Below are 57,671 nucleotides of genomic sequence, written 5' to 3'. Positions count from 1 at the left end.
CCTTACCGCTCCTTCATTTCCAGTTTGCTGATCCGTCCTTGAGTTAAAGTGAAGCAGGCCCAGAACCGATACAGCCCGCCCGGATCATCGCAGGTGAGTTCAGCCAGAACTGCGTTCACCGGGCTCATCACCAGTTTACGATTGACCCCTTATAACGTCTAATCTATAGTATTCATGTAAATGATGAATCTAATTTATATAACCGAGGTGTCGCCTGTGGAACTCACCCAACTCGAATACTTCCTGACCGTAGCCCGTTTGCAGCACATGACCCAAGCTTCCAAGGCCTTGAATTTGACCCAGCCGGCCTTAAGCCATGCCATCTCCAAGCTGGAACATGAACTGGGCGTTCCGCTCTTCGAGCGAAGCGGCCGGAATCTGGAGCTTAACCGGTATGGACAGATGTTTATGATCTGGGTCGAACGGGCGTTGCAGGATCTGACCCATGGAATACGGGAAATTCAAGAATGGACAAATCCGGATTCAGGAGTGATTGCGATATCGTACCTGAATATTCTCGGGGTTGATCTCGTGCCGACACTCATTCGCAATTATCAGCAGACCCGTCCTCAGGTTCGTTTTGAATTAACGCAAGGGAATCTCGGGGATATTGACGAACATCTGGACAAAGGGCTCTCTGATCTCATGATCACTTCTCGCGAGTCATTTATGGAGCTCCATGAGTGGATCGTCATCCAGAGGCTTCCGCTCTTTATCGTTGTTTCTGCGCATCACCCCTTGGCTGGTCGCCCTTCGTTAAGTTTGACGGAATTGTCCGGGGAGCCGTTCGTGGGTTTGAAAAATAACTGCGGTCTCAAAGCGACGATTCTCGCTCGGTTCCAAAGCACCGGGTTTACGCTGGCCTCGACGTACGATGCCGAAGATTTGATCACGGTAGCGGGATTTATTAAAGCCGGATTAGGTGTATCCGTCTTGCCGAGAACGATGGGTCTGGAACTTGAAGGGCTCGTATGGATCCCGATCCAGGAGGAAGGCTGGCATTGGGAGCTTGGCCTCAAGTGGCGCAAGGATCGCTACGTGTCGCCGGCGGCCAGACGGTTCATCGACTATGTGGCGGAAATCAGCCCGATAATGGAACAATGCCGGCCTGAATGAAGTCCGATGATGACTCACTGCGGACCTGCACTGAACATGTTCCGTATGCAATTCCGGTCGCTCCAAAAAAAGGACCTTATCCCGCCGCAACGGGGAATAAGGTTCTTTTCTAATGCTCCAGCGCTTCCTGCGTGATCCGCTTGATATCGATCGGCGACGTCGTTCCTTCATTAACCATATCCGTCAAGATTTCGCGGAGGAAATAATCAACGCAATGAAGCCCGATGTTTTTGATTTTCACAAGGGCGTCGCGGTACATTTTGACGAATTCCTTCTCCGTGTTCCCCCGCTGAAGTTCGGCAAACGCTTCGTAGACTTGATCCAGCTTATCGGCAACCTCCAGGATCAGCCCCTCCACGGATTGGTCCTTCCCTTCTCGCAGCTGGTTGCGAAAGATCGCTTTAAATTCCTCCGGAATATGCTCGTCGATGAAATTATGCACCATCCCTTCCTCAACCTGCTGAATCAAGTTCCGCAGTTCAATTGAGGCGTGCTTCACCGGCGTTTTGATGTCCCCGATAAAAATTTCGCCGTAATCGTGGCTGCTGGTAATCTCGTATAATTTCTTCCAGTCGATGGCGACGCCATGCTGTTCTTCGATATCGGCCAAAGTTTTGGCGTACTGCACGACCTTCCAGGAGTGCGCCGCCACGCTATGCTCTTCAAATTTGAACCTTCCGGGACAGCGATAGATGCGTTCTAACTCGTTTAAGGAGCGAAAGTAAGCATGAATGCCCATCGGATCAGCCATCTTTCTGTATGGTTTTTTAACCTCAGTATAAACGGCAATTGTTAACGAGGCGTCAAAACCGTCAGCTAACCCCTTCATTCCCCCTCTTCGCGGATGAGCGGCGCGAATTTCCCCTTGACTTGATCCGCCAGCTGCTGCGGTGCGATCTCCATCTGCATGCCGATTTTGCCGGCAGAGACGAGGAGGGTGTCCAAGCTTTCCGCACGGCTGTCGATAAAAGTGGGAAACAACTTCTTCATCCCGACCGGCGAGCAGCCGCCGCGGACGTATCCCGTCTGCTGCTGCAAATCCTTCATCGGCAGCATTTCGATCTTCTTGACGCCGGCGGCTTTGGCCGCCTTCTTCAGGTCCAGCTCCTCGGCGACCGGGATGATGAACACGAAGTTCGCCGCCCCTTGATGCGCTACCAGTGTCTTGTATACTTTCTCCACCGGTTTGCCGATTTTCTCCGCCACCGCGGTTCCGTGAATTTGCCCGTCCTCCGCATCGTACGCATAAATCCGGTATTCCGTCTTGGACTTGTCCAGCATCCGCATGGCATTCGTTTTAACCTCCGCCATTGCTGCCACTCCTTTGCTATCCTTGAATTCTTCTAGGATTATCCTAGCACTTTCGTCAAACGGAGGACAGGCCCGGTTTGGTTAAAATCATTTCGCCCCAACCGCAAGCGGGGGGTTCGGCAGTGTAATAATTAAGCAGATTACCTCACTTTACCTAAATATATTTCGAATTATACCGGCGCGGCGGGGTTTGGGGTTTGCGCCGGATCGACCTCCATAGTAAAATAAAACCCTGAATCACGATCCCAGTTGGGTATGGAACGGAGAATGAAGCATGGCCGATACGTTAAAATCGATGTATAACGAAGCATTTCTGCGCGACTTCGGCGGCAAGGTGAAGGGCGCGTATAGGCGCTTTAACACGGAACGGTTCATTACCGACACTATGGATGAGACGTGGGACGAGCTGGAACTGAAAGCGCGGATGCGGCAAATCACGCTGAAGTTGGGGGCACAGCTGCCGGAGGCCTTCTCGGAGGCAGTGGCCGTCTTGTTCGCCATCGACGAGTCCTGCGTCGGGTTCCCGTACCTGTTCTTCCCCGACTTCGTCGAGGTGTTCGGCAGCGCCGAAGCCGACTGGCCGCTCGCCATGCAAGCTCTGGAGCGGTTCACGCCGAAGTCGTCCGCCGAGTTTGCCGTCCGTTCGTTTATCGAACGTGATCCCGAGCGGATGATGCGGCAAATGGCGCAATGGGCGGAACACGAGAACGAGCATGTGCGCCGGTTGGCGAGCGAAGGCTGCCGGCCTCGCCTCCCCTGGGGCCAGGCGCTGCCGATGTTCAAGCGGGACCCGGCGCCGATTCTGCCGATCCTTGAACGGTTGAAGGCCGATCCCAGCTTGTATGTCCGCAAGAGCGTAGCCAACAACCTGAACGACATCGCCAAGGATCATCCGGCGCTGGTGCTTGAGCTTGCGCGCCGCTGGAAAGACGCGCACCCGCACACCGACTGGATCGTGCGCCACGGCTGCCGCACCTTGATTCGCAAGGGCGGGCCGGAAGCGCTGGCGCTGTTCGGCTACGCCGCGGCCGGCGAAGGCGAGTCGCTGGCGACATCGGCGGCGCTCTCGGCCGAACCAGCCGTGCTGCGCATCGGCGACAGCAGCGAGCTCCGCTACGAGCTGACGATTCGCGAGGGCGAGCCGGCCAAAGTGCGCGTCGAATACGGCATCGACTTCGTCAAAGCCGGCGGCCGCACCTCGCGCAAGCTGTTCCTGCTGGCGGACAAAACCGTTCCCGGCGGCGCACAGATCGGCGGAACGCGCCGGCACGCCTGGGCCGATCTCACGACCCGCCGGCACTACCCCGGCGAGCATCGCATCGTGCTGCTGATCAACGGCGTGGAAGCGGCCGAAACTGTATTAACGCTGCAGGCCGGCGGTGAATAGAGAAAGACCTGGCCCGTTGGCCAGGTCTTTCTGTTTTTTATACGCGGCAGCGGCTGGGCTCAAGTGCAAAAGTGCAGGCGATTTCGGCCAAATCGCCCTTTGCGACCCACTCAAGTGCAAAAGTGCATCTCATCTGCGCTCAAGAGCCCATATCCCGCCTAACCTCCTTCAAACAGATGCACTTTTGCATTTCACCCGCTTGAATACGGAATTTCAGTTCGTACGAAATGCACATTTGCAGTTGAAGCCTAGAGTTAGAGCGGGACATAGGCACCGTTTACCATGAACTCGCCGGTTCCGAGCATCGATTACTGTTGACGGATACGCTGCTAAATGCCGTGACTACTACTTATGCCGAATACTGCTACCAACCGCCGTAACTGACTCCTGTTCCTATGGACTGCTACCGACCGCCGTGATCGATTACTGTGACTGATAACTGCTGCCGACCGCCATGACTATTACTGTTGCCGAATGCTGCTACTGGTTTCGTGACCCTCTACTGTAGCTGACTACTTCCACTAACTACTGTTACCAAGTTACTACACCGATTCCTGCGATCGGTGCCAGCTCCGGTTGAACGTGCAAGATCCGTTGCCCCGCTCGTCTCCAATTCGGTAGCGTTTATATTACCCGTTTCCGGCTTCTCATCGATTGGGTTCGGAGGATTCTGGAGATGCTGAAGAAGGGATCAACTATAGCTTAACGAATCGTTTGAGGAGGATGACAAGATGCCCATTGACGCGTATCTGTATTTCGATGGCAACTGCCGTGAGGCGGTTGAATTTTATGCCCATGCATTCGGCGTGGAGCGGCCGCAAATCCTCACCTACGGGGAAGCGCATTCCGCGGAGCCGGAATATACGCTTCCCGAAGCGGCGAAAGACCGGGTGATGCACGCCAACCTTAAGGTTAGCGGCAGCAACCTGATGTTCTCCGATGTATTCCCGGGTTCGCCGTTTACGGTGGGGACCAACATCAGCCTGGCGCTTGTCAGCACCCATCGGGAGGAAATCGTCTCCGCGTTTGACCGGCTGAAGGAAGGCGGCAAGGTCTCCATGGAGCTGCAGGAAACGTTCTGGAGTCCTTGTTACGGAAATATAAAAGACAAGTACGGGATCGAATGGCAGCTTAGTTACGACGACGGGAGAAACGACAGGTAGCCTAAAGTTCGAACCAGTTCACGCGGGGAGCGGCGAAATTCGCTGGCGGTTGGGCGTTCTCCACTCCCAGCTCTAGCACCGCCGCGATCCGCTCCCCCGGTTCGACGCCATAAAGCCGGCATGGCTTGGGATCATAAATCCATTCGGGTCGGGTCCGGCGCACGCCCCAAGGTTTGGACTTGGCCAACAGCTCAAAGTTCTGGATCAGGCAGCACACCGCCGCGTAATCCTCCTCCCGCTTGTGCGGATCGGACTCTTCCTTCGTCACGACGAGGAGATGGGCTTGCCCGCTACCCGGGAGGGGCACCTCAGCATTTCCGCCCGCTTCTTCTCCGCCGGTTACGAAAATAAATCGCCACGGTTCCCTCATCCCGTCATTTGGCGCCCAGACCGCAGTGTTCAACGTATCGAGAATGCTGCTCTCGGATAGCGCTGCAGCATCCGTCAGCCTCCCCGGAAGCTCTCCGCCCCCGTGGAGGACTGTCCATTTTTGCTCCGCCGGCGTTCTTTTCCGCCCTTTCGGAGCCTTATCGAAATAACCCAGATGCAAAGTACCGACGAACCTCTCGCCTTCCCGCACCCCGATGCTCGCTAAGAACGATTCGCTCTGCACGAACGGTTCCGTATCCCATAAGACGCCCAGACCCCGTTCCCAGGCCAGCAACTGCAATGTCTGCATGATGCTGCAGGCAGCGGCGTAATTCTCATCGCTTTCGCGCTGATCGGCGCCGGATTCCGCCACGACCAACAAGTGCGCGGGAATATCCGTCACCCTCTTGGCAATCATTTTCGCGGGGATCAGTTTCCCCAGTTTGCTGTCCAGCATCTTGGCCATCATATAGTCCGCGAGCCGCTCTCTCGATTCCGGCGTACCGGCGTAGATGCAGCGCCACCGCGGCGTTCCTTCAGATTCATATAATGATGCCGCCTCGTTGATCAGAGACGCGACCAGTTCTCGGGATACCGGCGAAGTATTAAATTTCCGGATCGTTCTGCGCTCACGAATCGTTTGGGAGAAATTCATCATCCTACCCCTCTCAACCTGATTTAGTTTACTAGTAAACTATAATGATAAAAAAATTACCTTTTCCGCTCGTGTACCTGATTCGCCATCCCTTGGAGAAAACGTAAAATCGTCTGAAGCTCGCGATCGGAAAAGTCGTTTAACAACCGCATAAACCGCCGCTCTTCTTCTTGATGCAGAGCTTCGTGCAACTTGTACAATTCGTTCCCTTGAGGGGTAAGCCGGAAGTACACTTCCTTACGGTTGTCGTTACGCTGGATTCGCTCAATATATCCGAGCGCCAACAACTTCGTGCTGATCTTCGTAATGCTCGCTTTCGACAAATTCATTCTCTCCGCAACCGCTGAATGATTGATCGGTTCATGATCGCCGATGCACTCCAGGACATGGACGGTCGATAAATTGCCCGGCAAGCCCGGCAGATCCCTGGCCTCTCCCCACGCTTTCAGTTCCGAGAGCTCCAGTTCCATCTCCTGTTCGTATAAATGCGAGTAATGCAGAACCTGCTCGTAAATCAACGCTTTTATCCTATCGGTCGAATCCATTCTCTCGCCTCACACTTCATTTAGTTTACTCGTAAATTAAAATAACATAAAGCCACGCTCCAATCAAGCGGAGCTCGCAGATGTCAACCGCCGCCGCTTCCCGGGGATCGTTCTGCCGTTCTTGGCACCGTTTCCCGGACCCCCGCTCCAATGCGCATAATCATCCCTTCGCGGGAGACACTACAAGCGGAAATGAACGAACCTACGGCCGAAGTATGCCATCCAAAATCAGGTAAACGGTGAATCCATGAAAATCAAGAACCAGAGTTGCAGGTCGATCGCGCGGATCTGCACGGTACTTACAATACTATTGGGTATCATATCAGCCGCCTTGTCCTCAAATGCAGAGGCTTCCCCTTCTTTGCCCATCATCTCGGAAGAGAGTATTTACTCGATTGAAGTCTATCCCCGGCAGCATCGGCTGACCGTGAAAATTCAGGGACAACCCTACAAATCCTACCCTGTCGCAGTAGGCAACCCTTCTACTCCTACCCCTGTAGGAGAGTATCTGGTGACTTATAAAGGAAAGGACTGGGGACCTTCCTTTGGTCCAAGATGGCTGGGCTTGAATGTTCCTTGGGGGTATTACGGCATCCATGGCACGAACCGCCCCGATTCGATCGGGCAACACCTCAGCCACGGCTGCATCCGCATGCGAAATCGCGACGTAATGGAATTATATGATTTGATTCCCGTGGGAACGAAGGTCACGATCTATGGTCATATTCTGGGGGAAGCGAACCAGGACCCCAGGGATTTGGCGGAAGGCGATGTTGGCGGGGATGTCCAGCTCATTCAATCTCGCTTGAAAAGCGCGGGATATTTCAAGGGGGAATGCAACGGCAAGTTCAATCGCGCTACTGCCGAAGCTTTAACCCGGTATCAACGCGATCATGGATTGATCCCCAATGGCGTCGTATCCTACCGGGTATACCAGGCCCTGGGTTTATCCGAATAATCTCACAAAGAAACAACCCTTGCTCCCGGATGGGAGCAAGGGTTGTTTCTTGTTTTGCCGGTGTCAAGAAGTCCTAGACAAACACCTGTACTAACTCGATATGCCGTTCTCTGGACAAATCCCGGAATTGCCACTCGTCAATTTGCACCAGCGGCTTGAAGATATCCGCGGGATTATTCCACACGATCGTGGCGGTTTCGCCGTTGCTGAGCTTGACCTTCTTGCCGATAAAATTCGGCAGGAGATTGGAGGTCAGAGCTTGAACCGCCTTTTCGTTCAGTTCGCCGAATCCCAACCTGTAAATGTTTCTTAACACGGTCAAGAGATCTTGACGTGTTCCCGAAACATCGGGGGAAGTCAGCGATATGTATTCGTTGGCCACCGCCACAATTTCGGCATATGGATGGATTTTCCCTTTGCGCAAGCCCGACGGATAACCGGTTCCGTCTTCCCTTTCATGATGCTGCAGCGCGACGAGGGCCGTAACCTCTTCCCCTGTCGACCTGCGGATAATGTCATAGCCATAGGAGGTATGGCGATTTAATTCTTCCCGTTCCTCCCCGACCAATTCCTGCTCGCGATTGCGCAGGGATTGACGGACCTGGCTCTTGCCGATATCGTGCAAATAACCCGCTTTGCTGATTTCGTAACATTCATTGGGCGAGTGTCCCAGCCAAGTGGCGATGTAATAGGACAACAGACCTACTTGCAGCGAATGATTATAAATATTTACATCCTCTTCAGAGAAGGCGATGAGCAGCGATACAACATCTTTATTTCGGTCAAGAACCTCAAGCATGGGCACCAAATGCTGTTCAACCATCGATTGATTGAATTTCCCTGTCGTCAACGCCTCTAAAAACAACGCCTGATACCCTTTGACCGTAAAATAAAAGTTATCGCGTAAACGCTGGGTGAAGCTGGGGTTCATGCCGGGATTCTGGGCATCTTCCCCTGTGCGAAATTCGATATCGACGTAATCGATACTCTGCCGAATCAGCAGGGCGATTTCCTCCGTATGAATGCTTGTCCCCCTCGGAAGAATATGCAACCCCGCCCGGTTAAACACGTCGGTTCTCAGACGATCCCCTTCCTGAAGTTCCATGACGTGAGTTCTCATATGACCCTCCCTTCTTCTCTACGCGAAATCGTCGAAATTTCTTCCATTACCTATAAATATCGCGTAAACTCGACGCGCCCTGAATAGTCCTAAAGGCGTGTTTTGAAGAGAGGGAAGCCGCCGATCCAGTTCAATTACCCGGGTCAAAAGACCCTTTTACTCCGCCTTCCGTTTCCACGGCGGATCTCCGTAACGGTGCAAAGCCTGGTGGATCGAATAAACGATCCACGGAATCACGGCCGCTACCCCTGCACAGATCCATGTTCTTGCGGTGGGAAGCCGGTCCAGCAACACATCCCACATCGGTTCATTCCTCCTCTAATCCGTTGTTTCCACCGTAGATCCCACTATGCGAACCTTGGTTCGAACCTCCACCCGGATGTCGCAGCGGGTATAATACCGTTCGCCCTGTTCCCAATCGTCTTTGATCTTCTCCCAGACCGCAGGATGCCTGCGTTTCAGATCGTCCCCTAAACCGATAACATCCACGCCGTATTCCTGCTGTACCTTGCGGATCGTTCGTGTAGTCAGACGGGTTAATTGCTCTGCCGTCGCTTCCTCGATTTCCGCGAGCTCATCCGGAGCAAGCAAATCGATGCGTTCCTGGGATTCTCCAACGTTCCCTTCCATCTCAAGGCGGAGGATAAATCGGATCTGCTCCGGATCGGATACATCCGCTTGAATGCTGCGACGCAACCCTTTGATTTCGTAAGCCAGAAAATGATCATTTACATGAAGCTCCAGCACCCCGTCCTGCGCCGTCCCCCGCAAGATGTTCAGCCCTGAGGTTTCATCATCATTTAACAATCCTCTCAGCTTCTGATCGCCGTCAAACAAAGCTGCGCCCGAAACCGATACTTCATCCTTGACTTTACGGATTTTCGGAAGCGCGAAGCTGCTTTTCGTGAGCATATAGCCTTGAACATCCCCGATGCTGGTGGGCGGATAGATCCTTGAGCTCTTGGTCGGATTTAGCGACGTAGATTCAAAATACATGACCGGCAGCTTCTCGTTCTTCGGATTCGTCTCCAATAGCGCGCGCGTCTCCCCTTCGGTCACCATGATCTTCGTAGATCTTCGCATTTCATGGTCACGGAGAAACAAGTCCAGGGCCGTCGAAAGCTCGCCGCTGGCGGCCAGTTCCTCGGAGATCAGGATCAGGCGCATATGCTGCAAGTAAGGGCTGCGGCTTGTCAGGTATGACATGTCCCGAGCCGCCGTAAACATCGTATTGGCCGAGGCCGACAAGTTAAAGAAGGCGGTGTTTTTGCTCCCGCTTTGGCTTCCGCCTTCTTTGGCCTGTAATCCGCCCGGAACGACAAACTGAAACGTGAGCAGAAACTGACCTCTCTCTGCCTCTTCTTCCTTGGCGAGGTCAATCCCGGCCCCCACCACGAACCCTCTTTCTTCAATCTCAACCCGGTCCCAGCAACCGGTGATCAATACGGCCAGGGCGAGTGCGATGAACCCGCCGCAGCAAACCCTACGCACGTCCTTTCACCCCCCGCAAGATGGACAATAACAACAGCATCGTCGGAAGAATCATCCCTAGACCGATCCCGGCATAGCTGATCCATTCCCCGAATTGTTGGATTTCGATCAAATTTTGCGGCTGCATCACGACCAGGAAAATGAGAGGTCCTAACCAAAACGCCAGCGTTATCCGCTTGGCTTTTTTAAATACAGCCTCCAACGCCTGTAAAGCTACGTCATAGGCCATCGACGCCGTGTTGAACAAGGTGAGTACCCATACCGAAAAAAAGATCGACTCAAACCTTTCGAAAAAACCGCCGGGAACCTGCACCTGCTTGGCTAGCTCCGCTGTAGGATAAAGCATGCTGCCCGTCACCTCCAGGCCGAAAACACCCACGGTGAATATAAAAGTCAGCACGTAAAGCACGAGCGGAATCAATATGCCAAACATCGAGGCTTTGGCGACCTTCTTCGGCTGATTGATCACCGCATTATAGAACAATAAAATCTCAAACCCGATAAATGAAAAGGCCGACTCCTTGGAAGCCACAACCACACTCCGCCAATCGGTTACAAAAAACGGCATGAGGTTATTGAACTTAAACAGGCTGATATTCATGAGGAACAAGATGAACAACAGCAGGATCACAATCGGCAAGAACAAGGTATTTAACCGGAATAACGCCACGCTGGGTCCGGCTACGCCATAAATGAGCACCAGCAGGAATACCAGGCAGATGACTTCCACCGGAGTTCGGTCGAACAGATAGATTCGCGAGATGCTCGCCACCCCTCGGGTTTCATAGGCGACAAAGGTCAACATATAACCGGCAAATAGCAACGTAAAGAGCACGGCCGCGGGCTTTCCGATGACCGCGCTGGCGATATCGTACAGATTCCGTTTGGGGAAACGGGAGATGAGCTTGGCAACGATCCAAGTAAACATCAGGGCGACCCATCCGCCAATCAGGATCGAAATCCACCCGTCGACCGATCGCGTCGTTTCTACGATGGTGCGCGGCAACATTAGGACGCCAAAACCGATGACCATATTCGCAACGGAGGCGAAAACCTCATAGGTGCCTACTTCCCGATCCCCATACTCAAAGGACTTCATGGGCCTCCCCCCTTATTTCCCATTCTGGAGTCGTCTTTGGTTTGCATAAATTGCGGCCGTTTCGTCAGCATCGTAGAGGGGGCACGGATGATCATATCCCGCCAATCGCGATAGAAACCGGGGGATAACGGCGTTAAATAAGGAACCCCGAAGCTCTGCAGCCTCGACAAGTGAATGCAGATCATGATCATGGCGAGAATGATCCCGTAAAGGCCAAACATCGAAGCTGCGATCATCGTAAGAAAGCGCAAAATGCGAAAGGCGATGCCCGCACTGTAGGAAGGGATGGCGAAGGAGGAAACGGCCGTTACCGCCACCACAATGACCATAATGGGACTGACGATCCCCGCTTGTACGGCGGCTTCGCCAATTACCAGCCCTCCCACAATCCCGATGGTTTGCCCAATGGGCTTCGGCAAGCGCACGCCGGCTTCACGGAGCAGCTCCAGCGTTAACTCCATTAAAAAAGCCTCAACAACCGCCGGGAACGGAACCCCCTCCCGGGAAGCCGCGATCGAGAAAGCAAGTTTGGAAGGAATCATCCCCTGATGGAAGGAGACGAGAGCGATATAAATCGATGGGAACGTCAAGGAAATGACGACCGCCGAATACCGCAGGACGCGAATCAAGGTTCCGATCAGCCAGCGTTCGTAATAATCCTCCGGGGATTGCACCAGGGATACAAACGTCGTGGGCATAATCAGGGAAAACGGAGTTCCGTCGAGCAAAATTACGACCTTGCCCTGCAGGATCGCGGAGGCCGCCTTATCCGGCCGTTCCGTATGCAGAATCAGAGGGAACGGAGAGAGGAAGCTGTCCTGAATCATCTGTTCGATCGTTCCGCTCTCCGGGACATCGTCAATATCGATCGTCTCCACCCTCCGCTTCACCTCTTGGAGGAGATCCGGATGTACGATGTTATCGATATAAGCGATAACCAGCTCTTTTTTGCTCCGTTCCCCTATTCGGTAAGGATCAAATCGTAGCTTGGGATCGCGAATTGCCCGCCGCAGGAGGATGAGGTTCGTTTCAATACTTTCGTTAAACCCTTCCCGCGGTCCGCGCACCAAAGCTTCGGTCTGAGGCTCCTCCACGCTTCGCCCCGTCCATTTCTTGCTGCCGATCAGCAGGACCCGGTCCAACCCCTCGATAAACAATGCGGTATCCCCCGACAATATGGATACGAGAATATCATCCAGCGATTGGGTAGTTTTATATTTTTGGACCGATAGAAAATGCTGATCCAACATTTCAAACATCTCCTGCCCGGACATCTTCTGGGTTGGTTCGACCACCGAAAACGCCCGCTGCAGGGAGGGAACAATCTGCTCGTTAATCATATTTAAATCCGATAATCCCGCAATGCATAGAATCGCGCACATTGGAACTCCGTCTTTCCCGCTGATAAACCGGGTAACCAAATCGTCCGGGGCCTCCAGAATGCGAACGATCCGGGCAATTGATTCATGAAGGCTGCCGCCAATTTCGCTTGCGGTGGAGGCTCCTTCGTGCAAGCCTGTGTTCTTTCGGAAGGGGCTGCGTTTGTTGTGATAATTTCGAAACATCATTCTTGGCATAGCAACTCATCCCCACTTGTCTGGTCATCTCTGATGTCGTTACCCTTTATTACCAACTTGCTCCGAAAATAATCCCGTTTCGGATTTTCATAGGGTCTACTCCAAGCCCGACACAAGAATAAATTTCCTGTTCGCCGTGCATCTTAACCGGGAAGAGTCGGTTCAGGAAGGAGGAGGTTCCATGCCTTTCATCAGAAAGCTGCAACGCCGGAAGCTCTCCGGAGGGGACAAACCAAGAAAGAACCCTTCAAGCTCCAAGAGCAAACCGGAATCATCCGCTCCCGCTGCAGACCCAAGTTTGTCGGTACGATTTAATTGGCTGAAGCAGGAGCTGATGGACAGCTCAGACATCATCTACCGGGAGTTTACGATCAGCACCGGTCAGCGCTGCGTATTAGTCTACGTTCGCGGCATGATTGCTCAGGATTCGGCCCAGCAATTCATCGTCCGAAGCTTACAGCGGGAAAGCGCGCAGTTGAAGGACAAGGATATCTATGAATTTTTGTTCGAGGATGAGGCGCTGAGCGTCTCCCAAGCCACGGTCATTGAGGATCTGGATCAAGGGGTTCAGGCCGTACTGAACGCCGGGGCACTGCTGTTGATCGACGGGGATTCGCGGATGATGACATTCTCCATTTCGGCGTACCCTACGCGCGGAATCGATGAAGCTCCGAACGAATCCGTTATTCGCGGATCAAGAGAAGCGTTTATCGAGGATTTGGAGAAGAACATGACCATGATTCGCCGCCGAATCAAAAGCCCTCAGCTCAAGACGCCGGCCGTCAACAAAGGCCGGGAGACGCATACCAGCGTCGTTCTGGCTTATGTCGAAGGCGTATGCAAACCGGAACTCCTGAAGGAAATGAAGCGGCGTTTATCTTATGTTGACATGGATGGAGTGCTCGGCTCCGCTTATTTGGAAGAGGTGATCGAGGATAACCCTTACTCGCCTTTTCCGCAGCTCCAATATACGGAACGTCCTGATGTTGTTTGTGCGGCGCTGCTGGAAGGAAGAATCGCCGTTTTTGTAGACGGCTCGCCGATCGTGTTGATTGCCCCGGTGACGCTGCCTATGCTGCTGCAATCGGCTGAGGATTATTATCAACGTTATGTCGCGGCGAACTGGATACGCTGGATCCGTTATTTTTTCGTATTTGCTTCCTTAACCCTTCCATCGATTTATATTGCCGTGACGACGTTTCACCCGGAAATGATTCCGTCCCAGTTGCTTATTACTATCGCAGCCTCTCGGGAAATCGTCCCCTTTCCGGCGTTATGGGAGGCATTTGCCATGGAGTTAGCTTTTGAGGCGCTCCGCGAGGCCTCGATCCGAATTCCAAAATCCATCGGGCAAGCCGTCTCTATTATCGGAGCTTTGATCATCGGCACTGCGGCAGTCCAGGCGGGAATCGTCTCGGCGGCGATGGTCATTATCGTATCCTTAACGGGGATCGCTTCCTTCATTATCCCCCATTTCGATTTGGGACTAGCTTTTCGGCTGCTGCGTTTTCCGATTATGATCCTGGCCTCCATGTTCGGATTGTACGGTGTAACCTGCGGGATGATTTTGATTTATATTCATCTGGTCAACATGAGGTCCTTTGGAGTTCCTTATTTGTCTCCAATTGCCCCGCTCGTTACTGAGGATTTGGGCGATACGCTCCTTCGAGCGCCCTGGTGGAAAATGCACAAGCGACCCGTGCAGCTCACGAACAACGAGGTCCGCCAATCTGACAACCCGCGCGCTTGGGTTAAGGAGAAAGGTGAACTGGAGTGATGAGAAGACGAATACAACGTACTATCGTAACGGCAACGCTGGTATTCCTGCTCTTCATCGGCGTTGGCGGGTGCTGGTCTGCCCAGGAATTAAATAACCGCGCATTTGTAAACACCGTGCTGATTGATCTGACGGAGGACGGGCAAACGGAGTTGACGCTCGGAATCCCGCTGCCAAACCGCATGATACCGGGCGAGGCTGGAGGAACGGGGCAACCCCAAGGGGATCCGTTCAGTTTCGTGACCAGACGAGCGGAGAACCTGAGCAAGGCGTTAAGCCTGATTCAGGTTGACCTGTCCCGCAACATTTCGTTTGGTCAAACCCGCATTATCTTGGTTGGCCGAAGACAAGCAGAACAAGGCCTGGACAAAGTCGTCGAATTCGTCTTCCGCCAGCCTTCGTTTCGGCTCAGCGCAAGTCTGTTCATAACTCCAAATAATGTAATAGAAGTTACGCGATCGCCGATGGTGTTCGAACGAATTCTTAGCGATATTTTGCGCAAATACGTCAACAATCACTTTACCCTGGACACCACGATCAAGGATTATAAGCTGGCACTGTACCAAGGCGGAGATATTCTGATTCCTCTTCTTAGCTTCGGAGACCTGCCGGGTGTGGCGCAGGAGAATCCCCAGAAGGATCGTTGGATGGGGTCCGGAGGGGCTGCGATATTCAGCGGCGGCAGAATGGCGAAGACGGAGCTGTCCTCTCACGAACATCGGATCGCGCTCTGGATCAGCTCCCAGCTTAGAAGCACGACGATCACGATCTCCTCTCCGACCGATGAGAAAGAAATGAGCTTTCTCATCGAGGGGATCAAGACGAGCATTGATCCCATCGTGCACGGCGGGAACCTCTCGTTTCGGATCAAGAGCAGCGCCAAGGCAAGTGTGGAAGCTTCGTTTTCACACATGGATTTGAAGAACCCTGATGTTATTGATCAGTTGGAGAAACTCCTTGATAAAGCGGTCGAGGAGCAATTTCTTGAAGTCTTGGCGAAGACGCGCCAAACCCGTTCCGACGCCTTCTTATTAAGCCAATATCTGGATTGGAGATATCCTAAAATCTGGCATTCAATGAAAGAGCAATGGAAGAATTTCTATGCCAAGGAGCTTCCGATTGAAGTTAGCGTGGATATTAAGCTGAACCGTGCGGGCGGCGTTTACCGTTCAGTGGTTCAAGAAACCAATCGATAGTGAGGGATAAGCGTGGTTTGGTTAGGAATCCTGTTTGTACTGATCATGCTGTCAGACTGGTTCATGCAGAAGAAGGAAGGGATCAAGCTTAACACCCGTGTCACTGTTTTGATCGTATCAATCTGTCTATTCGTTATCTCTGAAGTGCTATTTAAACTGAAGGACCGATGGAATCTCCTTATGATGTTTCGCTATTTACGCGAGACATTGCTGGGTTAATCCTAAGATTCCGGTCGCCAGGAGGCGGAGAGCATGCTCAAGAATATAACCTCAAACCAAATCTTCACACTTTACAGCTTGCAAATCTTCACAACTGTGATTGCTTTCTATTCGGGGATGCTGATCGGGGGCAGCAAATATTCCGCCCCCGTCGCTGTCCTGCTGGGCGGGTTGCTCGGCTTGCTGCTTGTCTACCCGGCTTACAAGGTCGGAAGTTCCCGTCCTGACGAGTTCCTCGTACAGTATGGGAGCAAACTGGTGGGGCGGCCCCTGCATCTCTTGTTCATGCTCTATATTTTATTGACCCATCTCTTCCTGGCGGCCCTCGACCTAAGAGAACTTACCGACTTTCTCCTGTCGGAATATTTGAATGGGACGCCAGGCTGGGCCGTTGTGGCCATTTTCGGGGTATGCGTAGCGTACGCCGTGCGCTGCGGCATCTCGACGATTTTCCGAACTGCGGAAGGCTTCTTCCTCGTCTTTGCCGTCGCCTTCTTCTTCATTCCGTTTATCGGGTTTCAGGAGATGGAGACGGATATGTTCAGCGCCTTGTACACCCACTTGTCGTTGAATGATATGTGGATAGGCATCTATGAAACTACAGCCGTATTTGGGGAAATGGCTTTCCTGTTTCTGCTGTTCCCTTATTTGAAATCTCCGAAAAAGGTTTATCGGACCCTCATCTGGTCAACCGGGATTTCGCTTCTCTTTATCCTGTTGCATCTCATTCCGGTTCTGCTGACGTTCGGGCCGAACCTGGGAGCCAACCTGACCTACCCCGACATGGAGCTGGTTCGTTTCATTCGGGTCGGATCGTTTATCGAAACGATGGATCCCTTTTTGATCATCTTGTGGCTGACCAGTATTTTTGTGAAGATAGCCTTTATCGTTTTTACGGCGGTCCTTTGCCTGGCCCAGTTAACTCGCGTCAAGGATCATAAGCCTTTCACGATGCCCGTCATCCTTTTTGTTTCTGTGCTCTCCCTGGTCATCGTCAGAACTCCCCCGGAGCTGTATCATTTTATGTCCAAAGATTATGCTCCGCTCATGTACATCGGCGAATTCCTGATCCCGACCATTTATTGGCTGATGAGCGCGATACGCACCAAGTCTGCGGGATCCAAACGAACCAAACCCGCCGAGAGAAGCTCGGCGGGGTAAGAGCAAGTCCTATTTCGTGGACAGCCAGGCCCGTTCCTGGTTCCACCGCAAGGCAACCGGGGTTTCGAAGAAGTCGGACAACCCGGATTCGTTCAGAACCTCCGACGTCTTTCCCTGCGAATATACCTCGCCTCTGCGGAGCAGGAGCGTGTGATTGAATATCGGGAGAATCTCCTCCGTATGATGGGTCACGTACAGCATGTGCGGCGTATCAGGTTCGGCAGCCAACTGCGCGATGCTTGCCAGCAGGCCTTCGCGGGAGATGAAATCCAGCCCGTTTGTCGCCTCATCCAGAATCAGCAGCTTGGGCGAAGCCATCAGCGCCCGGGCGATGAGCAGCTTCTGCTGCTCGCCCTGGGAACAGGTCTGGTAGCTGCGGCCATAGAGATGACTGCAGCGCAGCTGCTCCATTAAAGCGGCTGCCCGGTCATAATCTGCCGAATCGGGCTTCTCGTAAAGTCCGATAGAGGCGAACTTGCCGCTTACCACGAGATCTTCAGCTTTTTGCTCCCCATGAAGCTTGGATTGCATGGAAGAGCTGACCCATCCGATCGTTTTGCGCAGCTCTCGCAAATCCACTTCCCCAAACCGGTTTCCCAGCACACGAATCTCGCCGGAGGTTGGCCAGAGATATCCGCTAAGCATGTTAAGAAGCGTCGTTTTGCCGGAACCGTTCAAACCGAGCAATGCCCAGTGCTCCCCCTCCCGGACCGCCCAATCGATGCCGTTCAATACTGGCTTCCCTTCTCTCAACCAGGTCACCTGGTTCATCTCAATGATGTTCATCACACGTACCTCCGAAAATATGTAAGTTTGCAGTAATTTCAAGCTACGCCTGTCTCTGCGGTTTGTCAAGCGCGGAGCGGCGCTGATTTCTCGTGCCAATTCTCAGCCGATCGGCTAGAATACTAGAGAAAGGATGGTGAGCCGTCATAAATATTACATGGACTTGGGCAGATGTGGAAGCCCTTCAGCGCCTCGTCGAACAGCACGACGGAATCGCTTTGAAACTGAATTGGGACACGCTCCACTCCCGGATGGAAGAACATACTGTGGATTTGGTGGAGTTCCGGGACGGAAAATTGATTGCCTTCTTGGGCCTGTATCCATTCGGAAGCACACTGGAAGTCTGCGGCATGGTTCACCCGGATTATCGCAGACAAGGCATTTTCACCTCGCTCCTGCGGCGCGGGCTCCATTCGTCTTCCGTCATTGCGTATTCGACGATTCTCCTGAATGCTCCCGGCAACTCGGAGACGGCCAAGCCATTTCTGGCGAAATTCCCCTGCCGCTTCGACTTCAGCGAATATCAGATGAGATACGCCGGGGAGACGGATTCGGCGAGCACACCGCCACCGCATCTCGTACCCGTCACGCTCCGCCAAGCCAATGAGATGGATCGCCCTCTGCTCACCCGTCTCGACCAGGAGGGATTTGGTCTCACTGCGGAGGAAACCCAGGACTATTTCGAGACGTTAAACGAAGAGATCATCAACCAGACTGAGCTGATTCTCCATGAAGGGGAAGCTGTGGGTAAAATCCGTGTCTCCCGCCTGGATGGAGAGGCTTGGATTTACGGCTTTGTCGTCTCCACCTCACACCGGGGACAAGGTATTGGCGGCTCCGCTTTGCGGCAAGTCATCGACCGGGAGAAGAAGGAAGGATCCGACATTTGGCTCGAAGTGGCGCTAAGCAACCCTCAAGCCAGGAAGTTATATGAACAGGCTGGATTTCGGATTTGCCGTTCCCAGGACTATTACGCGTATCTGCGATAAAACGGCTCGAAAATGAAAAACCGCAGGCTCCTCTGCCAAGGAGTCCTGCGGTTTTTGTCGGATCAGGCATGCAAGTGTCCGAACTGGGCCTGATGCAACCGGCTATAGTGGCCTCCGGCAGAGATCAGTTCCTGGTGTCGCCCCTGCTCCGCAATGCCTTCTTCCGTCACCACGACGATCCGGTCGGCGTTTTTGATCGTGGCCAGCCGATGGGCGATCACGAGCGTTGTCCGTCCGACGGACAGCTCGGCCAGCGATTGCTGGATCGCCAGCTCGGTTTCGGTATCCAGCGCCGATGTCGCTTCATCCAGGATCAGGATCGGAGGATTCTTCAGGAACATCCTTGCGATCGCCAACCGTTGCTTCTGCCCGCCGGACAGCTTGACACCGCGCTCTCCAATCACCGTCTCCAGCCCTTCCGGCTGCGAGCGGATAAACTCTTCCAGCTGCGCGCGCCGCGCCGCTTCCCAGATCTCCGCTTCCGTAGCCTCCAGCCTGCCGTAGGCGATGTTCTCTCGAATCGTGCCGGAGAAGAGATAGACGTCCTGCTGGACGATCCCGATATTGCGCCGCAGCGACGAAAGGGTCAAGCTGCGGATATCCCGCCCGTCGATCGTAATCCGTCCGCCGTCCACGTCGTAGAATCGCGGGAGCAAGCTGCATAACGTCGTTTTGCCGGCCCCCGACGGCCCGACAAAGGCGACCGTCTCTCCTGCCCGAATCTTCAGGCTGACGTCTTCGAGCACGCGGGATGAGCCCTCATACCCGAAGGAGATTCGGTCGAAATCGATATCGCCGTGCAGCTTCCCAGCCTCCACGGCATTCGGAGCATCGGCGACGTCAGGCTCGGTATCGATAATCTCGAGATACCGTTTGAACCCGGCAATCCCTTTCGGGTAGCTTTCAATGATCGCATTTATCTTCTCGATCGGACGAATAAACACGTTGGCCAGCAGCAGGAAGCCGATGAATTCCCCGTAAGTCAATTCGCCGCGGATCACGAACCAGGTTCCGCAAACCATCACAAACAATGAGACCAGGCGCATCAGCATGTAATTGATCGACAGGCTGCCGGCCATAATTTTGTAAGCCCACAGCTTCGTGCCTCGATAGGCGTTATTGTTCTCCTCGAACAGCTTCTTCTCATGCGGTTCGTTTGCAAAGGCCTGCACCACGCGGATCCCGCCGATGTTCTCCTCCACCCGGGAATTGAAATCCGCGAGCGCGGAGAACAGCCCCCGGTAGGTCTTGGTCATTTTCCCGTTGAAATAAAGCGCCGTCCAGACCAGCACCGGCACGACAAGGAACGTCAGCACCGCCAGTTTCCAGTTAATCGCGAGCATCAGCAGGAACGAGCCGATCAAGGTCATTCCGGCGATAAAGACATCCTCGGGCCCATGGTGCGCCACCTCGCCGATATTGTCGAGGTCGTTGGAGATCCGCGACATCAGGTGCCCGGTTTTATGGTTGTCGAAGAATCGGAACGACAGCTTCTGCAGGTGATCGAACATTTTTTTGCGCATATTCGTTTCGATGTTGACCCCCAGCATATGGCCCCAGTACGTCACGATATAGTTCAGCACCGTGTTGAGGAGATATACGCCAAGCAGCGCAGCGGAAGCCCAGATGATCAGCGGCCAGTCGCGGCCCGGCAGCAGCTTGTCCACGAACTGGTTGACGGCGATCGGGAAGCCGAGCTCCAGCAGACCCGCCACCACGGCACAGCCGAAATCGAGAATAAACAAATGTTTATAAGGTCGGTAATACGAAAAAAAACGGCGTAACATTTCCGAATCTCTCTCCTATCTGTCTTACAGCTCAAAGGCTTGGGGTTTTGCTGAAAAGACTATCACAATTTCAAAGGGAATTGAAGAAGTTTTCGCCAAGAAGGTGGCATGCGGATAGAAAAATAAGGTACAATAACTACCGAATCAACAGAACTAATGGAAATGCCCAAGTGGGCTGGCCGCATGAGGCGGCGGAAGGAAGGATCAACGCATGTACGTAGCAAATGATTGGCAAGATTATGAAGTTCTCGATACCGGAAACGGGGAGAAGCTGGAGCGCTGGGGAGACGTCGTTCTGCGCCGCCCCGACCCGCAGATCATCTGGCCGATTGCCGATGAGGATCGCAAGTGGCGCGAGGTCCACGGCCATTACCATCGCAGCTCCTCCGGCGGCGGACAGTGGGAAATGAAGAAGCAGCTTCCCGACCGTTGGACGATTTCCTATGACCGGTTGAAATTTTATATTCGCCCGACCAATTTCAAGCATACCGGATTGTTTCCGGAGCAAGCGGCCAACTGGCGCTGGATGATGGACAAGATCGCCGCGGCCGGCCGGCCCGTTCAGGTGCTGAACCTGTTCGCCTATACCGGCGGCGCCACGGTGGCCGCAGCTTCGGCCGGCGCTTCGGTCGTTCACGTCGATGCCGCCAAGGGAATGGTTCAGTGGGCCAAGGAGAACCTGGCGCTTTCCGGACTGGCCGACCGCCCCGTGCGGTTCATCACGGATGACGTGTTCAAATTCGTGCAGCGCGAGCAGCGCCGCGGCAATCGCTATGATGCGATCATCATGGACCCGCCGTCCTATGGGCGCGGCCCTGGAGGAGAGATGTGGAAGCTGGAGACCAGCCTCTACCCGTTTGTAGAGTCCTGTTTGTCGATTCTGTCGGACAAGCCGCTCTTCTTCCTGATCAATTCCTATACGACCGGCATCTCCCCGACCGTACTGAACAACATTTTGTCGATGACCGTGAAGAAGCGTTACGGCGGACGAATCTCCGCCGGCGAGCTGGGACTGCCGATCACCCGCTCGGGGCTTAACCTCCCCTGCGGCATTCTGGGACGCTGGGAGGAATAACGAATGGAATCCGAAGCCAAGCGGACCTCGGGGCAGCCGGCGATGGCGATCCTTTACGAGGACAACCACCTGCTCGGCATCGAGAAGCCGGTTAATGTCCCGACGCAGGAGGATGCCAGCGGCGATCCCGACTTGCTGAATCTGCTGAAGGCGGACATCAAGGAGCGGTACGGCAAGCCCGGCAACGTCTATCTGGGGCTCGTGCACCGGCTGGACCGCCCTGTCGGCGGCGCGATGATCTTCGCCAAGACGTCGAAGGCCGCCTCGCGCCTGGCTGAAATGGTGCGCAGCCGCCGCTTCAGCAAGACGTACGTCGCCGTCGTCCACGGCACGCCGCCGCAGCGTCAAGGGCGATTAACCGATACGCTGCTCAAGGATGAGCGGACGAACACGGTATCCGTCGTTCCTCCCGGGACGCCGGGCGGCAAGGAAGCCCGCCTCGACTACCGGGTGCTCGGCAGCTCCGCATCAGAACGGCTGAGTCTCGTGCAGGTGGAGCTGCACACCGGGCGGCCGCACCAAATCCGCGTGCAGATGAGCCGAATCGGCTGCCCCCTGTATGGCGACCAGAAGTATGGCGCAGCGCTGAATCAGCCAGGCCAGCAAATCGCCCTTTGGTCGCTGTATGTCGGTTTCCCGCACCCGGTAACAAAAGAGCCGGTTGATCTTCTCTCTCTCCCGCCCCGCACCTTCCCCTGGGATTTGTGGGAGAGCGCAATGTATACCCGGCTCGCAGCTCTGCTGCGGGCTGGAGAGAACGGGATGGAAATATAAACAGGCGGGACGTCTGGGGCTGATGAATCTCATCCGCTCCCAGGCGTCCCGCCTTTACTTGATACCGTTCCTTATTTCGTCCCGGATATTTTGCCCAGCAGAAATACCAGCAGTTGTTGATTATGGGTGGAAATGCGGTCCAGAACGCCGCTCAAATATGCGTTGCGAACTTCGATGCCCCGCTGGACTTCGGATTGTCCTTTATCTGTAATCGACACCCATACGTTGCGGCGGTCGTTCTCGTCCCGGTCACGGCGGATCAGCTCACCTCGCTCCATCCGGTCCAGCAGCATCGTCACTGCGGCCGGCGTTGTGGAGAGAAACGGAATCAAATCGGACGGCTTGAGATTGCCCTGCTGCTCCAGCAGCTCCAGAACGGTCAATTGCGACGTCGTCAGCGTTGGAGCCAGCTTCTCCTCCATGTGGTCCTGATAATCCTTCATGATGAGATCAAGCAATCTGGCAAATTCAGCGGTATGCAATCTTATCCCTCCTTGCCTTACATCACCCCTAAAGAATTCGCTGCTTCCTTGGCAAATTCCTGCTGCCTTATAGCAATTATCCAAGGGGCGGCGGAATGAGGCAGAGGCAAGAACGATGCTGCCTTACCGGACAGGGTACCGCCAGCCAAACGAATCCTCCCGTTGTCCGCGTTGAATTCCCGTCAGAGTGTCGTACAATTGGGCCGACAACTCTCCTGTTTCGCCTCCGGCAATCTGGATGTCACGCCCTTCCCATGTCATGCTGCCGATTGGAGAGATAACCGCTGCGGTGCCGGTGCCAAACGCTTCTTCGAGCCGGCCTTCGCGATGAGCCTCGAACAATTCCTCCACCGAAATCCGCCGTTCCATGACCGGTATCCCCCATGCGCGGAGCAAATGAAGGACGGAATCCCGCGTGACGCCGGCCAGAATGCTGCCGTTTAGCTCCGGCGTAATCACTTCTCCATCGATCTTAAAGAACACGTTCATGCTGCCAACTTCCTCGATGTAGCGTTTTTCGATCCCGTCAAGCCACAGCACCTGGGAATACCCCTGCGATTTGACGTCTTCCTGCGCCTTAATCCCTGCCGCATAATTTCCGGAGGTCTTGGCCTCTCCGGTCCCGCCGCGCACCGCCCGAACGTAGCGGTCTTCCACGTAAATACGCACCGGGTGAATCCCTTCCGGATAATAAGCCCCGACCGGCGATAAAATGACGATCAACCGGTACTCTTGGGCTGCCCGCACCCCTAGCCCCGCCTCGGTCGCAATTATAAACGGGCGGATATACATGGAGTTGCCTTCACCTTCCGGCATCCACTCTTCCTCCAGCAAGAGCAAGCGGCAGATGCCCTCCAGAACTTCCTGCGGATCAACCTGAGGGATGCCGATGCGTGAGCACGATTGATTCAACCGCTGCAAATTCATTTCCGGCCGGAACAACACCAGATTCCCCTGAGGTGTCCGGTACGCCTTCATGCCTTCAAAAACCTCTTGTCCGTAATGAAACACCATCGCCGATGGATCCAGCGAGAGCGGACCGTACGGCACGATCCGCGGATCGTGCCAGCCCTGGCCAGCCGTATAATCCATGAGCAGCATGTGATCGGTAAAATACTTGCCAAAGCCCAGCCGATCGGCGGACGGTTTCGCTTTTTTGGAGGTCGTTAACGTGATGGGCCATTTTTCCATGGTTCATTTCCTCTTTTCCAAGGTATCAATTTACGAATCGTACGAATCGCTTGTTCCTGCTTTTCACTATACCGATTCTTCGTTTATTGATCAATAACATAGTTTCGATTATAATCATTGGCAATATCTATGGAATCAGGAGGAGGGAATCGGCTTGGAGCATCGCCTGCTGGAATATTTCATCGCGGTCGGAGAGGATTTGCATTTTACCAAAGCTGCGGAGAGGCTGGGAATTACCCAGCCTACCTTAAGCCACCAGATCCGTTTGCTGGAACAGGAGCTCGGGACCGCACTGATCAGCCGGGTCGGCAAGAAGAACTATCTGACCCAAGCAGGCACCATCCTGCTGGAGCATGCTCGCCGGGTCGTTTACGAGGTTGAGCAGGCCAAATTGGAAATCGGTCAAATCAGCGGGGTGCAGCGAGGCCAGCTTCGCATCGGTTGCTCCGGCAACCACTTGCTGGAGAGCAAACTGATCTCTTTTCATCGCCAGCACCCCGGCATCGAGCTGACCGTGCTTGAGCTGGCCACCGAGGAGACGCGGGCCGGGCTGCTCGCCAATCACCTGGATCTCGGCGTCGTATTTCTGCCGCTCCAGGACGAACAGATCGTCAGCCGCCCCCTTTATGACGAAGAGCTGGTGCTGGCCATCTCCAGCTTGCATGCGTACGCGGAGCTGCCGGAAGTCACGCTGGAGCAATTGGCTCAGTTGCCGCTTGTCCTGTTCCCGCCGAAATTTTACGTTCGGCAGTTGCTGGATACGGCCTGCGCCGAACAGGGGATCGAAATCCGGCCCGTTATGGAACTGTCGACGATGGAATCGCAGGTGCAGATGGTACTCCATCACGTTGGGGGAACTGTGCTTCCGAGCTCCTATGCCCGAACGCTCACCGGCGCGAACCGCCGCGCGGAAATCGCCGTTGTCCCGTTGGCGGAGCCCGTTCCGCGCAAGAACGTTGGACTTGTCTATCGCAGCAGTACGTACATGGACCCCACCCTTCAAGCGTTTATCCGCCATTTGACGGAATAGGAATAACAAAGTCCCGCCAAATCGCTTGCGCGTATTTCGCGGGACTTCATGCTTACTCTGATTTGGCTTTGAGCAGCATCTCGGTAATTTCATCGTTTTTCTCGAGATGCGCCAGCGCTTTCCCAATCGATTTCCGCTCGGCCAGCGGCGCCTCCTCCGAACTGAAGATGTGCTTATGCCCTTCCTTCGTGACGGCTTGCAACAGTACCGGCTCTTTGCAGTGAATTCCGCCGATCAAGCGGCTGCCGTTCGGCTTCACGCGCTTGCCTTCCTTGAATTCGAACGTCTGAACGCCCTTGCCGCCCCGGCTCTGGAGCGGGTAATCCAGCAGCAGGCTGCGCTTGCCGTAAGCCAGATCCGACAAGACGAGAACCTCGCCTTCCTCCCCTTCGACCCACAGCGCTGCGACAACCTCGTCGTTGTCCTTTAGATTAATCCCTCGGACCCCGGCGGACACACGGCCCATCGGGTTCACTTCACTCTCGGCGAACCGGATCGCCATCCCTTGCTTCGTCAGCAGCAGGATCTCTTGATTGCTCCGGCTGACGGTGACGCTCAGCACTTCATCGCCTTCGCCTACCTTGCAAGCGGCGATCGCGCCGGAACGTTTCGTCTCGTATTCCTTCAATTCCGTTCGCTTCACCTGACCGTTCTTCGTGACGAATACCAGACTAAGCTCCGGATTCTCATCGAATCCTCGCACCGGGATGACGCTGACGATGCGATCTTCCTTCGCCAGCGGGATCACGTTGACGATCGCGGTTCCGTTATCCTTCCACTTGAAGTCCGGGATTTGATGAACCGGCAGGAGGAAGTATTGGCCCCGCTGCGTAAAGATCAGCAGGTTCTGCAGCGTATCCAGTTCAAGCAGGTGCTTGATATAGTCGCCTTCCTTGACCCCGGAGCCGTCCCGCTCCCCGCCGGATCTTGTAAACGACAGCATACTGGTGCGCTTGATGTATCCCTCGTGCGAAATGGTGACCAGCACATCCTCCTGGGCCACCAGCACTTCGAGGTTCACCTTGAGTTCCTCGACTTCGTCCTGAATATGCGAGCGGCGGTCGATTCCGTATTTGTCACGGATCTCGATCAGCTCTTTTTTGATCAATGCGATCAACTTCTTGTCGCTCTCCAGAATCCCGCGCAGAACGGTGATCTTCTTCTGGATGTCCTCCAGCTCTTTTTGCAGCGTCGTAATTTCGAGATTGGTTAAACGATACAGCTGCAACGTCAAAATCGCATCCGCCTGGCGTTCGGTGAACCCGAACATCCATTGCAGGTTGTTTTGCGCGTCCTGACGGTTCTTGGAGGCTTTGATCGCAGAGATGACCTCATCTAAAATATTGAGCGCCTTAACCAGGCCCTCCAAGACGTGTGCGCGGTCCTCCAACTTCTCCAGCTCGTATTGCGTCCGGTACGTGACGACCTCGCGCTGGTGGGCGATGTAGGCTTCGAGCATCGCTTTGAGGCCCAACAGGCGCGGCGCTTTGTTGACGATTGCCACCATGTTGAAGTTGTAGGTGACCTGCAGGTCGGTTTTTTTCAGCAAATACGCCAAAATCCCCTGCGCGTCCGCATCCTTCTTCAGCTCGACAACGATGCGCAGCCCGTTCCGGCCGCTTTCATCGCGAACTTCGGCGATGCCGTCCACCTTCTTCTCCAGGCGGATATTCTCCATCGCCGTGACGAGACGGGATTTGACCACCTGATAAGGAATTTCGGTGATGACGATCTGCTGCTTCCCGCCGCGGAGTGTCTCGATTTCCGTCTTGGAACGCAGATAGATCCGGCCTTTGCCGGTCTGATACGCTTCCTGAATGCCGTCTTCGCCCATGATGATGCCGCCCGTCGGGAAATCCGGTCCTTTGACGAACAAACGGATTTCCTCCAGCGTCATTTCCGGTTTCTCCATCAAGGCGATGCACGCGTCGATCACCTCGCGCAGATTATGCGGCGGAATTTCCGTCGCAAACCCTGCCGAAATCCCGCTGGCCCCGTTGACCAGCAGATTCGGAAAACGCGCCGGCAGCACCACCGGCTCCTTCGCCGTGTTGTCGAAGTTATCCTTGAACGGCACGGTGCGCTTCTCGATGTCGCGCAGCAGTTCCATCGCAATCGCAGACAGACGCGCTTCGGTATACCGCATTGCCGCTGCCGGGTCATCGTCCTGTGAACCCCAGTTGCCGTGGCCGTCGATCAGTGTATGGCCCATCTTCCACGGCTGCGCCATCCGCACCATCCCCTCGTAAATCGAAGAGTCCCCGTGCGGATGATAGTTGCCCATCACGTCCCCGACCGTTTTGGCCGATTTGCGGTACGGCTTGTCCGGCGTATTGCCGGAATCGTACATCGCGTACAAAATCCGCCGCTGCACTGGCTTCAATCCGTCGCGAATATCGGGAATTGCCCGATCCTGAATAATGTATTTGGAATACCGGCCAAAGCGGTCGCCTACAACCTCTTCGAGAAACGCCGGCAAAAAGTTCTCCAGCATGCTCACATCAATTCACCTTCTATTCCTCAAACTCCGTGAAATCCACGTTCTCCACGATCCAGCGCTTGCGCGGATCGACCTTGTCCCCCATCAGCGTAGACACGCGGCGCTCCGCTTTGGCGGCATCTTCGATCTGCACCTGCAGCATGGTCCGCGTCTCCGGATTCATCGTCGTTTCCCACAGCTGCTCGGGGTTCATTTCCCCGAGGCCCTTGTAACGCTGCAGCTCGAAATTTTTGCCGAATTCCTTCAAATAGTTCTGCAGCTGCTCGTCGCTCCAGGCATATCTTACGGTCTCCAGCTTGCCGGAACGGCGGGTGATTTTATACAAAGGCGGCTGTGCAATATAGACCCGTCCCGCGTCAATCAAAGGCTTCATATAGCGGTAAAAGAATGTCAACAGCAGCACCTGAATATGGGCACCGTCCGTATCCGCGTCCGTCATAATGATGATTTTGGAAAAATTGCTGTCCTCCACGGCGAATTCCGGCCCGATTCCGGCGCCAATCGCCGAAATGATGGCCCGGTACTCATCGTTCTTGAGGATATCGGCGAGCTTCGCCTTCTCCGGATTCATCGGCTTGCCTTTCAGCGGCAAGATCGCCTGAATCTTCGAATCGCGCCCCTGCTTCGCCGAACCTCCGGCGGAGTCGCCTTCCACGATAAACAGCTCGGTGCGCGAAAAATCCTTCGACTGCGCCGGCGTCAGCTTGCCGCCCAGGTTCGAGCTTTCGCTTCGCTTCTTGCCCGAACGCATCTCGTCGCGGGCTTTGCGCGCCGCTTCACGCGCTTTGGAGGCTTGTACCGCCTTCTTGATCAGCGTCTGAGCAACCTGCGGGTTCTCTTCCAGGAACACCGCCATCTTCTCGCCGACGACCGATTCCACGGCGCTGCGCGCGGATGCGCTGCCGAGCTGGTCCTTCGTCTGACCAACGAACTCGACCTCGGACATCTTGACGCTGATGACGGCCATCATCCCCTCGCGCAAATCGTTGCCTTCGAGGTTCTTCTCCTTCTCCTTCAGCATGCCGTTCTTGCGGGCATATTCGTTCATCACCCGGGTATAGGCTGTCTTGAAGCCGGTTTCATGCGTCCCCCCGCCCCGAGTCGGGATGGAATTGACGAAAGAGACCAGCGTTTCGGTATACCCTGCATTGTACTGCAGCGCAACTTCCACCTCGATATCCTCCCGCTCCGCATAGAAATGGACGACGTCATGCAGCACGTCCTTCCCGTCATTGAGGAACTGAACGAACTGGCTGGCTCCGCCCTCGTAAAAAAACTCGTCGAAACGGTCGGACCGCTCGTCCTTCAAGGTCACTTTCAGGCCCGAATTCAGAAAAGCGATCTCCTGTAAACGTTCCGCGAGTGTATCGTAGTTTAATCCGATGCCGCCGGTGAATACGCGAATATCCGGTTTGAACGTCACCTTCGTGCCGGTCTTGTTCGTGTTGCCGAGAATCTCCAGCCCTGTGACCGGCTCGCCGACATGTTCGATGCCTTGATCGTCAACCCAATATTCGAAGCGCATTCGGTGGATTTTCCCGTCCCGGTAAATGTGTACCTCCAGCCATTCCGACAAGGCGTTGGTGACCGAAGCCCCGACGCCATGCAGACCGCCGGATTTCTTGTACCCTGCCCCCCCGAACTTGCCGCCGGCGTGCAGGATCGTATAGACTACCTGCGGCGTTGGAACACCGGTTTTGTGCATGCCGGTCGGAATCCCCCGGCCATTGTCGATCACGGTGACCGATCCGTCCTTATTCAGCGTGATGTCGATTTTGGAGCAGTACTTTGCCAGATGCTCGTCGACGGCATTATCGACGATCTCCCATACCAGATGATGAAGTCCCGACGAGCTCGTACTGCCAATATACATCCCTGGCCGTTTGCGTACCGCGACAAGCCCTTCGAGCACTTGAATGTCGTCCGCGTCGTATCCCGAAGACGCGCTTCCGGAACTGGTGCCGGGTACGTCCTCGAACAAATCGATTTGTTCGGCCATTCATGCTCCCCCTTTAATTCTTTTAGTAACCTCTGTATGTAGTCGAACAGATGTTTTGTTGCCTTCGTCCATTTTAATTCAAAATATCTTGTTTCGTAAAGACAAGGAATGAAACGATTAACGCGCAGGCTCCCCAAACCGCCAGAACAAGCAGCGAAAAGCCCAGCGACATCCCCTCGATCGGCGCCGGCGTACCTGCCAAATAATTCGTCAGACCGAGATTCACCATAAACAGGTATTTGGCGCTCGTCCAGGAGGAAGCCATATTCGTTAAAATATTGCCGGCGATCAGCGCCGCCATCATGATTACGATGCTCGCCGACGTGCTCCGTACGAGCACGGACACCATGAACGCCAAAGCCGCGACCACTACGCTGACAAACCAGATCAAACCGGCCTGCATGAAGATGTACAGCCATTGCGGAACCGCATGTACTCCCGAGATGTCCACCTCGGCGCCTTGCAGCTGAAACCCGGTAAACACCGGCAAATTCCATCCGCGGTAGCCGAAAAACAACCCCGAGATGAAATAGCAGATCAAACAGGTTGATAGGATGATCAAGGACACGAACATCAGCAAGGTCAACAGCTTGCTTAGCAGAATTTTCCACCGCCGGACCGGCCGTGTCAACAGCATCTTCACCGTCCCGCTCGTTCGCTCTGAAGACACGATATCCGAACCCACGCCCATAATTAACAGGGGAATGAACAGCGTAGCCGCGTTATCCAGGAACTCTCGGGTAAAGGACACGCCGCCCGGCTCCCTGGGGTTCACGTCATGCTCCAAATAATATTTCATCTGCTGAATATAGATTTTGCGGTATTTCTTCCATTCCTCCGGCACGCGGTCGCTGCCGAGCGAATTCTGGTTGTCGGTGATCGCTTGCTGCACCTCCCGGCGCCAGTCGGTCCCGAATTTCTCCCGTTTGTCTTCAGCTTGCCGCAACTGCGCGTAAGCAAACATCGGAACCAGCACGATCAGAACCAGCAAGATGACGTAAAAGCGTTTCTTTTTGATCATCTTGATCGTTTCATTTTTTACTAAAGGAAAAATGTTATTCAATGCTTTCACCTTCTGTCATCTCCAGGAACAGCTGCTCGAGCGTCGGATTCACTTTCTGAACGGCCTCTACCTGAACCCCCGACTGTACTAGCCGAAGCACGAGAGCGGGGATGACTTCCGGCTGCATTTCAGTTACGATCGCCTGTCTGCGGATCCCCGCCATGATCGTGTCGTCCAGGACGTTTGCAGCATCGTCCACCACGCGGACTCCAGCCGTCGAACGCAGCAGCCGCTCCCCCGGTTCCCTGGGCTCCAGCTCCCATATCACATAATTCTTATTGGCTTGAATCAACTCGTCGACCTTGCCGACCGCCAGAACTCGCCCGCGCCCGATGATGGCCACCCGATCACACAATAGCTGAATTTCGCTTAGCAGATGGCTCGACACGAATACGGCCATGCCTTCCTCCGCCAACCGGCGTATAAACCCGCGCATCTCTTTGATCCCCTTAGGATCAAGGCCGTTGGTGGGTTCATCAAGAATAAGCAGCTTAGGCCGTCCCAACAGCGCTTGAGCAATCCCCAACCGTTGCCGCATGCCCAGCGAATAGGTTTTCACTTTGTCGTCAATCCGGCTCGTCAGGCCGACCATTTGAACAACTTCCTCGATCCGCTTCTTATCGATGCCCGGAATCATGCGGGCGAAATGCTCCAGATTCTCCCACCCGGTCAAATAGGTGTAGACCTCCGGATTCTCCACGATGGATCCCACGCAGCGTAGCGCCAGCTCGGGTTCCCGCTGCACGTCATATCCGCAAATGTCCACTTGACCTTCCGTCGGTCGAATCAGATCAACGAGCATGCGGATCGTTGTCGTTTTCCCGGCCCCGTTAGGGCCGAGGAATCCGAAAATCTCCCCGGCATACACTTCGAAATTCACTTCGTGCACGATCCATTTCCGGCCGATTTTCTTCTTGAGCCCCTGTACCTTTAACACCGGTTGCCGCGGCTCGGCTATCATCGGCTGCCGTGTTCCCATGCCGCCCACTCCTTCCTTTCATTTTCAAATCAAAGGCCGTGACTATCGCGCGATCCCCTGGACCATCCGTTCAGCAATAGCCTGATAACCGTCACCATTCGGGTGAAAATGGTCGCTCGACAAATAACGAGGCGAGTTTTGCGTGAAGAGGTCATATGTCGGAACCACCAAAGTCCCCTCATATTTCCCGAGCGTACTCATCGCCATCGCGTTCCATCGCGCCACCGCATCGTTCCCGATTTCCCGCATGCCTTCCAGATCGCTGAACGGATTATATAAACCGACGTATACGAGCAGCGCCTGCACATTGATTTTCTTGATTTGCGCAACGACTTTCTCAAAATTCGCCGAGCTCTCGTCAATCGCTGCATCGATCTCCGCTTGGGCCGGGACCTGCTCCCCTGCGGTCAATGCTTCCGTGCCGTTAAACAGATCATTGCCTCCAATAGACAGCAGGATAATCCCCGCTTGCTGCAAGGCATATTTTACGCCCGGATCGTCCAACATCGGCATCAGTTCCTCGGTCGTTAACCCGTTAATGCCAAGGTTGTTCACCAGCTTAGAGGTTGCGCCTTGGCCTTCCTTGTTCAATAAATCCACCGTCCGGCGGGCAAATCCGCTTCCGGTATCATCCCCGGTCCCTTTGGCCAAAGAATCCCCGATGGCGGTTACATCCCATGCTCCAGCTTGTGCGGCTGGTTCCGATCGCGCCGGATTAGCCGCCAGTTTACCCGCTTCGGCTGAGGGTTCGATAATATCCGACACCGCATAAACGAAGCCGGCAAGCAGAAGCAAGGTCGATACAGCGGACGCGATTCCCACCCATCGCCAGATTCGGGACGTCCTGTTCATGCCAACTTCCCCCTGTTCCGTCTGAGTCCCTTCACATGCGCTCACTTAACTAAACTCTCCAACTTATGTAAATAACATAAAACTTCTTGTGAAGAGATGCAAATTTTCACGAAAAAAGGACTAGCTTTTTGTAACTAGCGGAGTTATAATAATCCATGTTCTCGAAAAACTTCACATTACGGGTTATTAGCTTAGCTGGTAGAGCAGCCGACTCTTAATCGGCAGGTCGCAGGTTCGACCCCTGCATAACCCATTTATAGCATCCTCCACTGCATCGGCAGTTTGGGGGATGTTATTTTTTTGTCCGCTTGTGGTGAAAAAAAGCGCGGGAATCAAGGCATATGCCCTGCTTCTCGCGCTTCTCGCCAGAAGTCTCCATCCTCCGCACCTCTTTAGCTGGCACGAATGACCTTAACGTCGGCCGGAATCACCTTTGCGCCTTCGTACAACATAAACCGCCCATTTTGCCACTCGATGCGCAGCAGCTTGCCGTCATCCGACTGGTACTGCCACACATGCTGCTCCCCGCCTTGAAGAAACGGGGTTTTGCCAACAACCGATACGTAACCGCCGTACTCTTCCTCCAAGTAATACAAGGTTCCGTCAAGCTCCATTTGCGACGGCACCTCGGTTGGATCGTTTAGCCGACCGTCAATGGGTTGATACAGCTGATATTGCAGCGTCTCGCGTTCCTCGACCAGCAGATAACGAATATGGCTGCCGTCCTGCAGCGTCAGCACGACCGCGTTGCGACCGCGATTGCCGACCCGGCCGGTTACCTCGTAGGTAACGAGCGAGACTTCGCAGATGTCGCCGGGAGCGAGCGCAAGCATACTTTTCTCTGCTATCGGCGGTTCCGGCTTAGCAAACAGGTTGCCGATTCTTTTCCATACGCTCATGTTAGGTCAAGCCTCACTTTAGGATCGATTCGCTTATTTTTTATCCTCGTATTGCTTCATCAGCTCGGCCAATTCCGCTTCCACCGCCGCGTCCTTATTCAGGCTTGCGAACTCGTCGTCCAGGGACTGAGCTTTAGAGTTCAACTCACTGCTGGCTTCCGCTTGGGCTTCCATTTGCAGCATTTTTTCTTCCATTCGCTTCAGACCGCTTGACGCGGAATCGGCGTTAAACCCGGACATCGTCTTGTTGATTTCATTCTGCGCTTTAGCTGCGTTGTAGCGAGCGACGAGCGTTTCGCGTTTATTTTTCATCTCCGTCAGCTGTTTGCGCATTTCCTCGAGCTTCGCACGAAGATTGTCGGCCGCGGCTTTGTTCTGATCGTAGCTGGCCTTATACTCTGCCATCTTCGTTTCAGCCGCTTTCTTCTCTTCGAGAGCGCGGCGAGCCAGATCGACGTTCTGCGCTTGTGCTGCTTGATGCGCCTGCTGCGTGCGCCGCTCAACCAAAGCTTCCTGTTCTTCGTACAGTCCTTTAAACTTCTTCTCAATCGCGATCTGGGCGGCAACGGCTTTCTCCGCGTCTTCAAGATCTTCCTGCATATCCCGGATATATTGGTCGGTCAATTTGATCGGATCTTCCGCTTTATCGATCAAAGCGTTGATATTGGACATCGTCAAATCGCGTAATCTTTTAAAAATGGACATTTGTTTTTTCCTCCCGATTTCATGATCAGATTATGCTTATGTTTACGCTGCAGAATTCGGGAGGTTTCATGAAATTATCTCGGACTATCGCTTGTGGCGAAGATTTTATGAAAAAGCGCTTCGAAAGCCGCCAGGGAGATGTTCTTGATGACCCCACAACAATAACTAACGGCGTGCGCAGTGCCACCGCCACAGGGAACTCTGCCTCACGATTCTAACGGAACGTAGTGCCGTTATTCGATCATTTCCCGGTCATTTCCTGCGCTAACGGAACCAGATGCCGCTATTCGCCTCAAAATGAGGATGCTGGAGCCAACTTGCAGCAAATAAAGTATCCTCGTTCCGTTAGAATTCCCCATCCTGCCTACGCACCCAAATAGCGTCTCTCTGTTCCGTTAGGAGCTCAACATTACCTGCCGAATCGCGTTTTCCCACTAACTTCAACAAAAAGCCCGGCAAACCGCCGGGGTTATCAACATCTACTCGCACCTCGATCGGCGTGCGCAGTGCCACCGCCACAGGGAACTCTACCTCACGATTCTAACGGAACGTAGAGCCGTTATTTGAACATTTCCCGGTCATTTCCCGCGCTAACGGAACCAGATGCCACTATTCGCCTCAAAATGAGGATGCTGGAGCCAACTTGCAGCAAATAAAGTCTCCTCGTTCCGTTAGAGTTCCCAATCCTGCCTACGCACCCAAATAGCGTCTCTCCGTTCCGTTAGGAGCTCAACATTGCCTGCTGAACCGCGTTTTCCCACTAACTTCAACAAAAAGCCCGGCAAACCGCCGGGGTTATCAACATCTACTCGCACCTCGATCGGCGTGCGCAGTGCCACCTCCACAGGGAACTCTGCCTCACGATTCTAACGGAACGTAGTGCCGTTATTTGAACATTTCCCGGTCATTTCCCGCGCTAACGGAACCAGATGCCGCTATTCGCCTCAAAATGAGGATGCTGGAGCCAACTTGCAGCAAATAAAGTCTCCTCGTTCCGTTAGAGTTCCCAATCCTGCCTACGCACCCAAATAGCGTCTCTCCGTTCCGTTAGGAGCTCAACATTACCTGCCGAATCGCGTTTTCCCACTAACTTCAACAAAAAGCCCGGCAAACCGCCGGGTTTATCAACATCTACTCGCACCTCCAACAGCATCTACTCCTCCCTCCATTGGCACCTCCAACAGCCTCCGTCCTCCCTCCAACAACATCTACTCGCACCTCGATCGGCGTGCGCAGCTCCACCGCCACAGGGAACTCTGCCTCACGATTCTAACGGAACGTAGAGCCGTTATTCGAACATTTCCCGGTCATTTCCCGCGCTAACGGAACCAAGTGCCGCTATTCGCCTCCAAATGAGGTTACTGGAGCCAACTTACAGCAAATAAGGTCTCCTCGTTCCGTTAGAGTTCCCCATCCTGCCTACGCACCCAAATAGCGTCTCTCTGTTCCGTTAGGAGCTCAACATTGCCTGCCGAATCGCGTTTTCCCACAAACTAAAAAAAAAGCCCGGCGAATCATTCCCATTCGCCAGGCTCTCTATCTCCCCAAAGTTCGCGGCTGAAACTGCTCATTTCCCGATAAACTCCTGCACCCAATACCCATTGTAATACCCAACCCCGATCAGCTTGTAGTTGGGATTGAGGATATTGGCTTTATGGCCAGGGCTGTCCATCCAATCCTTGACCACTTCTTCGGCGCTGCGCTGACCTTTGCCGATATTCTCACCCGCGTAAAGATATGTAATATTGAAGGCATCCATCATGTCGAAAGGAGAACCGTATTTCGGCGACGTATGGCTGAAATCCCCGGATTTGAACATATCGATGGCTTTGGTCTTGGCCATTTTCGTCAAATTGGTATGAATGATCAGCGGCTTCAGCCCTGCATTCTTCCGCTCCTTGTTGACAAGCTCGACGACCTGGGACGCATTTTGCGTCTGAATCTGCAAGTAGACCGCGGCAAGCGCCTTGGACTTGCTGCCGGCTGCTGCAGCTGCCGCCTCGGCGGTGCCCGTCCCGACGATCCCGCCCCCTCCTTGCACCATCGTCAAACCCAAAGCCAAGGCCGCAACCAGCAGCCCGGTTAATCCGAATTGAACGCTCCACTTCTTCATGGCGGTGAGCTCCTCCCAGCCTTTTTCCCGTATTGCCGTTTCTTGTCACATTTTAACATATTTCACGAAATTCCGCCTGCTCAAAAAATGGAAAAAGGGCAGCTCAATGAGCCGCCCCTCTAAAAGTCCTATTGTAGAGATTATTTCTTGGTTGCGTATTTGCGCATATCGAACGCAACCGCCGCAACGATAATGGCCCCTTTGATAATTTGCTGCCAGTAAGGACCTACACCAACAAAGGTCAGACCGTAGTTGATAACCGTAAAGATCAGCACGCCGGCCATGATGCCCGGAACGGTCCCGATCCCGCCGGTCGTAGAGACTCCGCCCACAACGCAGGCTGCGATCGCGTCCAGCTCGTACATATTCCCGTAGTTATTGGTCGCACCGCCCGTTCTGGCTGCTTCCAGCACGCCGGCCAAGCCGTACAAAGCTCCGGCAATGGAGTAAATGAGAATCAAATATTTAGTAACATTAATCCCGGACACCTTCGCGGCTTGTTCGTTCCCGCCGATGGCATACATGTTCTTGCCCAGCCGGGTCTTGTTGAACATCACCCATACGATCGCACAGACAACAATCGCGATAATTACGATATAAGGAATCGAGAAATCCCAATTCTTGAACAATGCTCCCGAACCCAGCGTTGTAAAGTCGCCGCGCAATCCGCCGATCGGCTGGGATTGGTTCGGTTCCGTATCAAAGTACAGGGAGTTAATCCCGTAGATCGCAACCATCGTGCCCAACGTGGCGATAAACGGCGGAACCTTGAACTTGGATACGATGATCCCGTTAATCAGGCCGAAGAGCAAGCCCACTGCGATGGCGATCAAGATCGGTACGAACAGCGGAAGCTCCGGCAAATTCGGGAAGAAACGGCGAGCGTAGTCGGCCTCTTGCAGCATGGAAGCGGACACGACTGCCGTCAACCCGACCATCCGGCCGGCGGACAAGTCCGTACCGCCCGTAATCAGGATAAAGGCAACCCCCAGTGCGATAATGACCCGAGTAGACGATTGAATCAAGATATCACGCAACGTATTTAGTCCGATAAAACTGGGGTCATACACGGCGATGCCGACAAGCAGCACGGCCAAAACGATATAAATGGCATTTTCAGTCACAAAACTTTGAATTCTCTTCGTATTCATGATTTTCTCCTCCTTCAAATCCCTTAGTGCTGGGCTGCCAGACGCATAATTTCTTCTTCCGTAGCCTTGTCTCCATCCACGATTCCCGTAAGACGGCCTTCGGACATTACCATGACACGGTCGGACATCCCAAGCAGTTCAGGCATCTCGGATGAAATCATGATGATGCTTTTGCCTTGCTGTGCCAAATCCGCAATAATGGAATAAATTTCGTATTTTGCCCCGACGTCAATCCCGCGCGTCGGTTCGTCCAGCAGTAAAATTTCCGGTTCGGTGAGCAGCCAGCGTGCAAGCAGAACCTTTTGCTGATTCCCGCCGGAAAGGTTCATGATCAGCGTTTTTGGTGACGGCGTTTTGGTGCGCAGCTTCTCGACCATCTGGTTGGCTTCCGCTTTTTTCTTCCGTTCATTCAGCAAACCATAAGGCGTCACATATCGATCCAGGTTGGCGATAGCGGCATTCTCATGTACGGATAATACCGGAAAAATACCGGTTGTGCGGCGTTCCTCCGTCAGCAATGCCAATCCGTGCTTTTTCGCATCGCCGGCGCTTCGGATCTTCACCACTTTACCGTTAATCGAGATGGTGCCTGACTGAATTTCACGAAGGCCAAACAACGCTTCGATCAACTCGGTACGCTGGGCTCCAACCAGGCCGCCGACCCCCAGGATCTCCCCTTTCCGCAGCTCGAAGGAAACCTCCTTAAACGATTTCGGATTGCTTGACGTCAGCTTATCCACCTTCAAAATGACGCCGTTCGGCTGGTTATGGCGATCCGGGAACCGCTGCGTCAGATCGCGGCCGACCATTTTGGAGATAATGAGATCGGTGGTCATTTCCGCGGCCGGCCAGGTGCCGATCTTCTTGCCGTCGCGCATGATCGTCACATCGTCGGAGATCCGCAGGATTTCCTCCATTTTGTGCGAGATGTAAATGATCGAGACCCCGCGCTTCTTCAAGTCACCAATGATCCGGAACAAGTGCTCGACCTCAACGCTCGTTAACGAGGAGGTCGGTTCATCCATGACGATAATCTGCGAGTTGAACGATACCGCTTTAGCGATCTCGATCGACTGGATTTTCGAAACGGACAGCTTGCCGACAATCGTTGCCGGCTCCAAATCGATATCTAATTCTTTAAACAGCTCTTCCGTGTCCTTGAACATCTTCTTATGATCAACGAATTGGAAAGGACCCCAACCTTTCATCGGGAACCGTCCGAGCCAGATATTTTCCATGACATTGCGGAAAGGTACCGGATGCAACTCCTGGTGAATCATCGAAACCCCAAGCTTCAGTGCATCGCTGGAACTGTTGATTTCCGCCTTTTGACCGTTCAGGATAATTTCACCGCCGTCCGGTTTGTAAATGCCGAACAGGCACTTCATCAGCGTTGATTTGCCGGCCCCGTTCTCGCCCATCAGGGCATGTACGGTTCCCGGTCTAACCTGCAGCGTTACACCGTCAAGCGCTTTAACGCCGGGGAACTCCTTGGTAATACCCTTCATTTCGAGCATAAATTCAGACATTGTTTTCGCCCCCTGATCATTTCTTTCGCTTTAGAGGCACAGCATAGTTTCCTCCGGTATTCCAATCCCTCGCGAAAAAACCGGGGAGGTCCGCAGCCTTCGGCATCGAACCTCCCATTTTTGTCCTTGCGAATATGAGAAGTCCTGCTGATTCCCTGTTTGCCGAGCTCTTATTTAAAGTCAGCAGCGTTTTCCTTCGTTACTTTTTGGTAAGGAATCCACACATATTGGTTGTCGGTAATATCGAAGCCTACGCTGTCTTTGCTGATCGCTTCGCCTTTCGCAAGCAAGGAAGCCAGCGTAACTGCCGCTTTCCCTTGGTTTTCAGCATCGTTCAGAACCGTGCCCAGCATCGTGCCTTGCTCCAGTGCTTGAATTGCAGGGGCCGTAGCATCTACGCCGACAACCGGCATGTATTTGTCGCCCGTGAAGTATCCGGCAGCTTTCAAAGCTTCGATTGCGCCGAGGGCCATGTCATCGTTGTTCGCAAGGACGGCTTCGATTTTGTCGCCGTTAGCCGCCAGGAAGGCCGCCATTTTCTCTTGACCTTTTACGCGATCCCACATTGCGGTGTCTTCAGCCACTTTCTCAACCTTGATGCCGGCATCTTCGATCGCTTGGATCGAATATTGCGTGCGCAGCTCAGCGTCTTGGTGTCCCGGTTCGCCTTTCAGCATGACGTATTGCAGAACGCCGTCGCCATTCTTGTCCGCGTCCGGATTGGCTTTCCAGTAGTCAACGATGATTTGTCCGGACAGCGTACCGGATTCTTCGGCTTTCGCACCAACGTAGTACACTTTATCCCATTTCTTCATATCTTCCGGCAACGGTTCGCGGTTCAAGAACACCACCGGCGTATCTTTGGCTTGCGCTTTGTCGATAATAACGCCGGCTGCCGTCCGGTCAACCGGGTTGACGATCAATGCGTTGATCTTCTTCGTTAAGAACAAGTCGATTTTGTCGTTTTGCGTCGGCTGCGAGTTTTGGCTGTCTACGATATCGACTTTGGCGATCCCGTCCGCGTTCTTCTCAATCGAGTTCCGTACGCCCGTCATAAACGTATCGTCAAATTTGTAAATCGCCACGCCTACGTTCGGTGTCGATCCTCCATTTCCTCCGCTGCTCTCTTTATCCCCGCCATTGGAGCAGCCTACCATCGTCGCCCCCAGCATTGCCGCAGCAAGCATAACTGTCGTTATTTTCTTCATATCTTTGACCTCCTGAAAAATGTATTTCTGTAAGTTATCCGCTTGGATACGGTTTCATTATGCCTGGTTTTTCGCCGCTTGCGAATCCAAAATTCTAAGGTGTTTCTATCAAAATTCTGATGAGGTCCCTTTGAATCTTTATAGATCCATGCAGCTTAAAGCCACAAACAGCAAAACAGCAAGCGTTCCGAACTCGCCGGATCCCACTTGCTGTTTGCTCATTAACGCCGCACCCCTACTTCACGAAGGGGAACAGCAGTTTCTGATTTTCAGGCCACAGCATATTGTTCAGATCGATCAGCTTCGTATCCGTCGGGATGCGATCCTCCAGCTTCTCGCCGCGGGCTGCCTGAACGGCGGCTGCGACCGCCATGTACCCGTTGTTGAACGGATTTTGCACGACCATGGCCTGCACCTTCTCCTCCTGCAGGAGCTCAAGCATTTCCGGCGGATTATCGAAAGCGATCATCTTCACCTTACCGCCGTAGCCAAGCTCGTCAACGGCGCGGCCGGCACCGATCGAGGATTCGGCACTGAGCGACACGATGCCGTCCAAATCCGGGAATCGCTCCAGCATTTCTGCAGTCAACGTGTACGCAAGCGTTTCGTCCGAACCGCAGTATTGAATATCGACAACTCGGACGCCGGGAAACCGGGCAATGTAGTCAAGGAAGCCTTCTTCGCGCTGGTTCGCGTTACGGGCGCCCTTCACGAAATTGATGATCCCGATTTCGCTATCCGGCCCGGTTAACTCGACCAGTCGTTCGGCCGCCTTCTGCCCGGCTTCGTAGTTGTTGGTGCCTACAAAGGTTTTCACCTTGGTCGAGGCCACCTCCGAATCCATCGAAACGACCGGGATGTCATAATAGGACGTCCGGTCCGTCACCTGACCCAGCGCTTCGTAATCGGAAGCGGCCAAAATAATGGCATCCGGACGCCGCTCGATAGATTCCTCCATCAGGCGAATCTGCCCTTCGACATCATTTTCATTCTCGGGCGCGAGAAAATTCAACCGTACATTGTATTCCTTGGCCGCAACCTCCGCGCCGAGCTTGGTTGTCTTCCAGTAGTCCCCATGGTCCATCTTGACGATCATATCCACATCAGTGACCTGCTGATTATTCCCTCCGCTGCCGGGGCCGCCGCAAGAGGACAGCAATATAGCCAGCAGCCCCGCCGTCAACGCCAAGGAAGCCAGGCTTGTGCACTTGGGCATTTTAGGCATCATGCCTCCTCCCCGCCTTGTTCCAGTTTCTCCGGCTGTACGGCCGGAATCGTAATCGTCACCGTCGTGCCTTCTTCCGGTTCGCTGTCGAAATGAAGCCCGTAGCCAGCGCCGTAATACAGGGCTATGCGCTCCTGCACGTTGCGTACGCCAACCCCCGACCCGCTTTCGCTGCGCAGGGTTCCGCTAAGCAACTGCTCCACCTTCTCCGGCGACATGCCTATGCCGTTGTCCTGGATGCGGAAGACGAGGTTGTCCCCTTCCAGACGAGCCTCCACAAGGATGAATCCCGCTTCCGCCGATTTTTCGATCCCGTGATGAATCGCGTTTTCGACCAGCGGCTGCAAGATTAGTTTTAGGGTTGAGCATCTCAGCGCAGCTTCATCGGCCCGGATATCATAGCGAAACTTGTTCTTGAACCGAATGGTCTGGATAATTAAATAGTGCCGGACATGCTCCAACTCCTCCTGCACGCTGATAATATGGTTCCCCTTGCTTAAGCTGATTCGGAAAAACCGCGACAACGACGTAATCGTCGTGACGACCTCCTCGTTTCGCCCCAGTTCCGCCAGCCTGGTAACCGAATTCAACGTATTATAGAGGAAATGCGGATTGATCTGCGACTGCAGGACGTCGAGCTCGCTTCTCCGCTTGGCTTCCTGCTCCTGGATGATTTGATCCATCAGCTCGCGAATCCGGCGCAGCATCAGGTTAAACCGTTTGGACAGCTGTTCAACCTCATAAGCGCCGCTCACATAGACATTTGTTCCAAAATCCCCGCGTTCCACCATCTGAACAGAGCGTTCCAGCCTGCGGATCGGCTGGGAGATCCGGGCCGAGACATAAATGCTGATGACCAGGATGATGGCGATCGCGAGAGGCAGAAACCAGGACAAGAAGTTGCCCACTTCCCTTTTGGTCGTCAAAAATTCATCGGCATAAGCAACCCCGACGATTTTCCATCCGGCCGGCTTGACGGTCTGGATGGTGATGATCCGTTGCTCCCCGTCCGACTCGTCAAAATAACGCCCATAGGCGTAATTGAGCACCGGCTCCAGATTTTCGTACTTTAATCCCGCATAAATCAGCTGTTGCTGCGGATGGTATACGATATTTCCCACGGCGTCGATGATGTACACGTACCCCTTCTTGCCCAAGCTGATGCGGCCGCTAAGTTCATCGATGGTGCGGAAGTTGATATCGATCGCCAATACGCCTTGCTTCAGCTTGCCTTGCTCCCGGTAGGTTACCGTCTTGCTCATGGAAACGACCCAGCGGTACTGCCACTTGAACAGGTTCTGGATATGCGGCGGCGTAAACTGCAGCTTCCCGGGGTTCTCCATCGCGGATTCGAACCACAATTGCTCCTGAAGCCGCGTGTTTTGCCGCATCGGGATCGACGGCACATTGCGCACCAGTTCCCCGTCCTCGGTAAACAGCGCCATGGATACCAAGTCCTCCCGCGTACTAAGCACGGTCTCCAGCTGCTCTCCGAGTTGATCGTTCGTAGGCAGATCCGGGACTACGGCAATTTTCTGCTCGACCAGATCAAAAATATCCTGCATCCCGCTGACGTACAGCTCCAGATTCGAATGGACCTGCTCGATGATTTGCTCCAGGCTTAAGTAGGCATTGTCTTCCGCAGCCTGGGAGAAGCGGTTGTAGAGCAAGCTGGTGACCAGCACAACCGCCAGCACGGTAACCGCGAGAGAAGAAACGGAGATGAGCACCTGGATGTTCCGCACATGGAATCCTTGAAGCAGCCGCTTGACGGAACGCCACAGCTTCATGAGCTTCTCGCTCCGGAGCGGTACTCTTTCGGGGAAATGCCGAATTTTTTGCGGAAGCAAAAGCTAAAGTAGTTCGGATCGGCAAATCCAACGCGCTCGGCGATCTCAAAAGCCTTCAAATCCGTCGTCGCGAGCAAGTCCTGCGCGGCATCCATCCGCACGCCCATTAAATAGTTAACAAAGGTGGTCTTCGTCTCTTTCTTGAAGATGTTGCTGAAGTATCCGGTACTGATATGCAAGTGCTGGCATACCTTGGCGATGGAGATCTCATGGTCTCCGTAATGGGCTAAAATGTATTCCTTCGCTTCGTCCACCAGCTTGTTGTAGCTCGATTGCCGGTCGGTGGCGATCGAGTGCTTCAGCTTCATGCAGACGTCCAGGAACCAAGCCTTCGCTTCATCGGCATGCGAGAATTTAACGAACTCCCCCAAGAAGCCGGCCCCTTCACCAAACAATTTGTCGAGATCAACGTGAACGTCCTTGGCGACCTTGATCACTCCCGTCAACATCTCGAGCAGATACACCTGAAAATCCTGATAGGATGCCTTACTGTCAGCCAATGCCGAGAATAGCTCCTCCAACAGAGAGGTCAACTCTTGATCGCTGCCGACTTTCAGGCAACGGACCAGCTCCTTTTCTTTAAGCTCGTCCATAGACAAGGGTACCGTTTGCCGCGTTTCCACATCTTCAATCCAAATGACTTTATTGCCGCCGAGAATTACGCGGTAGTCCAGCGCCTTCACGGCCTCCTCATAGGAGCTGGCAAGCTCGCTGAGATGCTCCACTTCCGAACCGGCGCCAATCGTCACCGTCAGCTTAAGGAAACGCTCCACGCTAAAGCGGATTTCCTCCAATAATTGCAGCGTTCGTTCAGCCAGTTGATCCTTCAGGTTAGGCTCGGCAAGGCTGAGAATCACGACTTCGTCATGATGAATGAACGCCCGATCTCCCGGATGGAGCCGGACGATTTCCTCGGCAATGTTAAATACGGCGAACAGCTGCAGTTGGGTATCGTTCGTATCCTTCAAGGAAACCGACGACGACCTTCCGCTCTCGAATTCCCCTGTCCCGCCCGGTTCCCGCCGGACTGCCGCCGAATCGATACGGATCGCGGATACCAGATAACGGTCACCGCTCAGGTTCAGGTCGTAGTGCTCGCATTTCTCGCGAATCTCGGCCTCCTGCAGCCGCCGGGAGACCAGCGAGGATAAGAACAAGCTTTGCAGAATCGGCAGATTTTTGCGGTAATGCTCGGTTAACAGCTGCACATTTTCCTTCTCGGCCATTTCCTCATCCAGCTGCCATTTTACCTTCTGCAGGATCTCAGCCAGCTCCCCCGCCGAAAACGGTTTCAACACATATTCGTCGATGCCCAGACGGATGGCCTTCTGCGCATATTCGAACTCTTCATAACCGGTTAAAATGATAATTTTCGTCGCCGGGTATTGTTCACGAATCCACTCGGAGAGCTGCAAGCCGCTCATAAACGGCATTTGAATATCCGTCACAACGACATCCGGCGTATGCTTCTCAACGAGCTCGGCCGCTTCCCTGCCGTTCTCCGCCGTCTCCATCACGGCGTAACCCAGACTTCCCCAATCGATCAGACTTAGCAAGCCTTCCCGAACGTCTTCTTCGTCATCGGCCAATATCAACTTATACATCGATGGACCATCCTCTTCTATGCCCTGATTTCCCCCCGATTTTATCCTATCGGTTCGCAAAAGTAAATTGCGGTCACACCGAAAGGCGGGAAGGGACCAAGACCTTAGTCCAGTTAATTTTCCGCCTTCGGTCCGTTTTGGGATTCCCATAAACCAAGTACCATGTTATTATCCAAAGGAACTATCATCAACTCTAAATGGTGGTCAAATTTATGAACAATGAAATGAAAATTTACGTCCTGCTAAGCAATCCGAAGACATGGGTTGCCAAAATGATCGGACTCTATACCCGTGCACCTTACAATCACGCCTCCATCGCATTTGATTCCGAACTGCGGGAGGTCTACAGCTTCGGACGCAAACATCCGGTCATTCCCATCTTCGGCGGCTTCGTCAAGGAGGATATTCACAGCGGTGTGTTCGAAAAAGCGAACTGCGCCGTATACAGCTACAGGGTTAGCGCGGAGAGCTACTTGCGTATGAGGAATTTCGTGAAAAATTTCGAAGATCACGACGAACTTTACACTTACAACTTTCTGGGGTTATTGGGCGTTGTGCTCAACATGGAGCTTGGCGGAGAGAACTCCTACTTCTGTTCCGAGTTCGTGAGCCGCGTATTTCAGGAAGCGGGGGTCAAGCTGTTGGATAAAGCCGCGAGATTAACGACCCCATCCGATCTCTCCGACTGCTCGCAGCTCCAGCTCGAGTTCCGCGGGCGCCTCGAAACGTATCGAGAGCAACACTGCTATTCGCGCCGAACCGCATTGGCGTATGAGCAAAGCCGGTACTATGCGGCGAATTAATGAGATTAGCGTTATTTCTTCCCCTTATCGTGTGGAACGGTATTCATGCTTGATCAAAACCAAATAAGCGACATCAGCCCTCTAAAAAATATAAATAAGTCTAAAAAAAGTACAGAAATAAAACACAAACCACGTAGTAGGTACTGCGTGGTTTGTGTTTCCTCGGTGTGCATCTACAGGTTCCGGTTCTCTGTGTTCCTTCACACGATTATCCCTTTTGATAAGGAGGAGATAACCGGGATCATCGCGCAAAACGCCGGAAAACGATGTTGATCCTACGCGAGACGTGCCGCATACGGTCATGCCAGATAAGCTTCCTTGACCTGCTCGTTGGCGAGCAGCATATCGGCCTCGTCCTCCATCAGGATTTCGCCGGTTTGCATCACGTAGCCGCGGTGGGCGATTTGCAAAGCCTGAAAAGCGTTTTGTTCGACGAGCAGCACGGTCATCCCTTCGCGATTAAGCTGCTGGATGATCTCAAAGATTTGCTCGACGATGATCGGCGCAAGCCCCATCGACGGTTCGTCCAACAGCAATATTCTCGGCTGCATCATCATCGCCCGGCCGATGGCCAGCATTTGCTGCTCCCCGCCGCTCATCGTTCCGCCGGTTTGCGTCAGCCTCTCCCGGAGCCGGGGGAAATGGTCGAACACCCTCTCCATCCGCTGCTTGATCGTCTTTTTGTCCCTGACGGAAAAAGCTCCCATCTCCAGGTTCTCTTTCACCGTCAGCCTTGGGAAAATCCGCCGTCCCTCCGGCACATGCGCGATGCCTTCCAACGCCGCCCGATGCGGCGGCAAGGTTGACATCTCGGTGCCGTTAAAACGGATGGTGCCGGTCGTATTCACTTGGCCGCAAATCGCCTTGAGCGTGGTGGACTTTCCGGCCCCGTTCGAGCCGATCAGCGAAACGATCTCCCCCTCTTCCACGGTCAAGCTAACCCCTTTTAGCGCTTCAATCGCCCCATAATAGGCATGAACCTCTCTCAGCTCCAGCAAGCTCATGAGATCACCTCGACTCGTACGCTGGTATCGCCCTGAATCGCGCTCTTGCCGAGGTAAGCTTCGATCACCTTCGGGTGCGAGCGAATATGGTCCGGCCCGCCTTCGGCAATTTTCGTTCCGTAATCCAAGACGAGGATGTGCTCGGCTAACTCCATCACCAACTTCATGTCATGTTCGATCAGGATGACCGTCATTCCGGTATCCTCCTGAATCCGCCGGATCAACCCGATCAGCTCGGCCGTCTCGCGCGGATTCATGCCGGCGGCCGGTTCATCCAGCAGCAGCACCTTCGGCTTCGCCGCCAGCGCCCGGGCGATCTCCAGCCGCCGCTGGGCGCCGTACGGCAAGTTCGCCGCCTGCTCGTTCAGCCATTCCTGCAAGCCGACGAATTCCAGCAGACGGTAAGCCTCTTGGTGCACCGCTTCCTCCTCATGCCGGGCGGCTGGCAGCGAGAGCAAAGCGCTGACGATTCCCGCCTTCAGATGGATATGCATGCCGACCATGACATTTTCCAGCACGGTCATGCTGCCGAAGAGGCGGATGTTCTGGAACGTCCGGGCGATCCCCCGGCTGACGATCTGATGGGGTTTGACCCCCACGATGGACGTTCCGTCCAGTTCGATCGTGCCTTCATCCGGCGTATAGATGCCGGTAATCATATTGAAGAACGTGGTTTTCCCGGCCCCATTGGGACCGATCACGGCGGAGATTTTGCCCCGGGGAAACGCGAAGTCCACGCCCCCGACCGCCGTTAACCCGCCGAAGCGCTTGACCAGCTTGCTGACCTTCAGAATCGTCATGAACCTACACCTCCGCTTTTCCGCTTTGTGGATTGGCCGGCGGCCCGACGGACAACGTCTTGTCGGAACGCAGCGCCTTCAACCGCACGGGATCCACCTGCTTGTTCTTGGCGGTGATCAGGCCGTTCGGCCTGAAGATGGCGACGAGAACCAGGATGGCGCCGAAGATCAAGCGCTGCATCTTGGACGGCGAGATCGAGGCGGGAAGCTGAATGATCCCCTGCAGCGATAACTGGTTTAACCAATTGGTCAGCTCCGTAAGCACCTGCAAATTCAGGATCGTCACCAAAGCCGCCCCGAGAATGACGCCGGGCACGCTGCCCATGCCGCCCAGCAGCACCATGACCAGAATCGTGATCGATTCGATCAGCGTAAAGCTGGTCGGATCGATAAAGGTCTGCTTGGCCGCAAATACCACGCCCATCATGCCGGAAAAAGAGGCGCCGATGGCAAAGGCGGTCAGCTTGGTGCGGATGAGCGGAATGCCCATGGATTGCGCGGCGATTTCATTCTCTCGAATCGCCTTCCACGCCCGCCCGAGCCGGGAATGCTCCAAGCGTTTGACGCTGAAAATCACGATTCCCAAAATAAAGAGGACGATAAAGTAAAACTGGTTCGGAAACGTAAACGAAAGGCCAAACAAGCTCGGCGGCGTGATCGAAGACAACCCCATCGCCCCGTTCGTAATATTCACCGGTTTATCCAGATTGTTGAAGATGATCCGGATAATCTCCCCGAACCCCAGCGTTACGATCGCCAGATAGTCGCCCTTGACCCGCAGGACCGGTAAACCAAGCAGCAGCCCGAATAGCGCAGCCATAAATCCGCCGAGCACAATGAAGATCCAGAATGCGCCCCCGGGCAGCGGAAACAGGTTGCCGGAGATAAACTCGTTCGCCTGTGGCGTGGCAAAGATAGCGTACGTATAAGCGCCAACCGCAAAGAAAGCCACAAAGCCGAGATCGAGCAGTCCGGCGAACCCGACCACGATGTTAAGCCCTAACGCCATCGCGATGTAAATGCCGCACTGTGTAGCCACTTCCATATATGACTGATGAGCCGGGCCACCGGAGGTCGCAAGCGGAATCACCCCCACCAGAAGCACCGCGCCGATCAACCATTTCACAGAGGGCCGGAAGGTCGTCAAATACAGCAGCAATAAAGAACCGAGCAGCAGCAGAAAAGCAATCACTGATTTATTCGAGAAATATACGCTGGCCGCCGTGATAAGGACAAACAACGTCAATAACAAAGCTTGCGCGGGTTTGCTGCGCTCCAACCAGAGCTTAAGCTGATTCATAGCGATCACCTACACTTTCTCTTTCACGGCTTTGCCGAACAACCCTTCCGGCTTGAAGATCAACACCGCGATCAGGATCAGAAAAGCGACGACGTCCTTATACTCCCCGCCAAGCGCGCCGCCGGTCAAGACCGACAGGTTGGCCGACGAGAACATTTCCAGCACGCCGATGAACAACCCGCCGAACATGGCGCCCCGGATATTGCCGATCCCGCCGAGAACCGCCGCGGTGAAAGCCTTCATCCCGAGGATAAAGCCGATATAAGGATCGATGGTTCCGTACTGTTGGGCGAACAGGACGCCGGTCCCGCCACCAAGCGCCGATCCGATAAAGAAAGTCAAAGCGATCACCTTGTTCACGTTAATGGACATCAGCGACGCCGTTTCCCGGTCCTGGGCTACGGCCCGCATGGCCGTGCCCCATTTGGTGCGATTGACGAAAAAATCGAGCCCCACCATTAAAACGACAGCCACAACCACGACGATGATCGTATTCATCTTCAGAAACGCATCGTCAAACCCGCTCCACAAGGAAGAGGCGCCCAACTTCAAGTTCTCGCCGTACAATGAAATGCCGGTGACGATAAAATTCCCTGTCCGGATATCCGCGATAAATCGGACGATATCCTGCAGCAGGAAGGACACCCCGATCGCCGAGATCAGCGAGATGAGCTTCGGAGCCCGGCGGAGCGGCCGGTAGGCCACCCGCTCGATGCCGATCCCGAGCAGCCCGGTCGACAGCATCGCCGTCGCCAGGATGAGGAAGTAAGCAAGTCCGGCGGGCAGCCCGGTCAACCATCCTGCCGAATTCATCGTCAGCAGGGCGGCGGTGCCCACAAACGCGCCGGTCATAAAGATTTCCCCATGTGCAAAATTGATGAATTCGAGGATGCCGTATACCATCGTATAGCCGATAGCCACCACCGCGTATACCGCGCCCAAGGTCAATCCGTCCACCAAAACCTGGGGGAGTGTTTGCAGGATCATATCCATAAGTCCTAACCCCTTCTGCGTTATTGCCGAAACCCAAGATCACTTCGGCTGTTCAATTTCCGATACCATCGTGCCAGGGTAGGTTGACGTTTCGAATTTATAGATAAAAACCTTGGCGAACTCGTTATCGCCCTTGTCGTCGAAGCTGACCTTGGTCGCGATGCCCTCGAAATCGGTTGTAGCCCGGACCGCGTCGCGAACCTGCTCGCGGGTTGGCAGCTTGCCGCCGTTCGCTTCAATCGCTTTCTTCACCGCGTCCAGAATCACATTCATCGAATCATAGGCATACGCCGAATAATTTTCTACGGATTTGCCGAACTTCGCTTGATATTGGTCCGCCCATTCCTTATTGGACTTCGTGACGTCCGTCGACACGGAGCTGTAAGCGACTTCGGTCAACTTATCGCCGGCGATGTCCACCATCCCCGACGAATCCAGCGCGTCCCCGCCCATGATCGGCACCGTGATGCCCTTCTCGCGGGCCTGTTTGACGATCAGCCCGGCCTCCGCATACATGCCGCCGAAGAAAATAAAGTCCGGCTTCTTGCTAAGCACCTGGTTCAGCACCCCGTTAAAATCCTTCTCCCCGACCGTGATGCCCTCATAACCGGCGATCGTGGCTCCGAGTTCTTCGGCCGCGCTGCGGAAAGCGTCGGCCAACCCTTGCCCATAAGCCGTTTTATCCTGGATGACGAAAATCTGTTTCGCTCCGACCGTTTTCACGGCATATTCAGCGCCCGCCGGTCCCTGGAAGTCGTCGCGGGCGACGATGCGGTTGGCCACCTGGAGTTTGCGGTCGGTGAAGTCGGTCGCCGTGCTGGCCGGGGAGACCATCGGAATCCCGTACTTCTCGTACACGACCGAGCTCGGAATCGAGACTCCGGAGTTCAAATGCCCGAGCACCGCCAAGATCGCCTGATCGGCACCGATTAATTCGGAATTGGCAACCCCTTTCTTCGAATCGCCCTGGTCGTCGTAAGGCACGAACTGCAAGTCAAATCCGAGTTCCTTAAATTCCGCCTGGCGTTCCTCCAGCGCCATCTGCCCCCCGAGCTTGATCGATTCCCCTTGAATCGCCGAGCCCCCGGACAACGGGGATTGCGAAGCGATTTTGATAACCTGGGTTTCACCGCCAGCCGTGGCAGCATTCCCGCCAGCAGGTTTAACTTCTTTTCCAGACGAACCGCATGCCGAGAGCAACCCGATAAACAAAGCAACGCTGGCCAGCATGGCAAAACTTTTTTTCCCCTTCATACCCATCCTCCTCATATCGATCCTTTTCCCTGGGTTAAACCCCATTCAACGTTATATACATGTCATGTATACAAACATTTTGCTGTCGTATCACTGTTTGCGTGTGAGTATTCATAACATTTGTGAATAACCTTACTCTATCGACTACAAGAAACTACGCTTTTCTACTCAACCTCTCGATAAGAATGTTATTTTATTTCACAAATCCTTTTCGCACTTCCTTCAACAAACACAAAAAAGCCCCACCCTCAACAGGGCGGAGCCAAACATACAACTTCGTGCAAATGGATTATTTAGATTTGATGTAAAGGTTTATTCATCCGGTAGCCGGTGCAGCTAAAGCCGCAATGTTCATAGAACGTTTTGGCGGACAGATGGTTCTCGCGGGCTGTGGAGAGCACCAGATCCGTGCTGCCCCGTTCGCAGGCCCACTTCTCCGCCGCTTCGATCAATCGTCTCCCAATCCCCGTCCTGCGGTGTTTCTCGTCCACAACCAAAGCCGTGATCCGAGTCACCGGTCTAGACATATCATGCGTCTGATGCTGCTTGAGAAATGCGGTCCCAACGACCACACCATCGAGTTCCGCAACTAGATTACCTAGCAGCAATTGGCTTTCCAGCATTGCTAAACGTTCTTTCAGCACACTTGCCGTCATCGGGTAACGCAACTGACGCATTAAAGGAAGCATGTGTTGAACATCGTCGCAACAAGCGTTGCGAATGACCAAAGCCGGAGCGAACGCCTCAATACTCAATTGGACCAAACCACCTTTATTTAATTTGCCAATAACAATCCTACTCTATTTTCCGGCTTTATGGGCAAGATTGCAATAGTTCTTATTAAAAATGTAAAGATTTTTCGATAAAAAGTTACAAATACCGAAATTGAGCCTCAACTAATCCGGAATAGATTCCCTTTCGTTCCATAAGCTCCCGGTGAGTGCCCGACTCTTTGATCTCTCCATGGTCCAAAACGATGATTTTGTCGGCGCTGCGAATGGTAGAGAGCCGGTGCGCTACGATAAATGAAGTTCTCCCCTTAAGCAGCACCTTCAAGGCGTCCTGGATTTTCAATTCGGTTTCTGTATCGATGCTGGCCGTCGCCTCATCAAGGATCAGAATCCGCGGATTGGCCAGCAGGGCCCGGGCGAACGACAGCAACTGCCGCTGTCCCATCGACAGGACATTCCCGCGTTCCTCCACCTCCGTATCGTAACCGGCGGGCAGCTTCATGATGAAATCATGGGCATCGACCGCCCTGGCCGCAGCTTCTACTTCCTCATCCGTGGCTTCCAGCCGCCCGAAGCGGATGTTGTCCCGAATCGTTCCCGAGAAGATGAACGTATCCTGCAGAACCACCCCAATTTGGCTGCGAAGACTCTGAACGGTGACATCGCGAATGTCATGGCCATCGATCAACACCGAACCGCCGCTGGGGTCGTAAAACCGGCTGAGCAGGTTGATGATCGTGCTTTTTCCCGAGCCCGTATGACCGACGAGCGCGATTGACTGGCCGGGGGAAACTTCCAGATCGATGCCTTTTAAGGCCGGGCGTCCTTTCTCATATTCAAACACGACCTGTTGAAAGCGGATCTCCCCGGTGATGGCCGGCAGCGGCTTCGCCCCCGGTTTATCCTTAATATGGGGTTCCTCGTCAATAAACTCGAAAATCCGTTCCGAAGAGGCCATCGCCACCAGCAATTGGTTATACATTTGTCCAAGGCGGTTGATCGGATCCCAGAAGTTGCCCACGTAGTTGCTGAATGCCACCAACAAACCGATGGTCAGTTCACCGGACTGAATCAAGTACACGCCCAGCACGAACAGCACAAACGTGCCGATCCCCCCGGTGATTTCAATCAGCGGGCCAAACCCCTGGTTCATGGCCGACGCTTTGTCCCACGACTTCTTGCTGCTCAGGTTCATCGAATCAAAGTAACGCATATTCTCCCGCTCTTGCGTATACGCTTGGGTGACGCGGATGCCCTGGATCGATTCGTTCAAGTGGGAGTTAATCCGCGAGTTCTTCATGCGAACCTCCTGCCAGGCCAAGCGGATCTTCTGCCGCAGCTTGGTGGAGATCAGGAACATGATCGGTACGGTAATCATCACCGCAAGCCCCAGCTTCCAGTTGATCAGCAGCAAAATCACAACGATGCCGGCCAGCTGCACGCAGTCGATCATTAGATTGACGACCCCGTTCGTGAACAGCTCCTGCAGGGAGTTGACGTCATTGGTCACCCGCACCAGCACTGAACCGGCCGGGCGTTTGTCAAAGAAATGAAACGACAGCTTCTGGATATGCTGAAACAAATCGGCGCGCAGGTCATAGATCACTTTCTGACCGATGATATTCGTATATTTAATCCGGTACACGCCGGAGGCCCATTGAATCAAGTACAATACGAGGACGGCGGCAGTGAGGCCATACAGCAGCGTTAAGCTGGTTTGGCCGTTCTCCGGCGCGATCGCCCGGTCGATAGCCAGACTCGTCAAATAGGGCACAGCCAGCTTCGTCACTGTACCAAGCACCGTCATCAGGATGATCAAGGGCAACATCTGTTTGGCATAGGGGATCATGTAGGCAAAGAGCCGGCGGAATTGCTGCCAATCAAACGCTTTGTCGATGACCTCATCGTCCTGGTAGACGAACCGCTCCTCGATTTTCCCGCGAAGCGTGTCCTTGTCGGATCCAGGTTCTCGCCTGGTTGCCGTTTGTGTATTCATGAGTTCCCCTCCCCTTCACCAGTTGCATTACCTGCCAAATGGTCCGCGTATTGAATCCGGTATACGTCCCGGTACGGACCGGGGGCTTCGATCAACTCCTCGTGCTTCCCGCGTTGCACAACCCGACCTTCGTTTAAGACAAGAATCTCATCGGCATGCCGCAGGGAAGAAATTCGGTGCGCGATAATAAACGTCGTTCGCCCCCGCATGACCTCCTGAAAGCCGGACTGGATTTCCTGCTCGGTCTCCATGTCCACCGCGCTGGTGGCATCGTCCAAAATGAGGATTTTCGGATTCTTGAGCAAAGCGCGAGCAATGGCGATCCGTTGCTTCTGCCCGCCGGACAATCCAAGCCCCCGTTCCCCGACCACCGTGTCGTACCCATCCGGCAGCTCCATGATAAAATCGTGGGCTTTGGCCAGTTGAGCCGCGCGAATAATCTCCTCCATAGATACATCGGTCATTCCGTAAGCGATATTCCCTTTGATCGTCGACGAGAACAGGAATGTCTCCTGAAACACCGTGGCGATTTGACTGCGCAGGCTGCGCACGCTAAGCTCCCGAAGGTCTCGGCCGTCCAGGCGAATATGACCTTTGTTCACGTCATAGGCGCGCATTAACAGCTGGATGATCGTCGATTTGCCGGAGCCGGTGCCCCCGAGGAATCCGATCACCGAACCGGGCGGAGCATGGAAGTCGATGTCGACCACGGCGGGCATTTTATTCCCGTAAGCGAACGTCACGCGCTCGAATCGAACCTCGCCGCGAACCTGTGCCGGATCAAGCTCTACCGCCTGCTCTTCATCCTTGACGTCGATCGGTTGATTTAAAATTTCCAGCACCCGTTCTCCGGACGCCTTCGATTGTGTGTAGTTATTAATATGGAACCCCAGGCCCCACATAGGCCCTATAATAAACCAGATCAAACTGAAGAAAGCGACCAGATCGCCGAGCGACAGCTGCCCCTGGATTACCAGGGTCCCTCCGACCGACAGAAGCACCGCTACGCTGATGGATGCCAGCAGTTCCATCACGGGAAAGAACTTGCTCCAAAGCGTAGCCGCGAAAATCTGGTTATCCTTATACCGTTCGTTCCGGTGCGAGAACTTTTCTACCTCATGCGGCTCCCGGGCGAATGATTTGACGGTACGCACGCCGGTTACGTTCTCCTGCACCGCCGTCGTTAAGGAACTCAGCGCCTGACGCATTTCCTGAAAGGCCGGATGAATTTTCGACTCGAATTTCAGGGCCACCCCGGCCAGAAAAGGAATCGTGATCATCGTCACTAANGTTAGCTGCCAGTGAAAAGACAGCATGACCGCCGATCCAAAGGTGACCATCAGGATGAGATTCAGCAGCTGGGCGAAGCCGAACCCGACGAAGTTGCGAATCGCTTCCAAATCCCCGGTCAGTCGCGACATTAAGTCCCCGGTCTTGGCCGTATCGTAATATCGGAACGATAAAAACTGCAGCTTCTCGTAGCAGGCATTACGCAGCCGATAGGCGAGATAGTTCCCCAGCCGCCCGCCGAAAAAACCATGCAGAAACTGCAGGAGCGCCTTCACGGCCACCACGGAAACCGCCGTTGCCGCGATCCATACCACCTCTCCGTAATTGCCCGGCCGTATCACATCGTCAATGAGCTTACGCAGCAGCATCGGGTAGACTAAACCCAGCCCGGTTGCGGCCGCCAAACAAACAATCGACAACACCAAGTAATTCAACCTTGCCTGGTAATAGTCCCGCAGTTGCCTGAGAACCTCCATGTCTCTCCTCCTACACCGTTTCTTGGATTAAACTGCAAAGTAACCGCCAATCCCCAAGGTTTTGGACGTCTGGGCGCGATGTCCGCGAGCTCTGACCGAACGCCACAAAACCTGTCACAGCCTGAAAGCATGCGCTTACATGGCTTTGGCTCCTTGCAGTTTAACATCAGGAATTTTCCGCGGCAAAGCGAAGAAAAGCCTAATATCCCTTGAATTTGGAATATTAGGCCTCTATCCCGGGTTAAACCGGCTTATCTGTCATAAAAAGCTTCCATTTCCTCCACATCCCGCCCGATTTGATCGAGGATGCTCTTCCAATGGGCGAGCTCCTCCGGAGTCGCTTTGGAACCCCGGATACTTTGTTCCCACTCCGCCCAAAGCCCGCGGAAAGTTGCGGCAGTCTGTTGCTTCCGAAGCGCAATTTCGCGTTCGTAATGCTCCCGGAAATTCGCCTCCATTCTCTCGGCGATCTCCTTCAGCTTGGCAAGCAAGGGTTCCTCGAGTTTGGCCCGCAGTTGCAGGCGCCCGCCTCCTTCAAAGAAGGATTTCGGATTTTTGAAGAAGGGCCAGTACGTCTCCGGCGATAGCGTCCCGCTGTCCAGCACCCCTTCCGGGATCACCGGCGTATTCCAGTTCGCATCGCTTCTCGAGTAACCGAGCGGCATTTCCAGCGCGGTCTCATACCGGCGGCACCAAGCTTCCGCCTCGCGTTGAAGCAGCCCCTCCGCCTTGCGCTCCAGACGCAGCGTTGTGGCGAGCAATTCCCGCTCCAATTCGCCCGAAACCTGATCCAACCAGCCGCGCATCGCGACGGTAAAGTTGCGTTTCAGCGGACCGTTATGCTCCTGCAGCAGCGAAGGGTGGAAGAATTCGGCGAACAGCTCCAGCGCCTGCAGCCGAACTCGCTGTACGACGTGGAATAGCAGCTCGGCATTCTCCTGCCCCCACTCCCGGCTGATATCGACTTGGACGAACTCATCAACCGCCTGATCGAACACCTCCCGCCGTTCGTGCAGTGCGGCGAGCTGTTGTTCTGCGTTCTCCGCCTGTTGCCCCGCCGCCTCGGTCCATTTCAACAGCCGTTCGTACAGCTGCTTGAGCTGCGCGGCTGCGGACGAGACGGCAAGGTTCCCCAAATCCTGCTCCAGAAAGGCGGAGAACCGTTGCCGGAACCGGGAGAAACCCGGGTCGCCTGCGGCGTTCTCCCGGCCTGCGGCCATCGCCCGCATGCTGGATACGGCATACACGTTCGGCTGCTGAATGCCAGCCGTTCGAAGGCCGTCCCGCACATGTTCCACGACGGCAGTCAGCTCCTCCTCTGAAGCCGCAAGGTCTGCGGCATTGACCACAAAGAACATTTTATCGAGGGCAAAGCTGCCCTTCATTCGTCCGAGCTGGCTCAACAGCTGCTTGTCGGCGCGGGAAAACGCATGATTGTAATACGTCACGAATAGGATCGCATCGGAGTCCTTCATATATTGGAACGTGACGCCCGTATGGCGGGCATGGATCGAATCCGCCCCCGGCGTATCCACCAAGACGATACCTTGTTCCGTTAACGGACAACTGTAGTACAAATCGATCTCCGCTACGAAGCAGGCCTTCGTCTCATTGGCGGCGTAGCTGCGGAACAGCTCCGCCTCCACGACCTCCACTTGCCCAAGCCGTTCGGCTGATTCCGCCCATCCGGCGGCTGCAGCCTTCAGGAAGCTGTAATGCGCGCGACCGGCCGCCGGAATGTCTTCAGGCTTCAAGCGCCGCACCGTCTCCAGCCAGGCCGTCTCCGACCAGGTCCCCAAGCCGAGGGCTTGGAAGGAATAGGCCAGGTCCTCGCGAATCGCCTCGGCGCTCTTGAATTTGACGGCGGCCGTGTGATGGCGCTGCCCGCCGGCCGGCGCCATCACACGGATGATCGCTGCGGTCGTCGGATGCGGCGAGACGGGCAGCACGGCTTCGCCCAGCAAGGAGCTGGCGAAGGACGATTTCCCGGCGCTGAACGCTCCGAACAGCGCCACGGTGAAGACGCCGCCGCGCAGCTCGGCGGCGCGCCGGGTCAGCTCCCGCACCCCGGTCCCGAAGGCCGGGTGGG

At 54.3% G+C, this 57,671-nt stretch carries 48 protein-coding genes and 1 tRNA gene; 13 read left to right on the top strand and 36 right to left on the bottom strand.

The window, feature by feature from the left end; genetic code table 11:
* Positions 1-216: 216 nt before the first annotated feature.
* Positions 217-1,116, top strand: a complete 900-nt coding sequence (locus BN3795_RS14845; protein WP_068785466.1) for a LysR family transcriptional regulator — start codon at positions 217-219, stop codon at positions 1,114-1,116.
* Positions 1,117-1,225: 109 nt separating this feature from the next.
* Here the strand turns inward: BN3795_RS14845 and BN3795_RS14840 are convergent, their stop codons facing one another.
* Together BN3795_RS14840 and ybaK are read right to left on the bottom strand one after the other, a co-directional pair.
* A complete protein-coding gene (locus BN3795_RS14840; protein WP_068785533.1) occupies positions 1,226-1,855 on the bottom strand; it encodes a YfbR-like 5'-deoxynucleotidase in 630 nt (209 codons plus the stop codon).
* A gap of 86 nt (positions 1,856-1,941) precedes the next feature.
* A complete protein-coding gene (ybaK, locus tag BN3795_RS14835) occupies positions 1,942-2,427 on the bottom strand; it encodes a Cys-tRNA(Pro) deacylase (protein ID WP_068785465.1) in 486 nt (161 codons plus the stop codon).
* A gap of 274 nt (positions 2,428-2,701) precedes the next feature.
* Between ybaK and BN3795_RS14830 the strand changes: the two genes are divergently transcribed.
* Positions 2,702-3,814, top strand: coding sequence for a DNA alkylation repair protein (locus BN3795_RS14830; RefSeq protein ID WP_068785464.1), 1,113 nt, complete (start codon positions 2,702-2,704; stop codon positions 3,812-3,814).
* Between the two features lie 731 nt (positions 3,815-4,545).
* Positions 4,546-4,977, top strand: a complete 432-nt coding sequence (locus tag BN3795_RS14825; protein ID WP_068785463.1) for a VOC family protein — start codon at positions 4,546-4,548, stop codon at positions 4,975-4,977.
* Position 4,978: 1 nt separating this feature from the next.
* On the opposite strand, the gene BN3795_RS14820 is transcribed toward BN3795_RS14825, so the two are convergent.
* Both BN3795_RS14820 and BN3795_RS14815 read right to left on the bottom strand, forming a co-directional pair.
* Positions 4,979-6,004, bottom strand: coding sequence for a nitroreductase family protein (locus tag BN3795_RS14820; protein ID WP_068785462.1), 1,026 nt, complete (start codon positions 6,002-6,004; stop codon positions 4,979-4,981).
* Positions 6,005-6,057: 53 nt separating this feature from the next.
* Positions 6,058-6,546, bottom strand: a complete 489-nt coding sequence (locus BN3795_RS14815; protein ID WP_068785461.1) for a MarR family transcriptional regulator — start codon at positions 6,544-6,546, stop codon at positions 6,058-6,060.
* Positions 6,547-6,793: 247 nt separating this feature from the next.
* Here BN3795_RS14815 and BN3795_RS14810 point away from each other — a divergent pair, with 247 nt between their 5' ends.
* Positions 6,794-7,504 (top strand): L,D-transpeptidase family protein, encoded by a 711-nt coding sequence (locus BN3795_RS14810; RefSeq protein ID WP_110945192.1) that lies wholly within the window; start codon positions 6,794-6,796, stop codon positions 7,502-7,504.
* 73 nt (positions 7,505-7,577) lie between these two features.
* On the opposite strand, the gene BN3795_RS14805 is transcribed toward BN3795_RS14810, so the two are convergent.
* The 5 genes from BN3795_RS14805 to BN3795_RS14790 form a co-directional block, all read right to left on the bottom strand.
* A complete protein-coding gene (locus BN3795_RS14805; RefSeq protein WP_068785460.1) occupies positions 7,578-8,624 on the bottom strand; it encodes an HD-GYP domain-containing protein in 1,047 nt (348 codons plus the stop codon).
* Between the two features lie 156 nt (positions 8,625-8,780).
* Positions 8,781-8,927, bottom strand: a complete 147-nt coding sequence (locus tag BN3795_RS25585) for a hypothetical protein (RefSeq protein WP_198524725.1) — start codon at positions 8,925-8,927, stop codon at positions 8,781-8,783.
* A gap of 15 nt (positions 8,928-8,942) precedes the next feature.
* A complete protein-coding gene (locus BN3795_RS14800) occupies positions 8,943-10,115 on the bottom strand; it encodes a Ger(x)C family spore germination protein (RefSeq protein WP_068785459.1) in 1,173 nt (390 codons plus the stop codon).
* Positions 10,108-11,214 (bottom strand): GerAB/ArcD/ProY family transporter, encoded by a 1,107-nt coding sequence (locus tag BN3795_RS14795; RefSeq protein ID WP_068785458.1) that lies wholly within the window; start codon positions 11,212-11,214, stop codon positions 10,108-10,110. Before BN3795_RS14795 ends, BN3795_RS14800 begins: the two co-directional genes overlap by 8 nt.
* Entirely contained in the window at positions 11,211-12,791 is a 1,581-nt protein-coding gene (locus tag BN3795_RS14790; RefSeq protein ID WP_232729938.1) for a spore germination protein, read from the bottom strand. The genes BN3795_RS14795 and BN3795_RS14790 overlap by 4 nt, the downstream gene beginning before the upstream one ends.
* Positions 12,792-12,972: 181 nt before the next feature.
* On the opposite strand from BN3795_RS14790, the gene BN3795_RS14785 reads away from it, so the two are divergent.
* The 3 genes from BN3795_RS14785 (at position 12,973) to BN3795_RS14770 (ending at position 17,144) form a co-directional block, all read left to right on the top strand.
* Positions 12,973-14,568, top strand: coding sequence for a spore germination protein (locus BN3795_RS14785; RefSeq protein ID WP_068785457.1), 1,596 nt, complete (start codon positions 12,973-12,975; stop codon positions 14,566-14,568).
* Complete coding sequence (locus BN3795_RS14780) at positions 14,568-15,764, top strand: Ger(x)C family spore germination protein (protein ID WP_068785456.1); 1,197 nt, start codon at positions 14,568-14,570, stop codon at positions 15,762-15,764. Before BN3795_RS14785 ends, BN3795_RS14780 begins: the two co-directional genes overlap by 1 nt.
* A 252-nt stretch (positions 15,765-16,016) precedes the next feature.
* Positions 16,017-17,144 (top strand): GerAB/ArcD/ProY family transporter, encoded by a 1,128-nt coding sequence (locus BN3795_RS14770; protein WP_068785454.1) that lies wholly within the window; start codon positions 16,017-16,019, stop codon positions 17,142-17,144.
* Between the two features lie 9 nt (positions 17,145-17,153).
* Here BN3795_RS14770 and BN3795_RS14765 read toward each other — a convergent pair whose 3' ends face one another.
* Complete coding sequence (locus BN3795_RS14765) at positions 17,154-17,930, bottom strand: ABC transporter ATP-binding protein (RefSeq protein WP_068785453.1); 777 nt, start codon at positions 17,928-17,930, stop codon at positions 17,154-17,156.
* A gap of 173 nt (positions 17,931-18,103) precedes the next feature.
* On the opposite strand from BN3795_RS14765, the gene BN3795_RS14760 reads away from it, so the two are divergent.
* Entirely contained in the window at positions 18,104-18,919 is an 816-nt protein-coding gene (locus BN3795_RS14760) for a GNAT family N-acetyltransferase (RefSeq protein ID WP_068785452.1), read from the top strand.
* Positions 18,920-18,981: 62 nt separating this feature from the next.
* Here BN3795_RS14760 and BN3795_RS14755 read toward each other — a convergent pair whose 3' ends face one another.
* Complete coding sequence (locus BN3795_RS14755; protein WP_068785451.1) at positions 18,982-20,706, bottom strand: ABC transporter ATP-binding protein; 1,725 nt, start codon at positions 20,704-20,706, stop codon at positions 18,982-18,984.
* Between the two features lie 211 nt (positions 20,707-20,917).
* Here BN3795_RS14755 and BN3795_RS14750 point away from each other — a divergent pair, with 211 nt between their 5' ends.
* The gene (locus tag BN3795_RS14750; protein ID WP_068785450.1) at positions 20,918-21,781 is read left to right on the top strand and encodes a class I SAM-dependent methyltransferase; all 864 of its coding nucleotides are present in this window, start codon (positions 20,918-20,920) and stop codon (positions 21,779-21,781) included.
* A gap of 3 nt (positions 21,782-21,784) precedes the next feature.
* On the top strand, positions 21,785-22,555 hold the full coding sequence (locus BN3795_RS14745; protein ID WP_068785449.1) for an RluA family pseudouridine synthase: 771 nt from the start codon (positions 21,785-21,787) through the stop codon (positions 22,553-22,555).
* Between the two features lie 71 nt (positions 22,556-22,626).
* Here BN3795_RS14745 and BN3795_RS14740 read toward each other — a convergent pair whose 3' ends face one another.
* Positions 22,627-23,037, bottom strand: a complete 411-nt coding sequence (locus BN3795_RS14740) for a MarR family transcriptional regulator (RefSeq protein ID WP_068785448.1) — start codon at positions 23,035-23,037, stop codon at positions 22,627-22,629.
* Positions 23,038-23,160: 123 nt separating this feature from the next.
* A complete protein-coding gene (locus BN3795_RS14735; protein WP_068785447.1) occupies positions 23,161-24,228 on the bottom strand; it encodes a branched-chain amino acid aminotransferase in 1,068 nt (355 codons plus the stop codon).
* Between the two features lie 154 nt (positions 24,229-24,382).
* Between BN3795_RS14735 and BN3795_RS14730 the strand changes: the two genes are divergently transcribed.
* On the top strand, positions 24,383-25,258 hold the full coding sequence (locus BN3795_RS14730) for a LysR family transcriptional regulator (protein ID WP_068785446.1): 876 nt from the start codon (positions 24,383-24,385) through the stop codon (positions 25,256-25,258).
* A 52-nt stretch (positions 25,259-25,310) separates the two neighbouring features.
* On the opposite strand, the gene parC is transcribed toward BN3795_RS14730, so the two are convergent.
* The 5 genes from parC to BN3795_RS14705 all read right to left on the bottom strand — a co-directional run bounded on the left by parC (position 25,311) and on the right by BN3795_RS14705 (position 32,651).
* A complete protein-coding gene (gene parC, locus BN3795_RS14725) occupies positions 25,311-27,758 on the bottom strand; it encodes a DNA topoisomerase IV subunit A (protein ID WP_068785445.1) in 2,448 nt (815 codons plus the stop codon).
* A 13-nt stretch (positions 27,759-27,771) separates the two neighbouring features.
* Complete coding sequence (gene parE, locus BN3795_RS14720; protein ID WP_068785444.1) at positions 27,772-29,757, bottom strand: DNA topoisomerase IV subunit B; 1,986 nt, start codon at positions 29,755-29,757, stop codon at positions 27,772-27,774.
* A 73-nt stretch (positions 29,758-29,830) separates the two neighbouring features.
* Positions 29,831-30,820 (bottom strand): ABC transporter permease, encoded by a 990-nt coding sequence (locus tag BN3795_RS14715; protein WP_068785443.1) that lies wholly within the window; start codon positions 30,818-30,820, stop codon positions 29,831-29,833.
* Positions 30,813-31,799, bottom strand: coding sequence for an ABC transporter ATP-binding protein (locus BN3795_RS14710; protein WP_232729937.1), 987 nt, complete (start codon positions 31,797-31,799; stop codon positions 30,813-30,815). Before BN3795_RS14710 ends, BN3795_RS14715 begins: the two co-directional genes overlap by 8 nt.
* A gap of 42 nt (positions 31,800-31,841) precedes the next feature.
* Positions 31,842-32,651, bottom strand: a complete 810-nt coding sequence (locus BN3795_RS14705; RefSeq protein WP_068785442.1) for a GDSL-type esterase/lipase family protein — start codon at positions 32,649-32,651, stop codon at positions 31,842-31,844.
* A 180-nt stretch (positions 32,652-32,831) separates the two neighbouring features.
* Here BN3795_RS14705 and BN3795_RS14700 point away from each other — a divergent pair.
* Positions 32,832-32,904 (top strand) — tRNA-Lys (locus tag BN3795_RS14700).
* A 139-nt stretch (positions 32,905-33,043) separates the two neighbouring features.
* On the opposite strand, the gene BN3795_RS14695 is transcribed toward BN3795_RS14700, so the two are convergent.
* From BN3795_RS14695 to BN3795_RS14655, 9 genes are all read right to left on the bottom strand, one after another.
* Complete coding sequence (locus tag BN3795_RS14695) at positions 33,044-33,550, bottom strand: DUF4178 domain-containing protein (RefSeq protein WP_068785441.1); 507 nt, start codon at positions 33,548-33,550, stop codon at positions 33,044-33,046.
* A gap of 33 nt (positions 33,551-33,583) precedes the next feature.
* Positions 33,584-34,255: a PspA/IM30 family protein gene (locus BN3795_RS14690; RefSeq protein ID WP_068785440.1), complete on the bottom strand. Its 672-nt coding sequence runs from the start codon at positions 34,253-34,255 to the stop codon at positions 33,584-33,586.
* Positions 34,256-35,822: 1,567 nt separating this feature from the next.
* The gene (locus tag BN3795_RS14685; protein ID WP_068785439.1) at positions 35,823-36,368 is read right to left on the bottom strand and encodes a CAP domain-containing protein; all 546 of its coding nucleotides are present in this window, start codon (positions 36,366-36,368) and stop codon (positions 35,823-35,825) included.
* A 140-nt stretch (positions 36,369-36,508) separates the two neighbouring features.
* Positions 36,509-37,519, bottom strand: a complete 1,011-nt coding sequence (gene mglC / locus BN3795_RS14680) for a galactose/methyl galactoside ABC transporter permease MglC (RefSeq protein ID WP_068785438.1) — start codon at positions 37,517-37,519, stop codon at positions 36,509-36,511.
* 23 nt (positions 37,520-37,542) lie between these two features.
* Positions 37,543-39,048 carry a sugar ABC transporter ATP-binding protein gene (locus BN3795_RS14675; protein ID WP_068785437.1) on the bottom strand — a complete coding sequence of 502 codons (1,506 nt, stop codon included), beginning with the start codon at positions 39,046-39,048 and terminating at the stop codon, positions 37,543-37,545.
* Positions 39,049-39,218: 170 nt separating this feature from the next.
* A complete protein-coding gene (locus tag BN3795_RS14670; protein WP_068785436.1) occupies positions 39,219-40,256 on the bottom strand; it encodes a galactose ABC transporter substrate-binding protein in 1,038 nt (345 codons plus the stop codon).
* Between the two features lie 235 nt (positions 40,257-40,491).
* Positions 40,492-41,472: a substrate-binding domain-containing protein gene (locus tag BN3795_RS14665; protein ID WP_232729936.1), complete on the bottom strand. Its 981-nt coding sequence runs from the start codon at positions 41,470-41,472 to the stop codon at positions 40,492-40,494.
* 8 nt (positions 41,473-41,480) lie between these two features.
* Complete coding sequence (locus tag BN3795_RS14660) at positions 41,481-43,271, bottom strand: sensor histidine kinase (RefSeq protein ID WP_068785434.1); 1,791 nt, start codon at positions 43,269-43,271, stop codon at positions 41,481-41,483.
* The gene (locus BN3795_RS14655) at positions 43,268-44,935 is read right to left on the bottom strand and encodes a response regulator (protein WP_068785433.1); all 1,668 of its coding nucleotides are present in this window, start codon (positions 44,933-44,935) and stop codon (positions 43,268-43,270) included. The genes BN3795_RS14660 and BN3795_RS14655 overlap by 4 nt, the downstream gene beginning before the upstream one ends.
* Positions 44,936-45,147: 212 nt before the next feature.
* Here BN3795_RS14655 and BN3795_RS14650 point away from each other — a divergent pair, with 212 nt between their 5' ends.
* Positions 45,148-45,738, top strand: a complete 591-nt coding sequence (locus tag BN3795_RS14650; protein ID WP_068785432.1) for a hypothetical protein — start codon at positions 45,148-45,150, stop codon at positions 45,736-45,738.
* 299 nt (positions 45,739-46,037) lie between these two features.
* Here BN3795_RS14650 and BN3795_RS14645 read toward each other — a convergent pair whose 3' ends face one another.
* The 9 genes from BN3795_RS14645 to BN3795_RS14605 all read right to left on the bottom strand — a co-directional run.
* Positions 46,038-46,742, bottom strand: a complete 705-nt coding sequence (locus BN3795_RS14645) for an ABC transporter ATP-binding protein (RefSeq protein WP_068785431.1) — start codon at positions 46,740-46,742, stop codon at positions 46,038-46,040.
* The gene (locus tag BN3795_RS14640) at positions 46,739-47,542 is read right to left on the bottom strand and encodes an ABC transporter ATP-binding protein (protein WP_068785430.1); all 804 of its coding nucleotides are present in this window, start codon (positions 47,540-47,542) and stop codon (positions 46,739-46,741) included. The genes BN3795_RS14645 and BN3795_RS14640 overlap by 4 nt, the downstream gene beginning before the upstream one ends.
* Positions 47,543-47,546: 4 nt before the next feature.
* The gene (locus tag BN3795_RS14635; protein WP_068785529.1) at positions 47,547-48,842 is read right to left on the bottom strand and encodes a branched-chain amino acid ABC transporter permease; all 1,296 of its coding nucleotides are present in this window, start codon (positions 48,840-48,842) and stop codon (positions 47,547-47,549) included.
* A gap of 9 nt (positions 48,843-48,851) precedes the next feature.
* On the bottom strand, positions 48,852-49,835 hold the full coding sequence (locus BN3795_RS14630; protein WP_068785429.1) for a branched-chain amino acid ABC transporter permease: 984 nt from the start codon (positions 49,833-49,835) through the stop codon (positions 48,852-48,854).
* Between the two features lie 39 nt (positions 49,836-49,874).
* Entirely contained in the window at positions 49,875-51,089 is a 1,215-nt protein-coding gene (locus BN3795_RS14625; RefSeq protein WP_068785428.1) for a branched-chain amino acid ABC transporter substrate-binding protein, read from the bottom strand.
* 293 nt (positions 51,090-51,382) lie between these two features.
* On the bottom strand, positions 51,383-51,844 hold the full coding sequence (locus BN3795_RS14620; protein WP_068785427.1) for a GNAT family N-acetyltransferase: 462 nt from the start codon (positions 51,842-51,844) through the stop codon (positions 51,383-51,385).
* Positions 51,845-51,959: 115 nt separating this feature from the next.
* On the bottom strand, positions 51,960-53,816 hold the full coding sequence (locus tag BN3795_RS14615) for an ABC transporter ATP-binding protein (RefSeq protein ID WP_232729935.1): 1,857 nt from the start codon (positions 53,814-53,816) through the stop codon (positions 51,960-51,962).
* Complete coding sequence (locus tag BN3795_RS14610) at positions 53,813-55,582, bottom strand: ABC transporter ATP-binding protein (protein WP_068785426.1); 1,770 nt, start codon at positions 55,580-55,582, stop codon at positions 53,813-53,815. Before BN3795_RS14610 ends, BN3795_RS14615 begins: the two co-directional genes overlap by 4 nt.
* 251 nt (positions 55,583-55,833) lie before the next feature.
* The coding region (locus BN3795_RS14605) for a dynamin family protein (RefSeq protein WP_198524724.1) at positions 55,834-57,671 on the bottom strand (1,838 nt) is incomplete at its 5' end.

Source organism: Paenibacillus phocaeensis (assembly GCF_900021165.1).
GTDB lineage: Bacteria > Bacillota > Bacilli > Paenibacillales > Paenibacillaceae > Fontibacillus > Fontibacillus phocaensis.
This window is presented reverse-complemented; position numbering and strand designations above follow the sequence as displayed.

Excerpts from the sequence above, each read along its gene's own strand:
- BN3795_RS14840 (WP_068785533.1), bottom strand. The coding sequence starts at position 1,855 with ATGGGCATTCATGCTTACTTTCGCTCCTTAAACGAGTTAGAACGCATC.
- ybaK (WP_068785465.1), bottom strand. The coding sequence starts at position 2,427 with ATGGCGGAGGTTAAAACGAATGCCATGCGGATGCTGGACAAGTCCAAG.
- BN3795_RS14830 (WP_068785464.1), top strand. The coding sequence starts at position 2,702 with ATGGCCGATACGTTAAAATCGATGTATAACGAAGCATTTCTGCGCGAC.
- BN3795_RS14825 (WP_068785463.1), top strand. The coding sequence starts at position 4,546 with ATGCCCATTGACGCGTATCTGTATTTCGATGGCAACTGCCGTGAGGCG.
- BN3795_RS14820 (WP_068785462.1), bottom strand. The coding sequence starts at position 6,004 with ATGATGAATTTCTCCCAAACGATTCGTGAGCGCAGAACGATCCGGAAA.
- BN3795_RS14815 (WP_068785461.1), bottom strand. The coding sequence starts at position 6,546 with ATGGATTCGACCGATAGGATAAAAGCGTTGATTTACGAGCAGGTTCTG.
- BN3795_RS14810 (WP_110945192.1), top strand. The coding sequence starts at position 6,794 with ATGAAAATCAAGAACCAGAGTTGCAGGTCGATCGCGCGGATCTGCACG.
- BN3795_RS14805 (WP_068785460.1), bottom strand. The coding sequence starts at position 8,624 with ATGAGAACTCACGTCATGGAACTTCAGGAAGGGGATCGTCTGAGAACC.
- BN3795_RS25585 (WP_198524725.1), bottom strand. The coding sequence starts at position 8,927 with ATGTGGGATGTGTTGCTGGACCGGCTTCCCACCGCAAGAACATGGATC.
- BN3795_RS14795 (WP_068785458.1), bottom strand. The coding sequence starts at position 11,214 with ATGAAGTCCTTTGAGTATGGGGATCGGGAAGTAGGCACCTATGAGGTT.
- BN3795_RS14790 (WP_232729938.1), bottom strand. The coding sequence starts at position 12,791 with ATGCCAAGAATGATGTTTCGAAATTATCACAACAAACGCAGCCCCTTC.
- BN3795_RS14785 (WP_068785457.1), top strand. The coding sequence starts at position 12,973 with ATGCCTTTCATCAGAAAGCTGCAACGCCGGAAGCTCTCCGGAGGGGAC.
- BN3795_RS14780 (WP_068785456.1), top strand. The coding sequence starts at position 14,568 with ATGAGAAGACGAATACAACGTACTATCGTAACGGCAACGCTGGTATTC.
- BN3795_RS14770 (WP_068785454.1), top strand. The coding sequence starts at position 16,017 with ATGCTCAAGAATATAACCTCAAACCAAATCTTCACACTTTACAGCTTG.
- BN3795_RS14765 (WP_068785453.1), bottom strand. The coding sequence starts at position 17,930 with ATGAACATCATTGAGATGAACCAGGTGACCTGGTTGAGAGAAGGGAAG.
- BN3795_RS14755 (WP_068785451.1), bottom strand. The coding sequence starts at position 20,706 with ATGTTACGCCGTTTTTTTTCGTATTACCGACCTTATAAACATTTGTTT.
- BN3795_RS14750 (WP_068785450.1), top strand. The coding sequence starts at position 20,918 with ATGTACGTAGCAAATGATTGGCAAGATTATGAAGTTCTCGATACCGGA.
- BN3795_RS14745 (WP_068785449.1), top strand. The coding sequence starts at position 21,785 with ATGGAATCCGAAGCCAAGCGGACCTCGGGGCAGCCGGCGATGGCGATC.
- BN3795_RS14735 (WP_068785447.1), bottom strand. The coding sequence starts at position 24,228 with ATGGAAAAATGGCCCATCACGTTAACGACCTCCAAAAAAGCGAAACCG.
- parE (WP_068785444.1), bottom strand. The coding sequence starts at position 29,757 with ATGGCCGAACAAATCGATTTGTTCGAGGACGTACCCGGCACCAGTTCC.
- BN3795_RS14710 (WP_232729937.1), bottom strand. The coding sequence starts at position 31,799 with ATGGGAACACGGCAGCCGATGATAGCCGAGCCGCGGCAACCGGTGTTA.
- BN3795_RS14705 (WP_068785442.1), bottom strand. The coding sequence starts at position 32,651 with ATGAACAGGACGTCCCGAATCTGGCGATGGGTGGGAATCGCGTCCGCT.
- BN3795_RS14695 (WP_068785441.1), bottom strand. The coding sequence starts at position 33,550 with ATGAGCGTATGGAAAAGAATCGGCAACCTGTTTGCTAAGCCGGAACCG.
- BN3795_RS14690 (WP_068785440.1), bottom strand. The coding sequence starts at position 34,255 with ATGTCCATTTTTAAAAGATTACGCGATTTGACGATGTCCAATATCAAC.
- BN3795_RS14685 (WP_068785439.1), bottom strand. The coding sequence starts at position 36,368 with ATGAAGAAGTGGAGCGTTCAATTCGGATTAACCGGGCTGCTGGTTGCG.
- mglC (WP_068785438.1), bottom strand. The coding sequence starts at position 37,519 with ATGAATACGAAGAGAATTCAAAGTTTTGTGACTGAAAATGCCATTTAT.
- BN3795_RS14675 (WP_068785437.1), bottom strand. The coding sequence starts at position 39,048 with ATGTCTGAATTTATGCTCGAAATGAAGGGTATTACCAAGGAGTTCCCC.
- BN3795_RS14670 (WP_068785436.1), bottom strand. The coding sequence starts at position 40,256 with ATGAAGAAAATAACGACAGTTATGCTTGCTGCGGCAATGCTGGGGGCG.
- BN3795_RS14665 (WP_232729936.1), bottom strand. The coding sequence starts at position 41,472 with ATGCCCAAGTGCACAAGCCTGGCTTCCTTGGCGTTGACGGCGGGGCTG.
- BN3795_RS14660 (WP_068785434.1), bottom strand. The coding sequence starts at position 43,271 with ATGAAGCTGTGGCGTTCCGTCAAGCGGCTGCTTCAAGGATTCCATGTG.
- BN3795_RS14655 (WP_068785433.1), bottom strand. The coding sequence starts at position 44,935 with ATGTATAAGTTGATATTGGCCGATGACGAAGAAGACGTTCGGGAAGGC.
- BN3795_RS14650 (WP_068785432.1), top strand. The coding sequence starts at position 45,148 with ATGAACAATGAAATGAAAATTTACGTCCTGCTAAGCAATCCGAAGACA.
- BN3795_RS14645 (WP_068785431.1), bottom strand. The coding sequence starts at position 46,742 with ATGAGCTTGCTGGAGCTGAGAGAGGTTCATGCCTATTATGGGGCGATT.
- BN3795_RS14640 (WP_068785430.1), bottom strand. The coding sequence starts at position 47,542 with ATGACGATTCTGAAGGTCAGCAAGCTGGTCAAGCGCTTCGGCGGGTTA.
- BN3795_RS14635 (WP_068785529.1), bottom strand. The coding sequence starts at position 48,842 with ATGAATCAGCTTAAGCTCTGGTTGGAGCGCAGCAAACCCGCGCAAGCT.
- BN3795_RS14630 (WP_068785429.1), bottom strand. The coding sequence starts at position 49,835 with ATGGATATGATCCTGCAAACACTCCCCCAGGTTTTGGTGGACGGATTG.
- BN3795_RS14625 (WP_068785428.1), bottom strand. The coding sequence starts at position 51,089 with ATGAAGGGGAAAAAAAGTTTTGCCATGCTGGCCAGCGTTGCTTTGTTT.
- BN3795_RS14615 (WP_232729935.1), bottom strand. The coding sequence starts at position 53,816 with ATGAATACACAAACGGCAACCAGGCGAGAACCTGGATCCGACAAGGAC.